Raw genomic sequence first — 55,941 nt, forward strand, 5'->3', positions numbered from 1 at the left:
GCTATGGAGGCGATGGAGCGGACACGCGTACAGCGGAAGTTCGAGTCGGATGCAAATGTTGGTCTTAATGTCTCTACCTGGATTTTATTTTGAGCGGTCGCGCGAACTCTTCTTCCCTGTCTCGTTCACCGTTTGCTCAAACTTCATACTCCGAGCACAAACGAAGACTACCGGCGGCGGGCGGGAAGTCACCGCGCTGGCCGGTGAGGTGCTGCATGTGGTGATTGGTGCCGATCTGGGCCAGCCCTACTTCGGGGCATCGCCCCTGCGACGTGCCAGTCTGACCGCTGACATGCTGGTTGCCTTGGAAACCGCTCTAACCGAAGCTTATGACAGTATGCCGCTTGGGTCTCAGATTGTGCCATTTCCAGAGGCGGCAGATACCGACATGGATGCTCTGGCGCGTGGGTTCCGTGGTAAGCGTGGCCGGGTTCTATTGCGCGAAAGCGTGGCGATCACGGCGGCAGGTGGACCAGCACCGGCGCAGGATTGGAAGGCGTCGGACGTGACCCCGGATATGCAGAAGAGCATGTCACTGGAAACACTCGAAAGCGCTCGGCAATCTATCAGCAACGCTTATGGGGTTCTGCCCGCCCTTGCCAATGCCAGCACTACCGGTCCGATGGTGAGGGAAGCACAACGTCACCTAACGCAATGGACCTAGCAGCCGATCTGCACCTTGCTGGCAGAGGAAGCCCAAAACAAGCTGGGCAACCCCGTGACCATTGACGTTATGCGCCCCCTGCAAGCCTTTGACGCTGGCGGACGTGCGCGCGCTGCGGCTGGCATTATTCAAGCGCTGGCAATGGCGAAAGAAGCGGGCGTAGACCCGTCGCAAGCATTGGCGCTGGTTGATTGGGATGGGTGAAGTTTAAAGTTGTCCCTAGCCGAACAAGCCCTTTTTCTTGGTTTCGGGGGTGTGGGGCGTTAGGGCCATCGCACCTCTTTCGTCCTGACCATTGTTCTTCAATATGCTGAAGTTTGTCAGGCTGTTACCTTTGCGAAGCAAGATGTTGAAGTGTTGTGCACCCATTGCGAGCATGTTGACCGTGTAGCCCGTTATTTCCCAGCCATCGGCCAACATGTCGCCCAATTCGTCTTTAGGTTCTTCTGTCATGAACATTCTACTTTCGGGTGGTTTGCATGGCCATTACCAAGGCTCGCAGCCGCTGAAGAAATCTTGCTTTATGAAGGTTCCATTTTCCATGACGCCCCCGAAGAACTGATAGCCAACGTATCCGCCCATCCGGTTTTTGCCGTTTACTTCCCCGCATACGCGGCGTTCGCGCGCGCCATTTTCCAGCTTTACGTCAGCCGCACGAACATTGCGAAACCGTGCGCCTTCCGGGTCAAAAAAGTCTCTTACTACGGTTTGTTTGATCTGGGCTACTTGTCGGCTAGAGAGGGGCACAGGCTTGCTTTCCGTGATGGGGGTCAGCTGCATACATGCCGACAGGATCGCGCCGCATACAATAAGTGCACCTGCCTGAATGATCTTCATGAAATGGCTCCAAGTAAACTTTGTATCTGATGGGACCATGCCTCCTAGATACGCTGTTCGCAAGGTCCAGTTGTTTAATTTGGATGCAACTGTACCTAAGGCTTGTTCCCCTTGCGTTCCCCTAAAGAAAAAGGGCCTAGAGGATCAAACCTCTAAGCCCTTGAAATCTATGGCTCCGGCGGTAGGGATCGAACCTACGACAAATTGATTAACAGTCAACTGCTCTACCGCTGAGCTACGCCGGAATGTGAGGCGTCGTATAAGATTATCAGCTTTTCTCGTCCAGAGGAAAAACGCTCCCGACGCAAAAAATTTTGCAATGTCAGCAGGACAGGCCAAGCCCCATGTGGTTGGCTAGTCAAAGGCGTTGCATTTCGACCGTCCGGTCAATTGTTTCGCACGCGAAACATTTGATCAATTGGTCAAATTTCCAAGGTGTTGGAAACGCGAAGTCTCGCCAAATTCTGCTGATTTTGGGAAATGGCTCCGGCGGTAGGGATCGAACCTACGACAAATTGATTAACAGTCAACTGCTCTACCGCTGAGCTACGCCGGAACGGTCTGTGCGATATAGCGCTGCCGTTTGCGGAGGTCTAGAGGGTTCGTGAGAAAAAATTCGAAAATTTTAGCGAGCCAGACGGAAAATCTCGGAAATTCCCAAGGGACCTGCGCAGGAGACTTTGTTTTTCTGATGTAAATCAACGAGGTGGGCAAACACGTTACGCTCTGCTGCGGCCAACAGGGCAGGGGGCGTCTCCACATAGATTGCGCGCGCAAGCTGCGCTGCCGATGCGCCGCTGTGGGTCAGTTGTTCGAGGATCGATGCCTCCCGTGCGCGGCGATGTGACACCAGCCATTCCAGCCGTTCTTGCGGCGCCCACACGGGTTCCCCATGCCCCGGAAGGAACACATCCCACGTGCGGCTTTGTAGCCGGGTACAGGACGCCATGAAATCCGTGAGATCCCCATCCGGCGGAGAGACCAGCGAACTGGACCAGCCCATCACGTGATCGCCGGTAAAACAACACCCACCCAACGCCAGGCTGATGTGGTTGCCCAGATGACCAGGGGTGTGGATCACCTCAAGCTGCCAATCAGAGCCGGTCAGGATCTCACCATCGGCAAGGGTGTGGTCGAGCGTGAAGTCACGATCAATCCCTTCTCCGCCGCCTGCCAGCCCCATCGCTGCGATCTGCGCCATGATTGCACTGCGTCCTACGGTGGAGGTCCCGTGGGCATACACCGGCGCGTCTGTGTGCTGGCTGAGGTCTGCCGCAAGCGGGCTGTGGTCCAGATGGCTGTGGGTGACGATGATATGAGAGATATGCTGATCTGGTCCAACACAGGCCAACAACGCGCGCAGATGGTTTGCGTTTTTGGGTCCGGGGTCGATAACGGCCAGATCGGTGTGGCCCACGATATAGGTATTGGTCCCGTGGTATGTCATGGGCGATGGGTTGGGGCACAGCAGGCGGCGGATATTTTTACCAACCTCAACCGGGGTGCCATAGATCGGGGAGACCTCAGTTTCCGCTTTCATGCTGTCTTTGCTCCTAAATCCCATTATGATTGCCCTGATCAAATCAAAAAAACACAGAGCAGTTACGAATAGGGTTACCTGATGGCACGCAACCGGCTCAAGTCATATGTCCCGCGCAGCCTGTATGGACGGGCTGCGCTGATCCTGTTGTTGCCTGTGGTGGTGCTGCAGCTGGTGGTTTCGGTCTCCTTTGTTGAGCGGGATCTGAAGGACGTAACAGGGCAGATGACAGACACGATCATGCGCGAAATCGCCTTGTTGGAGCAGGTGATCGCGGATGCCGATACGCCGGACGAGGCGATCCAAGACTTGGCTCCCTATTTGCGCCCGCTTCAGGTCGAGGCCACATTCCTGCCGTTGGATGCCCCGGCTGAGCGGGATATTCTGGATTGGACCGAATTTTCAGGCCGGGTGGTCCGTGACACCCTGCGCAGCAACCTGTCCCATGTGATCGCGGTACAGATGCCCGACAGCAAAACCGCCAAGATCGTCATTGGCACCCACCTGGGTCCATTGCGGTTGGTGTTCGATCAGCGGCGCCTGACGGCTGCAGCACCGCATCAGCTGATCCTGACTTTGGTGGCCTTTAGTTTGCTGATGACGGTGATTTCCTTAGTTTACATGCGCAATCAATTGCGCCCGATCAAGAAACTGGCCGAGGCCGCGCAGGCGTTTGGTCGTGGACGTAGTGTGCCCTATAACCCCCGTGGCGCATCCGAGGTGAAAGCCGCCGGCACCGCCTTTATGGATATGCGCGCGCGGATTGAGCGCCAGATCGAGCAGCGGACCTTGATGCTCTCGGGGGTCAGTCATGACCTGCGCACGCCGTTGACTCGTCTGCGACTGGGGCTGGCGATGATAGATGAAGAAGACGCGGAACCAATGTTGCGGGATGTCGACGAAATGCAGACATTGCTGGATGCGTTTCTGGATTTCTCACGCGGGGCTGCCGAAGCGGCCCCAGAAGAGGTCGATGCCCATGCGTTGGCCGAAACCATCGTTGGCGATTGGCAGCGGCAGGGCAAGGATGTGATGCTGGGAGATATGGTGGGAACGGGCAAGGTCTTGCTGAAGTCCGGTGGTATGCGGCGGGCGATCGAAAACCTGATCTCAAACGCAGTGCGTTATGGCACGCGGGCGCGGGTCTCGGTTGCGGTGACGGAAAATGCGCTGCGGGTCCGGGTCGAAGATGATGGCCCTGGTATTCCCGAAGAGATGTGGAACGAGGCCGTGCGCCCCTTTACCCGGTTGGATCCGTCACGCAACCAAAACAAGGGCAGCGGAGTCGGTCTGGGTCTGGCCATCGTGGCAGATGTCGCGCGCGCCCATGGTGGTGTGCTGCGCCTGGGTGCCAGTGAGACGTTGGGCGGGTTGCAGGCGGATCTGGTGATCGGGCGTTAAAGCCTATCGCAGGCTGCCATCCCTTTCCGAGGTGCAGTCGGACACCCAGCTTTCGATGTGCAACCGCGCAGCCCCGATGCTGTTGAACCATCCCGAAGGCGCAGGCAGGCTCAACAGCCAAAGCCGGGCGGTGTCTTCGCGCAATGGAGACGGCGCCGCGATATAGCGGTCAAGGCGCAACACAAGATCGGTTTCGCAATCCTCATGCAAGACAGCGGGAATGTTGGTTTTGGGACACATTACAATGGCTACAGGCATGATCGTGCCCCCTCAAGGCGTCTGTCATAAAGATAGGCGCCGATTGAGTGGCGAGGGCGTAGAATAAGGGAGACGGATTAAAAACAACCTTACGATGCGCGTGCAATCATCACTTCCATCAATGGGATGGGCAGGCAAGCGCTGTCGCTTAAACGCCCCCTGCTGTGCGCTTAACCGAACAGAAAATCATCCACGCCAAGGTCGAAGATACCGTTCACCAAGGCGGATCCAGTCTCCCAAGACACACGCTGACCGTTTGTTAGAGTGGCGATGTTCAGATCTGCGAAATCAACGCCCGTGATTCTGATAATATCAAGACCCTGTTGGAAGTCGGTGATCGTGTCATCACCCATCGCCAGATTGGCATTGAAGGCAAAGACATCTGCTTGCGCCCCCCCGGTGAGCAGGTCGTTCCCGAGACCGCCGAACAATGTGTCCGAGCCAGAGCCCCCAACCAGCGTGTCATTGCCTTGTTCCCCAAACAGGATGTCGTTGTGCAGACCGCCGTTCAGGAAATCTCTGCCGCTACCGCCCTCCAGGCGGTCACGGCCAAAGAAGCCAATTAACCGATCATCACCAAAACCGCCATCCAGCGTATCGCGCCCATAACCGCCTTTCAATGTGTCAAAACCACCGTTTCCATTTAGAACGTCGTGACCGTTGCCACCCCGTAAACTGTCGCCTGCTGCTCCTCCAAACAGGAAATCGTTGCCGCTGCCGCCAGTCAGCGTGTCTTGGTTTTGCATGCCCCGAAGACTGTCGTTGCCCGCACCGCCGAGCAATCTATCGTTGCCTTGATGCCCCACTAGGCGATCATCACCCAGCCCGCCATTCAGTGTGTCAGATCCATGTCCGCCGAACAGCGTATCCTCGCCTTCGTTGCCAAAGACCCGGTCGTTGCCGTTGCCGCCGCGCACTGCGTCGTCGCCGCGTTCTCCCCAAAGGCCGTCATTGCCGTTGTTTCCCGACAAGAAATCGTTCCCATCGCCGCCATAGGCGGAATCACTGCCGTTGCCGCCACGGACGTGGTCATTGTGTTGGCCACCAGACAGCGTGTCACTGCCTTCTTGTCCCAACAGCGTGTCAGCTCCGCTACCGCCTAGCACTGCATCGTGCCCGCCTTCTCCCATCAGCTGATCGTTACCCTGGTCGCCTATAATACTGTCATGGCCAAACCCGCCTGAGATGCGGTTATCCAGTTCATTGCCCATCACGGTATCGTCACCCGAGCCAAGGATGGCGTTTTCAATCATCGTGTCACGCGCGATGCCGACGTTTCCGAACAGGCCATCCACGTCTGAAAAACTCTGATCGTTGAGATCTAGCCGATTGTTCCGGAACAAAGTGTTCAGATTAATCGTATCGATGCCTCCGGCATCATAAATGGTAAAGGCGACAGCACCGTTTGATCCGTTCTCAAGCAGATTGCCGAGGTAGCCGTCCAGATTGGTGCCGTCTCCCCAGATGGTATCGCCGCCGGTGGCGCTGCCTAGATCTGCAGCACCATAAAGATTCTGGATCGCCACGATATCGGCCATCATCGCAGAGACAACGGCAGCCTCGCTGGCGCTTGTCCGTGGGTTTTCGGATTGTGAAAGATAGGACATGACAGAGAGCTGCCAACTGTCGTTGGCAAAGTTCGCATCTGCATAGGATGCGTTTCCGTTGTAATTGCCCTGGTGTCCCAGGCCCAATGCGTGGCCGATCTCGTGGATATAGGTCGCAAAGGAGTAGCTGGAGATGTCAGTGCCGTAAAAGGACAGCCATTCCGTGCTGACATTCACAGACGAAGACGTGAGGCGGCTTCCGAATGTGTCAGAGAAGGAATAAGCGCCACTTTCGGTGTCGGTAAAGTTGATGTCAGCGCCAAGGCCCACCTCGACAAACTCAATATCCGCCACCAGCTCCCAGGCCTCAAATGCCCAACGTGCCAATTGCTGCCCGTCTGCGTTCAGATCGGTGATGTCGACCGTGATCTGATTGTTAAATGAGGTGTCAAAACTGCGCCGACCGCGGAACGAGTCGTTCCAATATCCATCGGTCAGGTAGTCGGCCAAATCATCCAAAGTCCCCTCTGGCGTTGGCTCGGTCGTGCTGTAATCAACTTCTACCGTATAAGTTCCCGAATAGACGTCCCTATATGAGCCGACGCTGATGTAATAGGTGCTGCTGGAGGTCGCGAAAAAAGTTGCCTCGGAGTCAAATACAGAGCCGCCATCGTCATCAAATGTCACAAGCGTACCATTGGCATCGTAGATACGAAGGTAACTGTCGCGTAACGTGCCGCCACCGCTGTAAAACGCATCGATTGAGATGTCGTAGATGTTGCCTGCTTCCAGTGTCACCGCGACCCAGTCACGATCCCCGATATGGGCAAGAGACCCACTAAATGTATCGCCCACCTGCATGGCGTAAGCCGTGAGACGATTTGCGGTCGCATCAAGGGTCTCACTAATGCGCATCGCCTCAGTCAGCGACGTCGATGAGCTATGACGGGAAGGATCGAAAGTGCACGTCAGCGCGCAAAGCTCACACATCTATTTATGCTCTTAGAAAAGGAATGAAAGACAAAAGTAGTCATCACGGAGGTGTGCCGAATTTGTTATATTTGTTCATATATGTAAAAATTTTGCGCAGATCAAGACTGATAAACAACCTTGGGGAGTGTCTTGTGCGCGCACTTCGCGGTGCAGACCTAGCATGAAATTCATGGCTGTAGTTACGGCCCTTGGGGCCTCTGGGCAGCACGGATTTCAAAGTGCTGGAAAGTGGTAGGCCCGGCAGGATTCGAACCTGCAACCAAAGCGTTATGAGCGCTCTGCTCTAACCGTTGAGCTACAGGCCCACCTTGATGTTTGGCTACGCCCTGTTGTGGGCAAGGTCAAGGGGCCGTGTGGTGTCAACCAGCTCTTGCGCGCGCGGTGTTGCGTGGACCGAGCTTTAGGCCGCAAATGGTGGGATGCCTAATTGGGCCAACAGGAGCGCGCCGCCGCAGAGGCTGGCCAAGAACACACCACCAGCAGCAATATACACAGGGTGGTGATGGCGCGGGTTTTGCTGAAGGCTGCGCGACGACGAGATCGGCCAAAAGCTCCAACGCAATGCGTGCCCAAGTGGGGTCATGATGCAGAATGCGGCGGGCAAAATGCCGGGTGGCGGCAAGCAACAAAAGATCCATCACCGCATTCATGACGAGAAGGGCAAAAAAAGAAACAGAAAAGCAATGCCGCGTCGATGTCACCGGCAACTCAAACAATCACGTCCACTGACCAACGGGCTGCCTTCGCCAGAAGGCCACGCCGTTCGTCAAGCTTAATATGCAATTGCGATAATCTAGAGTGGACGATGTCCACAAAAGTATCGGCATTTTTTAAGGTCCAGCCCGCCCAAGGATACCTGGCCGCTGATCACCCAGGTCAGAAGCGCGGCGAAGACTGGATAGATGAAGGCAATGACCAGGCAGCGTTCAAACGCCAGGAAAGAAAAAAAGGCGGTCGCCCCAAAAGCCGTCCGCCGCGCGGCGCAGCGTTGTCAGGCCAATTTGATAGGATCTGGTGCGTTCAAAAGGTAAGCTAGGGTTTTGATCCGCGCCGATCTGCCGTTGGATCTGTCGTTGGATCTGCTTGTTGATATCGCGCTAGTTTTCGGGTTTGCGCAGCCCTTTGCACCATTTTTACCCTGTTGTAGCCCCGCAATGTCAAAGGTCTGACGGTAAAGCCACCGCTGAACCCGGAATGCAGTGATTAGAATGGCACAAATTACCCCTAAAGCGATGAGCGTATTGTCAAGGAAGGCAAATTCTTGACCAAAAGAGCGAACGCATTTGATCACGTCCGCAGTAGGTGCACAGCCCATCAGTTGCCAAAATAAATCCACGCCGCATCAATGCATTTGTTCTAAATGACGATAGTTTTGCGCAAAAGGGGGGGGGGCTGCAAGGCAGGGATGCGTTTTGCATGTGGCTGCGCCCTATGGGGGTGTTTACAGGGCCGTGTGTTTTTTTGGCATGGGGCCGGGCGGTCAGGGCCGGCCCCAAGGGATCAAGCGGTGATGAGTTCGAGCCGTTTTGCCGGGGCGTGGGCGTTGCCGCTGCGTTCTGCGACCAGTTCAAGGAAGCCGTCGATGATGGCGTGTTGGCATTTGTCCAGCCCGTTGCGGGAGGGGTAGACGGCGTAGACGTCTTTTTGCTCCAGCTCGACCTCGGGCAAGATCAGTTCAAGCGAGCCATCGGCCAGTTTGTCTTCCACCAGGAAGCGCACGATCTTGGCAAAGCCGACGCCGCTGTCCAGCGCTTGGGCCACCACTTGGGGATCGCTGGCGGTGAAGCCGACATTCACCGGCGTGTCCGTCCACAGGCCGTTTTGACCGGTGCGGATTGCGGCGCTGGTGTTTTCCATATTGTAGCGGATGAATTTCAACCGTTTCAGATCCGCAAGGCTTTGCGGGCGGCCGTGTTTGTCCAGATAGTCCGGGGTGGCGACCAGAACAGTGTCGAGCTGGGCGATCTTGCGCCCGTAACCTTCGCTGTCGCCCATCTTGCCCGCGCGGATCGCCAGATCATAGCCTTCGCGCACCACGTCCACATAGCGGTCATCGGCGCCCATCGCGATATCGAGGTCGGGGAACTTCTGGCTCAGCTGCAGCAGCAAAGGCCCAAAGACGGTACGCCCCAGAACGGTGCCCACGCTGATGCGGTAGGAGCCAGACAGGTGATCGGACTGGGCGTCCAGATCGTTTTCCAGCGCCTCATAGGCCAACAAAAGCTGACGGGCATGCTGCGCTGTTGTCGCACCTGCACGTGTGGCATGGACACCGGAGGCAGTTCTGAGCAACAATTGGTGACCCAATGTGGTCTCCAACTGACGAATCTGCTGGCTGACAGCGGATTGCGATACGCCAATACGTTGGGCGGCCCGGCTGAGGCTGCCTTCATCCAGGGCGGTAATCAGTGTTTTTAGCAGTCCAAGTCGGTCCATGTGCGCTACCTATAAGCATCTCTAATAGGGGGTCATCAGCGATATGGGGCTAGTTAAAAAAAATACAAACCCCTAATTTGCAATTGCAGCGGAAAAAACCACCGCAAAGCTTATTTTGGAGACATATCATGGCGATCAATCGCAGACAGATTCTGGGCGCAACTCTCGCGGCACCCGTTGTAGTAACCGGCGGTCTGACCCAGGTTGCACATGCTCAAGCGGCTCCGGCCAAAACCGGCACCATCAACACATTCACCGTAGGCGACGCAAAAGTCACCGCGCTGCTGGACGGTCACATTGCGATTGCTTCGCAAATCATTTCCCCGTTCGACCAAGCAAAAGCTGATGAAGCCCTGGCAGACTCTCTGTTTGGTTTCGGCGAGCAAGGCATGCCAATCCCAGTGAGCGGCTACCTGATCGAAAAAGCCGGCAAATACACTCTGCTGGATGCGGGCGCAGCTGGCCTGTTTGGCCCCACCTTGGGTAACCTGGCCGCATCGCTGGCAGCCACCGGTGTCAAGCCTGAGCAGATCTCGACCATCCTGCTGACACACATGCACCCCGACCACACTGGCGGTCTGGTTGATGGTGACGGCAACGCGGTATTCCCGAACGCTGAGCTGGTTGTTTCCGCAACCGAGCACGGTTTCTGGTACGACGACGCGATCATGGCGTCTGTTCCTGAAGGCAACCGTCCGTTCTTTGAAATGGCGCGCAACACCACCGCTCCTTATGCGGACCGCCTGAAAAAGTTCGACGGCGAAGTCGAAGTTGCAGCTGGCTTCACCTCGCTGCCGCTGCCAGGTCACACACCTGGTCACACCGGCTACATGCTGGACGGTGGCACCGAATCCCTGCTGCTGTGGGGCGACGTTATTCACCTGACCGGTCTGCAGTTCGCTCTGCCTGAGTGGACCATCGCGTTCGACACCGATCCTGCGCTGACCGTTGAAACCCGCAAAAAGATGCTGGACCGCGCGGCATCCGACAAAATGCTGGTCACCGGTGCACACATCGAATTCCCAGGTCTGGGTAAAGTCTACCGCAAAGGCGAGGCCTATGGCTTTGCTGCGGCACCTTGGCAGTTCGCTGTCTAATAAAAACGACACACATGCATAAAACTTGCCCTGTCCGCATCTGCGGGCAGGGCTTTTTGCATATGGGGGCACTGGCTTGGCTTTGAGGGGGTCATTTCGGCGACATTCGCGTGTTCCCTTTGGCTGCGGCTTGCGGTAAAGGCAGCGCATCCATTGCAAAGGAGCCAAAGATGACCACTGGCAAAAACGGTCTGACATACGCAGACGCAGGTGTAGATATTGATGCGGGCAACGATCTGGTTGATCGGATCAAGCCGGCTGCGAAACGCACCAATCGCTCTGGCGTGATGAGCGGGCTTGGCGGCTTTGGCGCTTTGTTTGATCTAAAGGACGCAGGCTATAGCGATCCGGTTCTGGTTGCCGCCACCGATGGCGTGGGGACCAAGCTGCGGATTGCCATTGATACCGGTGTTGTGGACGGCGTGGGCATCGATCTGGTTGCCATGTGTGTCAACGATCTGGTCTGCCAAGGCGCAGAGCCGCTGTTCTTCCTGGACTATTTTGCAACCGGCAAGCTGGAAATGGAGACCGCCGCGCGGATCATCGAAGGCATTGCCGAGGGCTGCGTACGTTCCAACTGTGCGCTGATCGGTGGCGAAACCGCCGAGATGCCGGGCATGTACCCCGAAGGTGATTTTGATCTGGCCGGGTTCTCGGTTGGCGCAATGGAACGCGGTACGGCACTGCCTGCGGGCGTCGAAGCCGGGGACGTTCTGCTGGGTCTGGCGTCCGATGGGGTGCATTCCAACGGCTATTCGCTGGTGCGCAAGCTGGTGGATGTTGCGGGTCTGACCTGGGGCGAGGATTGCCCCTTTGGTGAGGGCACCGTGGGTGAGGTTCTGCTGACGCCCACACGTCTGTATGTCAAACAATGTCTGGCAGCGGTGCGCGCAGGTGGCGTTCACGCGCTGGCGCATATCACCGGCGGTGGTCTGACCGAAAACCTGCCACGTGTTTTGCCCGAGGATCTGGGTGCAGATATCGATCTGAATAGCTGGGAGCTGCCTGCTGTGTTCAAATGGATGGCGCAGACCGGTGGTATTGCCGAATCTGAAATGCTGAAAACCTTCAACTGTGGTCAGGGCATGATCCTGTCCGTGGCCGCCGATCGCGTCGACGCAATTGTCGAGATCCTCGAAGGCGAAGGCGAGACCGTGACCCGCATCGGCACCGTGACCGAGGGGGCAGGCATCCGTTACACAGGCGCTCTGCTGTGACCCCACATAAGAAGGTCGCTATTCTGATTTCGGGCGGCGGCTCCAATATGGTGTCGCTGGCCAAAAGCATGGTCGGCGACCATCCGGCGCGCCCCTGTCTGGTCCTGGCCAACAGCGTCGATGCCGGTGGGCTGGTCAAAGCCGCCGATATGGGGATTGAGACCGCTTACGTGGATCACCGCCCCTTCAAAGGTGACCGCGCGGCGTTTGAGGCGGAGCTGGTCAAACCGATCCTCGCCTCTGGTGCGGACATCGTCTGTCTGGCCGGGTTCATGCGGGTTTTAACGGCTGATTTTGTCGGTCAGTTCAAAGGGCGGATGCTGAACATCCACCCTTCGCTTTTGCCGAAATACACCGGGCTGCACACTCATGCGCGCGCGCTGGACGCGGGCGACCACGAACATGGCTGCACCGTGCATGAGGTGACGCCGGTTCTGGACGATGGCCCCTTGTTGGGGCAGGCGCGGGTGCCGGTTGAGCCGGGCGACACCGCCGACGATCTGGCCGCGCGGGTGCTGGTGCAAGAGCATAAGCTTTACCCAGCCGTGCTGCGCCGCTTTGCGGCCGGAGACAAGACACCGGTGCTGCTGCCCTCCTAAGGCTGGGTGCTGGTTGAGGCCACGTTTCCGTGCCAATCCAGTTCGCCTTGTGTGGGCGTCGGCGCATCCAGCGCTGGCAGTCCAAGGGCGGCCAATAGCACGATGGCTGCTAAAAACGGTGCGAGATTTGGCAGACGCAGGTGCACCAATGGTGCGGTTGGGATGTGTTCTGTAATGGACATGAGATCATCTCCTGTATCGGGTACAGGTTGAACTTAGGGATGATCTGGGCATTCTCAAAATTAATGTTTGATTGCACATCCATCACGTTTGGTGATTGATTGCGGTTGGCCCGGTTGGGATTGACCTGATTGCGATTGACCTGAGGCAGCCCGCTTGCGCAGGTCTGCCTCAGGTCCGCAGGGGCGCTGTGTTATTCCGCGTGGGCCGAGGCGCGCATGCGGGCCAGGTGGTCGTCCCAGCCTTTGTCCAGCGCCAGGGTCAGGCCAAATGCGGGCACGCCCTGGGGCAGATCCTCATGAACCAGGGACAGATTGGTGCCGCCAGCCACTTCGGTCAGGGTCCAGCGTACGGTGCTGGTCGCATCCCCCATCGGTTTGATCGTAAAGGTATATTCCAACTGGGTGAACGGTTTGGCGACCAGAACCTCACCCCACATCAGACGATCACCGCTCTCGGTGCCAAACATCTCATATCCGCCTTCAACCAGCGGTGTTTTTGGTTTGTGAAACCAGATCGCGAGCTTGTCCGGGTCGGTCAGATAGGCCCAGACTTGGGCTGGCGTCGCTTTGAGGTAGATGGATTTCCGGATGACGGTGTCGGTCATTGCATGTCCTTTTCGATTGCGGATTTCAGCGTGTTGAGGCGCGTGTCCCAGAAGGCGTCGAAGAAATCGAACCAGCTGAGGAGCTGTTGCAGTCCGTCCGGGTTCAAGGCGTTCAGGCGCGTGCGCCCTTCCACCTGGACCGAGATCAGATTGCCGTCTTGCAAAACGGTGAGGTGCTTTTTCACCGCCGCGCGGGTCATGTCGAAATTGTCGGCCACCTCGGCAATGGTCAGGCTTTGATGGGCGAGCAATTGCAGGATGTTGCGCCGGGTCGGGTCGGCGAGCGCGCGAAACCCCATTTGTTCGGATGTGGTCATGGGCGCACCCGCAGAACGCTGATGGCGCGCCTTGTTGTACGGGGCTGGGTCACCTGTGTCTCCTTGTGATACCGTTTGGTATTATTTATATATGAAACCGAACGGTATCATGTCAAGGGTGATTTCATCGACTGCATCGGGCAGACCCCGCGCCGGACGTCTATATTTTGAGAGTTTCGCAACTGGCAACGCTTTGTTTCCGGGCGTAAAGGTCCCGCAAATCGTGCCTGTGGAAGTCACCTGTTTGCATTGCGTGAGACAAGCGCGTATCACGGGCAGATACATTCAAAGAGTAACAAGAAAAGCCGCGATTTATGAAAACTCTCTGCACCACCGAAGAATTGGAACAATTCTGCAAAGAGGCTGCCAGCCATTCCTATGTGACCGTGGATACAGAGTTTTTGCGCGAGCGTACCTATTACTCGAAACTCTGCCTGATCCAACTGGCCTTTGATGGCGACGGGGAGAACGACGCGGTTCTTGTGGACCCGTTGGTCGAGGGGCTGTCACTAGAGCCGCTCTATGATTTGTTCCGCGATGAAACGGTGGTCAAGGTCTTCCATGCGGCGCGGCAGGATCTTGAGATTTTCTGGGTGGATGCCAAGGTCTTTCCCAAACCGCTGTTTGACACCCAGGTGGCGGCGATGGTCTGCGGCTTTGGCGAGCAGGTCGGATATGAGACGCTGGTGCGCAAGATCGCCAAGGAAAACCTCGACAAAAGTTCGCGCTTTACCGATTGGGCGCGCCGTCCGCTGAGCGACGCACAAAAGACCTATGCGATTGGCGACGTGACCCATCTGCGGGTGATCTATGAATTCCTGAGCACCGAGTTGGAGAAAAACGGCCGAGCGCATTGGCTGGAAGAAGAGCTGCGGGTGCTGACCAATTCGCAGACCTATGACATCCGCCCGCAAGACGCCTGGAAACGGGTGAAAACCCGCACCAATTCCGCGCGCTTCCTGGCGGTGGTGCGCGAGCTGGCAGCGTTTCGCGAAGACTACGCCCAGACCAACAATGTGCCGCGCAACCGGGTCTTTAAGGACGACGTGATGGTGGAACTGGCGTCGACCAAGCCGAAGAACAACGGTGATCTAAGCAATTCGCGCCTGCTGCTGCGCGAAGCGCGCAAAGGCGCGATTGCCGAAGGGATCCTGGCAGCTGTGCAACGCGGGGTGAACTGCCCGGCGGATCAGATGCCAAAACCCGATCGCAGCAAGGACAAGATGCAGGTAAACCCTGCGTTGGCTGATCTGCTGCGGGTGCTGTTGAAGGCCAAGACGGAAAACGCCGGTGTTGCCGCAAAACTGATCGCGCCTAGTGCGGATCTGGATGCGATTGCCGCCGGCCTTCGCGATGTGCCGGCCCTGAGCGGTTGGCGCAACGAGGTCTTTGGCCTGGACGCGTTGCGCCTTTGTGCCGGGGAAATCGCGCTGGTGGCCCGTGGTCAAAACGTGGATGTGGTCGAGCTGTAAGCCCGACTGCGCGGGGGTTTTTAAGCCTATAAAGACTGATCAGGAGGTGCGGTAAAACTTGCGTCGGGCTTCCTGTTCGATGTTCAGACGCAGTTCGAGATCGGCGAGCCTGCCCATCTCTGCTTTGCGCTGATCAGGGTCGGTTGTACCCGCCGAAACTTGGCGCTGCGCCGCGACCGCCTTTTTCAACTCAATCTCGCGCGGCAGCACTCCGGCCTGCGCCATGATGCCCATGCCAGCGCTGACAATATCGTCGCAGCCCTGCATCGCAAGCGGTTTGCCCTGTCCCGACAGATCGTCCAATTGGCCGTCGGCCTTGGCTTTCTGGATCTGATGTTCTGCAAGATCGCGCCATCTCATGGGCGAGCCTCCCCTGTGTTGCGGGACGATGTCACGCTACAGATCTGAACCGCACAAAGTCAATTGCGCGGGGTCAGCGTCAGACGGTGTCACATGGGCGGTGGCGTTCAGCGGCGGCGGGTTTCGCGGGCGTTTTCCGTAGCCAGAACCCGGATCAAACGTACGTCGCGCAGATCGCCATTGGACAGGCTGTGGGCGGCGCGTACGGTGCGGCTGAACTCACTGCCGCGTTGGGTTGCGAATTCCGGATAGTTCACCACGAATTCCAGTTCCAGCACCCCGTCTTCGGCTTCTTCATTGGGGCGCAGAGCCACGTCAAAAGCACCCTGACGCGATGGCAGGCCAGTGGCATAGATGATGGCCCCGGTTGAGGTGCGCTCCACCCGCAGCTCGGTCACGGTGTCCAGCAGAACGCGGGTTTCCTCGGCCTCGGCCTTGCGGACCAGATCCACCTTCTCGTCGATTGGGATCAGCGGGTTGACGGTCTCGGCCTCGACCTCGAGGCGGACCTCGTCAGAGCGGCCAAACCAGTTGCGCGGATTGACCTTGCTGTCGCGGATCGCGCCACAACTGGAAAGGAGCATTGCTCCGGTCAAAAGAACTGCGATGGATTTCTGCATGACGCCCGCCCGTTTAAGTGCCTCGGCAATTGGTTACCCGATTGAAGCGCGGTTGAAAAGCGGTTGAAAACAGCGGGCAGGCCGCTTAGGTCCTGATCTGGCCCGGATGCACCACACCTACGCATCACTTTGACCCAGACGAGGAAGCCCCCATGGCAAGCGCCGCCTTTGAAGAGATCGTGGAAGATTTTGAATTCCTGGACGACTGGGAGGACCGCTATCGCCATGTGATCGATCTGGGCAAGGCGATGGAGCCGCTGGATGACGCGTTGAAAGTGCCCGCCACCAAGGTCGACGGCTGCGCGAGCCAGGTTTGGCTGCATGCCACGATCGAAGGTGGCGTGTTGCAGTTTGACGGGGAAAGCGATGCGATGATCGTGCGCGGCCTGATTGCCGTTCTGCGCAAGCTCTATAACGGTCTGCCGCTGGCGGATGTTCTGGCCGTGGATGCGCGCGCGGAACTGGGCCGCCTTGGGCTGAACGATCACCTGTCGGCGCAACGCTCCAACGGGTTGCGGGCGATGATCGAACGCGTGCGCGAGATTGCTGCGGCCAACGCCTAAGCATGCGGGCTTGGCGATCTGCATATGGCACGTGTTGCGCAGGATCGGCCGGGCATATTGCCCTGTGATCGGCGGCTGGCTAGGGTTAGCAGAGATGCAACCCTGTGAGCCCTGATGCAACACCCCAAGCCGCCATTTTCCGGAGCCTGCCTGTGTGGTGCGGCCCAGGTTCGCGTAACGGCCGAGCCCTTGTTGACCCTGGCCTGTCACTGTCGCGATTGTCAAAAGCTCAGCGCCAGTGCCTTTTCGCTGACAGTGATGGTCCCGCAGGACAGTTTTACCTGCAGCGGTGATTTGATTGTGGGAGGACGCAAGTCAGACGGGCGGGTGCATTACTTCTGTGCGTCGTGCTTGAACTTTGTCTATTCGCAGATCGGCACTGGCAGCGGGCGGATCAACCTGCGCAGCTCCGTGTTGAAGGAGGCGGCTCTTTTTGCGCCCTTTGTCGAATTGATGACCGAGGAAAAGCAGCCCTGGGTCAGCCTGCCGGTGCAGCATAGTTTTGCCCGCTATCCCGAAAGCGCCGCGCAAGTGCAGGATCTGTTAGAGGCCTATCGCGACCGGTGATGTGTGCGATGGGGTAGGGTGGTCAGCCTTGCGGCGCGGACCATGCGCGCATCTGGGTTTCCAGATCGCCATATCCGGTATGGCGGTGCTCAAAGGTCAGCCCCATCCGCGTGGCGCAGTCTTTGGCCTTGGTCACCAGCGCCGGGTCATCGATCTGGGACTGGTAGATCAGCGTGGCGTAATTGCCAAAAATCATCTCACGCAGTTCGGGGTTTTTATCGAGCCCCATGGGACGCCAGATAAAGGCATCAAACTGTTTGACCAGAAAATCCGTCAGATAAAAGGCGGTGATTTCGCCTGCGTCGCTATGTTTGGCAAAGGTCTCATTGCCCTCAAAAAATGAATAGCAATGCGGGCCTTGCACCATCTCGACGCCAAGCTCGGCGCATTTGGCCGCCAGCTGCCCGCCGGTGCCACAATCGGCATAGCCGATGAAGATCTGGTCATAGGTGGCGCGGTGTTTCAGCACCGCCGCTTCAACCGCGTCGGTGATCTGATCCGGGTAGAGATGCAGTTTTGCGGGCAGGCAGGTGAGATCCAGATGATCCATGCCGTTGGCCTGTTTGATTGCCAAAATTTCGCGGGCCAAGGCCCCGCAGGCAATCAGAAGAACACGCCCCTCTTTGCGGTCCGGTGCGGCAAGCCCGTGTTCCGCGAGGGAGCGTTCTTCGAGTGTGCGCCCGGTGGGAGGGCGCCAAGCGGCCCGCTCTGTCAAGCGGACGGCTCTGCCTTTTCGCGCCAAATCAGGCGCTCATCTGATTGTGCTTGCGCGCGACGTATTCCTTGGCGGTTTCCACCGCAACGGCCGCGTCACGGCAATAGGCGTCGGCGCCGATGGCTTTGCCGAACTCTTCGTTCAGCGGCGCACCACCGACCAGCACGATGTAGTCATCACGCTTGCCTTGTTCGACCAGCGTGTCGATCACCACCTTCATATAAGGCATGGTGGTTGTGAGCAGCGCGGACATGCCAAGGATGTCTGCTTTGTGCTCTTCCAGGGCGTCGATGTAGTTTTCAACCGGGTTGTTGATGCCAAGGTCCACCACCTCAAAACCGGCACCCTCCATCATCATGCCAACCAGGTTTTTGCCAATGTCGTGGATGTCACCTTTGACGGTGCCGATCACCATCGACCCCATGCGTGGTGCACCGGTTTCGGCCAGAAGCGGTTTCAGGATGCCCATGCCGCCCTTCATGGCGCCAGCCGCCAGCAGAACTTCGGGTACAAAGAGGATACCGTCGCGGAAGTCAGCGCCCACGATGGTCATACCGCCCACCAGCGCTTCGGTCAGGATCTTGTAAGGGGCCCAGCCGCGTTCCAGCAGGATATTGACGCTTTCTTCGATCTCTTCCTTGAGACCGTCGTACAGGTCGTCAAACATTTGTTGGACCAGTTCCTCGTCATCCAGTTCCGAGAGGATGATGTCGTCTTCTTCTTCCGACATAGGCGTCTTCCTTGCTGGGCGGGAGATTCCCGCGATGGCATGTCTTTGATCCCGTTTTCGTCAAATTGCCGCAGTTCGACTGTCTAAATTACGACGCTGCCGTGATCCGAACCGACCTATACGTGGAAATCCAAGAAATAGAAAATGAGAAATCTGCATGGAAATCTTCAACATTTCGGGTTTGTTCTTTATTTGTTCTCACGGGTGTGGCAAGTTCGAAGGATGGACAGCGAACGCATATTACATGAACACCAGCACCGCGGTCGCGCCGCACTGAGCAATGCGCCGGGGCGGTTTGATCTGGATCGTGCGGCGGTGGATGACGGATGGGCAACGGAGCCGCGCGCCGACACGGTTGAGACGCAGGTGCGCCAGGAAACCGTGCGCACGGCGATCACCTATAACAAGTCGCCGGACCTGCCGTTTGACCGGTCGCTGAATCCCTATCGGGGCTGTGAACATGGCTGCATCTATTGTTTTGCCCGTCCTAGCCATGCCTATCTGGGCTATTCGCCGGGGCTGGATTTTGAGACCCGGCTGATTGCGCGCCCCAATGCGGCTGAGGTGCTGCGGATGGAGCTGGGAAAAGCGCGCTATAAAGTGGCGACATTGGCGATGGGGACCAATACGGATCCCTATCAGCCTTGCGAGACGGACTGGCAGATCACCCGCAAATGCCTGGAAGTGCTGCGCGACTTTAACCATCCAATCGCCATTGTCACCAAAGGGGCGTTGATCGAACGGGATTTGGATATCCTGGCGCCGATGGCCGAACAAGGGCTGGTACGGGTGGGGATTTCGCTGACCACGCTGGATCCCGATCTGGCGCGGCGGATGGAGCCGCGGGTGCCCACGCCTGCGCGGCGTCTGGCGACGATCAAACGGCTCAGCGATGCGGGGGTGCCGGTGCGAGTGATGGCCTCGCCCCTGGTGCCGGGTCTGTCAGATCATGAGGTTGAGGCGCTGTTGGCAGCGGGGCAGGCGGCGGGTGCGGACGCGGCCAGTTGGATCATGTTGCGTTTGCCGCGCGAAGTCTCGCCCCTGTGGCAACAATGGCTGGCAACGCATTACCCCGACCGCGCCGCCAAGGTGATGGCCCGCCTGCGGGAAATGCACGGAGGTCGTGATTATGATCCACGCTGGGGGCATCGGATGCGCGGGGAGGGGCATTACGCCGAGATGATGGCGATGCGGTTCAAAACAGCCTGCAAACGGTTGGGACTGGTCGAAAAAACCACGCCCCTGCGTCGCGATCTGTTCGCGCGTCCCCCGCAGGCTGGGGATCAGTTGGCGTTGTTTTGAGGGTGTCAAACGAGGACCAATGCCAGGGTCCTGGACCTCAAGCGGGGGCAATCGGCGCTGGTAAAACGTCTGGGTGGCACTGGGGCTGAACCACATAGGAGGCGGTAAATCTCGCCGACATGGTCTTTTGTCTTGTCTATTATTCGGCATCCCTTAAAGCGTCCCGTAGAGCACCCGCATATTAAGCACTGCGATTCTCAGGTGGTCTGTCTTCATATTCAGTTTGGACAAACGTCATGAATGGCATTTTTTCCCTCGGCTGGGAGGAATGGGTCTCTTTCCCAGATCTCGGCCTGGACGCGATCAAGGCAAAGGTTGATACCGGTGCAAAAACATCGTCGTTGCATGCTGCAGTAATCGAACCTTTTGGTTCGGTCGAAAAACCGATGGTGCGGTTCTTGATCCAGCCAGATCCGGATCGGCTTGACCTGGAAATTACCTGTGTTGCACCGATTGTTGACCGGCGCAGTGTAACCAGTTCCAACGGCGAAACCGAGTTGCGCTATGTGATCGAGACTAGCATCAAGATCGCAGACCGGAACTGGCCGGTTGAGGTCACGCTGACCAATCGGGAGAATATGGCCTATCGGATGCTGCTGGGGCGTACGGCGATTACTGACGAAATGGTCGTTGATCCCAACAGCTCCTTTTGTCAGCCGAAACTGTCGTTTGATCTGTATGGGGAGCGCCTGGTTGCGGAGCCGGTTCAGCGCCCGTTGCGGATTGCCCTGTTGACGCGTGAACCCAATAACTATTCCAGCAAGCGGATCGTCGAAGCGGCACGGGCAAGGGGGCACCATATACAGGCAATTGATACAACCCGTTGTTATCTAAAGATGGGCGGTTTGGCTCCAGAGGTTCATTACGACGGATCTCCGCTGCCGCATTTTGATGTTGTCATCCCGCGGATCGGCGCGTCTACAACCGCCTATGGCATGGCCGTTTTGCGTCAGTTCGCCAGCACAGGAGCGTATTGCGTAAATTCCGCTGAGGCGATCGGCGCGTCCCGCGACAAACTGCTGGCGCACCAAATGATGGCGGCGGCGAAAATCGGAACTCCGGTGACCGCCTTTGCGCATTCTCCTAAGGATACCAAACAGCTTGTCGAATTGGTGGGAGGTGCGCCTGCGGTTGTAAAGTTGTTGTCGTCAACCCAAGGGCGCGGTGTTGTCCTGGCCGAAACCAAAAAAGCTGCAGAGAGCCTTGTCGATGCGTTCAGAGGGTTGGATGCCAACTTCTTGATCCAAGAATTTGTATCTGAGGCGGCAGGAGCTGATATTCGGTGCCTTGTGGTTGGCAATAAAGTTGTTGGCGCGATCAAACGGCAGGCCGCTGACGGTGAGTTCCGCTCCAATTTACACCGTGGGGGCAGCGCGCGCCGCGTTCGGATCTCAAAAGAGGTGCGGGAGGTTGCCAAACGTGCAACACGCGTGCTTGGGCTTTCGGTGGCTGGTGTCGATATCTTGGAAAGCAAATCCGGGCCTCAAGTGCTTGAAGTGAATTCCTCCCCGGGTTTTGAAGGCATCGAGAGAGCAACTCAAAAAGACATCGCTGGGGTGTTGATCGAGTTCATCGAAACAAAGGTCCGCCCCCTTGCGAAGAAGCGATAACGCTGCATAGGAGGGGTGAAAACCACTTTGGAGCGCGGGCACGTACTAACTCTGTAAACACAAACTGACGCTGCAGAAGAAAAGGGCCCATCGGGGCCATTCTTGCAATGCTTATTTGTGTTTTGATGCGTTTAGGCGCGGCGGCGGCTGCCGCGGCGTGAGCGGCGTTCGCTGGCGGTGCTGGCGCCCTCTTCGGTGCCATCATTGGCAGACGAGAACGGACCGAGGACTTCGACGATCTGTTCCAACGTTGGGCGATCTCCGCGTGGTCGGGTGTCGAGCGCTTCGCGCATCTTTTCCAGGTGCGCAGGCATGGTGCCACAGCAACCACCGATGATTTTGGCACCTGAATTGCGCGCGAGGACGGCATATTCAGCCATCAATTCGGGCGTGCCATCATAGTGGATATGGCCGTCGACATATTTTGGAATGCCTGCGTTGCCTTTGGAGATAATGGGGCGTTCGCTGCCCTGTGCGCCAAAGCCGAGAACAGTGCGCAGAATATCCGACGCGCCGGTGCCGCAGTTGGCGCCATAAGCGAGGGGCGGGGTGTCAAACTCTTCCACCAGTTTTGCCATGTCAGCGGAAGTCACGCCCATCATGGTGCGCCCGGCGGTGTCAAAGCTCATGGTGCCACACCAGGGCATGTCGACCAGAGCAAAGGCTTCGGCGGCAGCGCGGAATTCTTCGGGGGCAGAGATCGTCTCAACCCAAAGAACATCTGCACCGCCTTCTTTGAGCGCATCCGCCTGTTCGTGGAACATCTCAACCGCTAGGGCGTGGCTCAGCTCGCCGACGGGTTCCATGATTTCGCCAGTTGGTCCAACAGAGCCCGCGACCAGGATCTCACGCTCAGAACTGTCGGCAATGTCGCGACCCAATTCGGCACCAACACGGTTCAACTCGCGGACGCGATTTTGCGCATCATGCAGTTTCAAACGGGACGCGGTGCCGCCGAATGTATTGGTCAAAAACAAATCGCTGCCCGCGTCTACCGAGCCCTTGTACAGGGCTTTGATTTTGGCTGGTTCATCCGTGTTCCACAATTCTGGCGCATCGCCGGATTGGAGACCCATGTTGAACAGGTTGGTCCCGGTGGCGCCATCGGCCAGCAGAACGTCCTTGGATTGCAGGGCTTTTGCGAATGTGTCGCTCATTTAACTCGTTCCCATCAGCGCGTTGTGAAAGCGGGTCCTGTTTCTGGACCGCAGGGCGTTGCACCCTGTCTCATGCACGTCGCACAAAAACAAATGCATTTTGCTCATCTTCATTATGAATGCCCGTTTCCCAGTTACCTTGCGGTGTCTTACGCAGGTCGGATGGAGCCCAGGGCAGGGCGGGGTGTACCGGTAGCGGGCGGTGTACCAGCCGGACCAGTTCAGCCAGGCAAAGGGTGAGCTGTCCCCAGTTCGGCGCGGCGATATATTGGGCCTGCCATGTCGGGTCAAAACAGGCTTTGAACCGGCGCAAACCGCGCTCCACCCGATCGGCAAAGCGATGATCGGGCGCTGCGGCGAGGGACAGGCAGGGCACGTTTTCCTCGGCAGCGGCAGCAATGGCGGCGCGCACCAGCGCATGGCCGGTACCATCCGGTGCATCCGGACCCATGCGGATCAGATCAAGGCACCATTCTTTTTCGGCAACGTGAAAGGTGGCAAAGCCGATAATGGTGCTGTTCTGCCAGGCGAGGAAGACCTGTTGCCCCTCCACATAGCCGGGCTCAAAACGGCCCATCGTGGTGCCATGGGCGACGCCGTGCGCTTCGTGCCAGATCCGGTCGACACGGGCCAACTGCGTCATCGGCAGCGCGTTGGCGGCGTCACGGACTTCGATACCGGATTTCTCCGCATTGCGCAGTTTGCGCCGCAGTTGCCGTTTGGAAGAACCGCTTTCGGTGAACGTCATCGGATTGACCAGCGCATCCTGGGCGATCCGCAATGTACGCCAACCTGCCTTGCGCGCGGAGACCGCCACACGGGGCGAGCATTTGTAAAAACAGACCAAAGCGTTGCGCGACCGGGCGTATTGCTGCAGCGGGGCAAACGTCTCATGCGCGTGGCCGATCACCGGGTCAAAAAACGCGATCGAGGTCTGCGGCGTGTCGAGCATGGCAAGCTGATTGAAGCCAAAGCTGCGCAGATGACCGCCGTTTTGGCGGATCACGGCGGTCTCCGACCGGGGGCGGGCATAGGCGATGGTATGGGGGCTGTCCTTGCGGGAACCGATCACGTCCAGCGGTTGGTATTGGCGTGTCTTGGGTCCCAGAAGGGTGGGCCAGAACAGCACCACGGCCGACACAACAGCGGGTGCAAGGTAGTAGACCAGACGGAAGGCAAACAGACCTGCCAGAATGGAAGTGGAGTCAAAGCTCGCCAGAAGTGAGACCATGGCCAGTTCCAGCGGACCAGTGCCGCCGGGCGATGAAGAGATAATCGCAAGCCCCAACGCTAGAAAATAGGCGGGCAGCAATGTGGTCAATGTGATGCCGCTGTCGGGCGGCAGCAGGAGCCACAGCGCGGTGCCGGCGGCCGTTACATCGACAATGGCCCAAAGGCCAAGCGCGGCCATTGCCGTCAGGGAGGGCCAGCGAAACTTGTGCTTGCCGAGCTTCAGCGTGGGAAAGAAAAACGTCGCCCCGCAGGCCAGGGCGCAGCCCGCCAACAGAGCCAGACCGGCGGGGATGGCATAGGGAAACGGCGACCAGGCGACCAGCGCCAGACCACAGATCGCGGCCAAGGCCCCCATGAACGTCAGCCCGGTCACTGCCGTCATCTGCGCGGCGTGCATGGGTGACAGGCCTGGAAGCAGGCGCCAGCGGGCAAAGGTGCCGGTGAAAATGCCAAAACCGGCGGTCTGGGAAAAGGCGATGGAGAACATGCCGGCCAGCCGTGCACGCGTTCCATCCAGGCCCGTGTGCAGGTGGCGATGGGCGACGCCGTCATAACGTCCCAGCGACCAGAAACTAACCAGTGTTGCAAGGCCTGCGCCGACCCAATTGATTGTGGGGATTTGCGACATCTGTGACGTCAGCTCCCCCATGCTGGGTAGGCGCACGCTGTTGGACAGCAGCCATAAACAGAGAAAGGCAGATGCCACGGGTAACAATAGCCGCATCGCCCGCGACGCTAAATTTTGCGTCACCGTCTTTGAACTGGACATATTGACCCCTCATCGCCCACAAACTCCGCCTATAAATTAGCGGGCTTACGATTGCGGATCCGTTAACCCGGCTGTGCTATTCGGACCAAGAAAGACTCAAATAATACACAAATCCCGCCACCGGATTGGGATGACGGGATTTGGTGTTTTGTCGCTTGAAAGCTGGCTGAGCAGAGCGGACTGGCTTTAGGCTGACTGGATCTGTTGGCGCGCGACTGCGGTAAATTCGCTGAGCTTGGCTTCGATCACGTCGGCGCTGGCCTTGCCGTTCAGATCTGCGGTTGCCTTGGCAACGATGCAGTGCACATCGCGGGGCAAGACGCCGGCGATGGCGTAGGATGCGATCAGCTCATCGCTTGTGTCGCCGTCCAAAGTGAGCTGGTCAGCAACCCAATTGCCCAACATCTTGTTGCGGCGGGCTTCGGTTTTGAAATCCAAATTTGCGTCATGCACGAATTTGGCCTCAAAGGCTTTCTTGCGGTCTACGAATAATGTCATTTGGTCACCTATGATTTATCCCATTGGCGACAATCGGGGCGATCCCTGCGGTCATGTGATGCTTGGACTTTGTCACAATGCATCACGCCAGGGTCGGACTTCTGTCAGATCAACCGAATGTCTACGAAGATTAATAGAACAGGAAGATTGATGAAGACATTGGCGTTGGAAATTGGGGTTAACGCGCGGTTTACAAATTAGGGAGAGTTGCGCGGTTACGCCGGATTGAAATCAGGATCCGCTAAAATTTCCTCCATCGCGGTGTGTACTTCCTCGGTCATTTTTCGTTGTAATTCGGCGTCCGGAATGCGGCCGCGCAAATCTTGTCGGAGGCGACTTAAGAAGTCCGCGTGACCGGGTTCTTGCAAGTCGGCGAGTGCGACATTTTTCGCATATTTTTCAGCGTCTTCTCGACCCATGCCAAGGCTGCGCGCCACCCAAAGCGCCACCCGTCTGCAGGCCCGTGCGGTGGCGGCAAACTTCAGGTTTTCGTCATGTGTGAACTTGTTTTCAAAGGCGGCTTCGCGTTCGTCAAACGTGGTCATTCAGCTCCTCCCAAAGGGTAAAATACATCTGAAAACTGAGGGGTTTTTCGCTGCTCGCAAATGCAGCGCGGCCCTCAAAAAGCGGGGCGAGGCTCTTTATGAACCGCCCCATTCTGGTAATGTATTTTAAAATTTGCGGGTTTCTAGGGGCTTGGACGCGCAGTAAGAGGCCGCAGAGCCCACTGAACGACGCAGATTGGCCTGCAAATCTTGCGATAGGCGGGGGCTTGCACTATGAGGGCCACACACCGGGAGGAGATTCCCGTAGTTTAACCTCCGAAAGGCTGTCCATGGCGCGTCGCAAGAAAATCTATGAAGGTAAAGCAAAGACTTTGTACGAAGGCCCCGAGCCGGGTACGATCGTCCAGTACTTCAAGGATGATGCCACAGCCTTTAATGCCGAAAAGCATGACATTATCGAAGGCAAAGGTGTTCTGAACAACATCCTGAGCGAATTCTTCATGCTGGGCCTTGGCCAGATCGGCGTGCCGACCCATTTCCTGAAGCGTTTGAACATGCGTGAGCAGCTGGTGCGCAGCTGTGAGATTGTTCCGCTGGAAATCATCGTGCGCAATTATGCGGCCGGTACGCTTTCCAAACGTCTGGGCATCGACGAGGGCACGCAACTGCCGCGCCCGATTGTGGAATATTGCTACAAAGACGACGCTTTGGGCGATCCGCTGGTCAGCGAAGAGCATATAGCAGCCTTTGGCTGGGCCAGCCAACAGGACATGGACGATATCCTGAGCCTGGCGTTGCGGGTAAATGATTTCTTGTCGGGTGTCTTCCTGGCCGTGGGCATTCGTCTGGTGGATTTCAAAATCGAGATTGGCCGCGTCTACGAAGGGGATTTCCAGCGACTGGTTGTTGCTGATGAAATCAGCCCGGACAGCTGCCGCCTGTGGGACATCAAGACCGGTGAGAAGCTGGACAAAGACGTGTTCCGTCGCGACCTGGGCAGCCTGACAGATGCCTACAGTGAAGTGGCGCGCCGTCTGGGTGTAATGCCCAACAATCCGCCCACTCCCGGCAAGCCGACGCTGGTGAACTAATACCCAAGACCCTGCCGCCCGGATGAGGCGGCGGGTTCTTACATTTTTCGAATGAGACCAATCGCCGGATCGACAGCTGATCGGGCGCGCTGAGAAGCCAAAGGAAAACGCGATGAAAGCACGTGTGCATGTGATGCTGAAAAACGGGGTTCTGGATCCGCAGGGCGAGGCAGTTCGTCACGCGCTGGGGGCTATGGGTTTTGACAAGGTTGAAGGTGTGCGTCAGGGCAAGGTGATTGACCTGGATCTGGCCGAGGGCGCAACCGAGGCAGATGTGACCGAGATGTGCGAAAAGCTGCTCGCCAATACCGTGATTGAATCTTACAGCATCGAGACGCTGTGATGAAGGCGGCGGTTCTCGTATTCCCCGGCTCCAACTGTGACCGTGATCTGGCGGTGGCGTTTGAACAGGCCGGTTTTGACGTGTCCATGGTGTGGCACAAGGACAGCGTGCTGCCCGAAGGTGTTGATATCGTTGGTGTTCCTGGCGGGTTCTCATATGGGGACTACCTGCGCTGCGGCGCGATTGCTGCGCAGTCGCCGATCTGCCAGGCGCTGGCGGAACACACCAATCGCGGTGGCTATGCGCTGGGGGTCTGCAATGGCTTTCAGGTTCTGGCCGAGACCGGCATCCTGCCCGGCGCGCTGCTGCGCAATGCGGGTCTGAAGTATATCTGCAAAACCGTGGATCTGAAGGTTGCGACCTCGGACAGTGTCTTTACCCAAGGGTATAACGCAGGCGATGTGATCGGCATTCCGATTGCGCACCACGATGGCAATTACTTTGCCGATGACGCAACCATTGCGGCGCTGCATGATCAGGACCGTGTTGCCTTTACCTATGGTGACAACCCAAACGGGTCGCGTGATGACATTGCGGGCATTCTGTCGGACAACCGTCGCGTGCTGGGCATGATGCCACACCCGGAACGGGCTGCGGACGAAGGCCACGGTGGCACCGATGGCACGGCGATGTTCCGCGCACTTGCGGGAATGTTGGCTGAGGCCTGACTTGTGCTGAGACGGCGGCGGATCTAGAATCCGAATATGTCTGTCACGTCCAAAAGCACAGCGCCCAAGCGCGCCAGCCCAAAGCGGTCGCGCGCACGGATGCGTACCATCTCTTGGCGCGTGCGCCTTGTGCTGTTCCTGTTTGTTTTGGCCGGGGCAGCAACCATCTGGCAGACCAACCGCAGTCTAACCAACCGGTTCACGGAAACCACCCGCAACCGGGCCGAGCTGCGGCTTGCGCTTTACTCCGGTAACCTGGTCAGCGAATTGCGCCGTCACGCGATTGTGCCACAGCTATTGGCGCGCGATCAGCTGCTGATTTCGGCGCTGCAATCCAGCGATTTCTCTTTGTCGACCCAGCGTTTGATCTCCTTTGTTGAGGAAATCGGCGCGGCTTCCATTTTTATGCTGGCCAAGGACGGGCGCACGGTGGCGGCGACCGATCGCAACCGGCTGGGTGAGCTTCATCGCAACGCGCCCTACTTCATCGACGCGGTGCGCTCCAACGCCACCGTGTTTTCGGTGATCCCCCGCGAAGTGGCCGGATACCGCTTTACCTATTCGCGCCGGATCGTGGACGCCTCGGGCGTATTGGGCGCAATTGTGGTTGAGGTTGATCTGCAAAAGTTCGAACGCGCCTGGGCGGGTATTTCGGATGCGGTGATGGTCAGCGACAGCACCGGCACCATTGTGCTGGCCACGGAATCGCGCTGGCGGGGCCTGTCCGAGACGGATGCGCTGCAACAACAGACCCCGGAAGGCGCCATCCAGCGCGCGATCCGCGCGACCACGGATTGGACGGCGCTGCCCCCCGATGCCTATTTGCAAGGTGAGGCGGTGATGCGTCTGGAAAGCCGGATCCCGTTTCGCGGCTGGCGGATGACCAGTTTCACCACCTATGCCTCCATTCGGGAGAAGGTGAATGCGGTTCTGGCGCTTGAAATCATGGGATTCGCGCTACTTTTGGCATTGGCGTTCTATGCGCTTAGCCGCAAGACCGCGTTGCGGATGGCCCTGTTCCAGCGGGAGTCGGCAGAGCTTCGCGTATTGAACAGCCGTCTACAGCGGGAAATTGCCGAGCGTGAACGCATGCAACAAAGCCTTGAAGTTGCCGAGCAAAGCCTTGCGCAAAGCTCAAAACTGGCCGCATTGGGGGAGATGTCGGCGGCTGTCAGCCATGAGTTGAACCAGCCTTTGGCGGCGATGAAAACCTATCTGGCGGGCGCGCGTTTGCTGCTGAATAGAAACCGCCCCGACGAGGCGCTGGCGTCGTTTGGGCGGATCGATGATCTGATCGAACGGATGGGTGCGATTACCCGTCAGCTAAAATCCTACGCGCGCAAGGGCGGGGATACGTTTAGCCCTGTAAACTTGGGGGATGCGCTGGCTTCCTCCCTGTCGATGATGGAGCCGCAACTGCGCGAGAGGCATGTGAAAATCGGCCGGATCCTGCCCGAAGACGCGGTGTTTGTGATGGGGGATCAGATGCGCATCGAACAGGTGATGGTGAACTTGTTGCGCAATGCCATTGATGCCACCAAATCGGTTGAAGACCCGGAGGTGGAAATCATCCTGGCCGCTGGTGAAACCGCAACCCTGTCGGTGCGCGACAATGGCACCGGGATCACCGACTACGACAACCTGTTTGAACCCTTCTACACCACCAAACAGGCGGGTGAGGGCGTTGGACTGGGGCTTGCTATCTCTTCCGGGATCGTCAACGACCTTGGGGGTAGGCTTACGGCGCGCAATGGGGAAAACGGCGGCGCCGTGTTCGAGATGCAATTGCCGATCCTGCTCGACGGGATTGAGGCCGCGGAATAGCGGCACAGAAAAAGGAAAGGGCGCGTTATGGCACAGGCCATGAAAATAGCGATCGTCGATGATGAAAAGGACATGCGCCAGTCGATCAGCCAATGGCTGGCTTTGTCGGGCTATGACACCGAGACCTTTGCCAGCGCCGAAGACGCGCTCAAGGAGCTGGGGCCGGATTATCCGGGCATTGTGATTTCCGACATCAAAATGCCGGGCATGGATGGGATGCAATTCCTGAAAAAGCTGATGGGCAATGACAGCGCGCTGCCGGTTATCATGATCACTGGCCATGGCGATGTGCCGATGGCGGTAGAAGCCATGCGGGTCGGGGCGTTTGATTTCCTGGAAAAGCCCTTCAATCCGGATCGGATGTCGGAGCTGGCGAAAAAGGCCAGCAATGCGCGGCGTCTGACGCTCGATAACCGCGTCCTGCGTCGTGAGCTGTCCGATGGTGGGCAGATCATGAAGAAACTGATCGGCTCTAGCCCGGTGATGGATCGTCTGCGCGAAGACATCCTGGATCTGGGTCAGGCCGATGGTCACGTCCTGATCGACGGCGAGACGGGTACCGGCAAAACCCTGGTGGCCCACGCGCTGCATGCGGTGGGCAGTCGGGCCGGTAAGAAATTTGTGCTGATCTCCTGCGCTGCGTTTGAAGAAGACGCGCTGGCGAAACGCTTGTTTGGCCCGATGTTGCCCGAAGACAGTATGTTGCCCGCGATCGAAGAGGCACGTGGCGGCACCTTGGTGTTGGAAGACATCGACGCGCTGAGCGAGGCATTGCAGGCCAAACTGCTCAACGTAATCAACGAACAGGGCATCCCCGGCGAGACGCGGATTGTCGGGATCTCAAACCTGCAAGAAGCGGGCAAGACTTGCGAAGATATTCTGCGCCCTGATCTGTTCTACCGTCTGGCCGCGCTGCGCATCACCGTGCCGCCGCTGCGTCAACGGGGTGAGGATATTCTGACGCTGTTCACCCGGCTCAGCGAACAGTTCGCCGAGGAATACGGCTGTGAGACACCGCAGGTCACCGCCCAGGAAGCGGCGCAGCTGCTGCAGGCCCCGTGGCCCGGTAATGTGCGTCAGCTGATCAATATCGCCGAACGCGCTGTCCTGCAGGCGCGGCGGGGATCAGGCACCATCGCGTCCTTGTTGATGTCGGACCACGAAGAGATGCAGCCGGTGATGACCACCGAAGGCAAACCGCTGAAAGAATATGTGGAAGCCTTTGAGCGGATGTTGATCGACAACACCATGCGCCGCCACAAGGGCTCGATCGCCAGTGTGATGGAAGAGCTGCGCCTGCCGCGCCGGACCCTGAATGAGAAGATGGCGAAATACGGTCTGCAACGGTCCGACTATCTGGGTTGATTTTTGGGCAAACGACGCCCGCGCGACATCCTCATGCCTGTGGGGGTGTCGTCTTTTTTTGGTGAAAATGACGTAAAATGCCAAGGAATCTGCGCCTTTAGGCAAATTTGATTAGCGAATTCTTTAAAGTTTCGTGCAAATCGTGGGTTTCACTGAGACCTGTGAAGAATGCCCATTGTCATTACCTATCCACAGGTCGTATGTTGGTAAAACGAGGATGAGCCTCACTTGGGCTCCCTCAGAGATGAAATTCGCTGCTTCGGGCTTTTGTCCGGCCACAGCCGAGAAAGACCAAGCAGAGTGATAAGCTTCGCGGTTGCGAAGCGATTTAGCAACCTGATCCAGCGACGTTGGTACAGGCAATTAATGGCAGGGCCACATGTTGTGCACCTGTCGGAGAAGAAACGCGATGACGCGCGCGCGAGCGAAGAGCATAGAGGCAGAGACGCTGGGGACCGAAACGGCCCAGACTGCGCTCTATTCTGCGCCGCAGATTATCGCCCAGACCAGACGCCCCCCCAGACATTTGCACCCCATTGATGATACACGTGATCATATACGGGGCCGCGTTGCGCGCGGGCGGCGCATCAAGGAAACATGGCAAAGAAGATGCTTATCGATGCCACCCACGCGGAAGAAACCCGCGTCGTGGTGGTCGACGGAAACAAGGTTGAGGAATTCGACTTTGAATCTGAAAACAAACGCCAGCTCGCTGGCAATATTTATCTGGCAAAAGTAACACGGGTTGAACCGTCGCTTCAGGCGGCCTTTGTTGATTATGGCGGAAACCGTCACGGCTTCCTGGCGTTCTCGGAAATCCACCCGGATTATTACCAGATCCCGGTTGCTGACCGCGAAGCGCTCATGGAAGAAGAGCGCGCCTATGCTGAAGCGCAGCGTCAAAAGGACGAGGAAGAGGACAATAAACCCTCTAAGTCGCGCCGCAAACGCAGCAGCAAATCCAAGGCCCAGAAAACCACCTCTGCTGATGTGGTCGAAACCAAAGACGTCACCGAGGAGCTGAAAGAGACAGCGCCCGCGACGGCCGAGATTTCGGGTATGGAGACCATTGATCTGACGGATGAGGTGGAAACCTCGGACGACCAGGTCGCGGATCTGCCAGAGAATGACACAGAAGCAGACGCAGTTGCGGATGCACCGGTTGAAGAGGCAAGCGAGGCTGTAGACGCCGCACCTGCGGTTGAGGCTGATGCCCCAGCGGACGATGTAACTGCTGAGACTCCTGTTGAGGCTGAAGCGGTCTCTTCTGAAGACGCAGACAGCACATCGGATGCGCCAGCAGCCGACAGCGAAGCACCCGTTGCTGAAGACGCAGCCGCTGAAACACCTGCAGACGCGCCAGAAGCGGCCGCGACTGAAGGTGAAGACGCAACTGTAGCCTCTGACGAGGTTGAAACGCAGGCGGAAACCGCAAAAAGCGACGAGCCTGACGACGTAGAGACCACAAAAGACGATGCCGCGTCCAAGGATGACAGTATTGAATCCGTGGCCGATGAAGACGACAGCGAAGACATTCGCCCGGCGCGCAAACCGCGTCCGCGTCGTTACAAGATCCAGGAAGTGATCAAGGTCCGTCAGGTTCTGCTGGTCCAAGTTGTTAAAGAAGAGCGCGGCAACAAGGGTGCCGCTCTGACCACATATCTGTCGCTGGCCGGTCGTTATTGCGTTCTGATGCCAAACACTGCGCGTGGTGGTGGTATCTCACGCAAGATCACCAATGCCGTCGACCGCAAGAAGCTGAAAGAAATCGCCACCGAAATGGACGTGCCATCCGGCGCGGGTCTGATCATTCGCACGGCTGGTGCCAAACGCACCAAGGCCGAGGTGAAGCGCGATTACGAATATCTGCAACGCCTGTGGGAACAGATCCGCGAGCTGACGCTGAAATCAATTGCTCCCGCGAAGATCTATGAAGAAGGCGATCTGATCAAACGCTCGATCCGCGACCTTTATAATCGTGAGATCGACGAGGTTCTGGTTGAAGGCGAACGCGGCTACCGCATTGCCAAGGACTTCATGAAAATGATCATGCCGTCCCACGCCAAAAACGTGCAGAACTACCAGGAAACCCTGCCGTTGTTCGCGCGCTTCCAGGTAGAGAGCTACCTGGGCGGCATGTTCAATCCGACCGTGCAGTTGAAATCCGGCGGCTATATCGTGATCGGCGTGACCGAAGCGCTGGTGGCGATTGACGTGAACTCGGGCCGTGCGACCAAGGAATCCTCGATCGAGGAAACCGCGCTCAAGACTAACCTGGAGGCCGCCGAAGAGGTGGCGCGCCAGCTGCGTCTGCGTGACTTGGCCGGTCTGATCGTCATCGATTTCATCGACATGGACGAGCGCAAGAACAACACTGCCGTTGAAAAGCGGATGAAAGACAAACTGAAGACCGATCGCGCCCGTATTCAGGTCGGTCGGATCTCTGGCTTTGGTCTGATGGAAATGTCCCGTCAGCGTCTGCGCCCCGGCATGATCGAGGCAACGACGCAGCCTTGTACGCATTGTCATGGCACCGGCCTGATCCGCTCGGACGACAGCTTGTCCCTGTCGATCCTGCGCCAGATCGAGGAAGAAGGCACCCGTGGGCGCTCCCGCGAGGTTCTGGTGAAATGTCCGGTGGATGTTGCCAACTTCCTGATGAACAACAAACGCGAGCATATCGCCCAGATCGAAGCGCGCTATGGCCTGTCCGTGCGCATCGAAGGGGACCCGCATCTGGTCAGCCCGGATTTCTCGATCGAGAAGTTCAAGACGGCGACGCGGTTCGTGCCGCCGGTGGAAGCGCCTGTCGTTTCGGTCGATACCAAGATCATGGAAGAAGTGGACGCTGATGACGAAGAAGACGTCGTCGAAGCTGAAGCTGAAGCTGAAGCTGAAGCTGAAACGGTAAGTTCTGAGACGTCGGAAGATGGCGAAGAGACAAAGCCCAAGCGTCGCCGCCGTCGTCGTCGTCGTCGGAAATCCTCCAGCTCTGAACAGGGCGAGGGCGAGGCAAACGGTGCGGACGATCAGAACGGCGAAAGCCAGGATGACAGCGCGTCTGAGGGCGAAGAAACCTCTGAGGGCGAGGCATCCGAGGATGCGCCGAAGGAAGAGAAGAAGTCCCGCAGCCGCAGTCGCAGCCGGTCCCGTCGTCGCAAGAAGGACACCACCACGGCCGAGGCCGCTGAGGGTGAAACCGGCGACAGCGCGGCATCTGAAGGCGAGACGGCAGAGGATGCTGGCGAGGCCCAGGTAGAGACGGACAGCCAAGACGCTTCTGGTGCATCCGAAACCGTCCCAGTTGAAACACCTGCTGATGCGGAAGCCGTAGACGCGCCCGTTGCTGAGGTTGAAACACCTGCTGAGGTCGAGGCGGTACAAGACGCGCCGACTGAAGAGACGCTGGCCGAAGAGGTCGCGGTTGCTGATGACGCGGACGAGGCTGTCGCTGAAACGGTCGAAGCCGAAGCAGAGCCTGAGCCCTCAGAGGCGGAGCCAGTTGCAGAAGCCGAGCCTGTTGAAGCAGTGGCGGAGGTTGCTCCGGCTGAGGTTGAAGAAGCACCCGTGTTAGAGGCTGTCGGCGAACCGGCCAAGCCAGATGGCCCCCCCAAGCCCAAGCGGCGTGGATGGTGGTCCAACTAATAAGAGAAAGGCGAGCCAGCGTGGCTCGCCTTTTTTCGTTTTAGAGACCAGAATTTAGCTGGATTTGCGCAGGCGATAGACCTGATGATCCGCGCCCTCATCGACACCAAGGAATTCGTGTCCGGCCTCGGCGCAGAAATGGGGCACATCGACAATGGCCGCCGGATCATCCGCCAGCAGTGTCAGAACCGTGCCGGGTGCCAGTGATTTCAGCCGTTTGCGCGCCTTGAGCACGGGCAGGGGGCACAACAGCCCGATGGCGTCCAAAATGTTGTTTTCATCCGTCATAACCTGCAGTTAATCACGATGTTTCAGCCTGTCCACAAGGATGTGACGTCCTGTGCAGGTGACCTTTTGAAATTCGGTGGTTAAGTGTAGCGCATGTTTGGAATTGATATCATCGATGCGGGTCTCTTGCCCGCCATGCTGGTGGCGCTGTTTGGCGGCCTTATCAGCTTCTTGTCGCCCTGTGTGCTGCCGATTGTGCCGCCTTATCTGGCCTATATGAGCGGCGTGTCTATCAACGAGATGCAAGGCACCACCGCCGCGCGGCGCAAGGCAATTATTGCCGCGCTGTTCTTTGTGCTTGGCCTGTCGACGGTGTTCATTCTGCTGGGCTTTACCGCATCTGCCTTTGGTGCGTTTGTGTTGCAGAACCAACAGCTGTTTGCGCAGGTTTCGGGCGTGATCGTGATCGTCTTTGGTCTGCACTTCCTGTCGATCTTCCGCATTCCGCTGTTGGATCGTGAAGCGCGGATGGATGCGGGGCAATCCGGGGGCTCGGCGCTTGGCGCTTATGTGTTGGGGCTGGCCTTTGCCTTTGGCTGGACGCCTTGCATCGGCCCGCAATTGGGCGCAATCCTGTCACTTGCCGCGTCAGAAGGGTCTGTGTCGCGCGGCACGGTCTTGCTGGGTGTTTATGCAATGGGCCTTGGCGTGCCGTTCCTGTTGGCAGCGATTTTCCTCACCAAATCTATGGTGTTGATGAACAAGCTGAAACGCCACATGGGCATGATCGAAAAGGTGATGGGCGGCTTGCTGCTGTTTGTCGGTTTCATGCTGGTCACTGGCCTGTTTGCAACCTTCAGCTGGTGGCTGTTGGAGACCTTCCCGGCGCTCGCCGTTCTGGGCTGATCCGCAAGACACCGTAAAACCAATGGAGGCCCCCGCGTGGGGCCTTACTCTTGCCAGATTGGCGCATTATGATCGCTGGGATTGATCAATTTACCAGTGGGCAGAGCGTGACCGGACAGGCAACTGCGGATCCTTCCAGTAAAATCGTGCGCAGACGGCGGGTGTTTTACATCCCCGGCTATGACCCGATTCATCCCCGCCGCTATCGGGAGCTCTACCGCAAGGAAGGCAGCGCCCAGGCCGAGATTTCGGGCTACACCCTGTCGCTAAAGCCCGGCACGACCGAGGGCGCGTTTGGCTGGCATGTCTCCTCGCAGATTGCGGATGATCGGGTTGAGACCGACATGGAGGTCATGGTCTGGTCCGACATTGTGCGCGACAGTATGGATGCCAGTATCGTGGGCACCTATCTGCAGCTGATCCGCACGGCGTGGATCTACATTACCTCTGGTGCGCTCAGCCGGTTGATGTTGCTGCGCAAAGGGCCGGTGATTGCAGCGCTTTATCCGGTGTTGATGCTGCTCGTGCAGGCCGTTCTAGCGCTGGGACTGGCGGTCTTGGTGCATGAAGCGATTGGTGCGCTGTGGGCGCAGGTTGCACCAGTGGGGCTGCTTGCCAATGTTCTGGGCTGGTGTGCGGGTGGATTTGTTGGCGCGCGGCTGCTGCATTGGTTCAAGAGGCTGGATAACAAATTCTTTGCCTATTACTTGATGCATGACTACGCCTATTCCGCCGCCTCCCAAGGCGAGAACCCGCCCGAGTTGGAGGCGCGGATGGCGGAGTTCAAAACCCGCATTCGATTGGCGCTGGAGAATCCCGAGTTGGATGAGGTTCTGGTGGTTGGTCATTCCTCCGGCGCGCATGTGGGCGTGAGCGTTCTCGCCGATCTGTTGCGCCAAGGGGTGCCCGATGATGCGCCGGTTCTGTCTTTCCTGAGCCTGGGGCAGGTGGTGCCGATGGTGTCTTTCCTGCCGCGTGCCGCACGGTTGCGTCGGGATTTGCAATATCTGTCGCTCCAGGAACAGGTGGCCTGGGTGGATGTCACTGCTCCCGGCGATGGCTGCGCCTTTGCCTTGTGTGATCCGGTTGCGGTGAGTGGGGTTGCCACCGGGCAGAAACGCTGGCCGCTGGTCATTTCGGCGGCCTTTACCCAAACGCTGAGCCCGGCGCGTTGGTCCGAGCTGCGCTGGCGGTTTTTCCGGCTGCATTTTCAATATCTTTGTGCCTTTGACCGGCCGGGCGATTATGATTACTTCCAGATCACCGCAGGCCCCCAGACGTTGGGCGCACGCTACAAAGATCGCAAGGCCTCTCCTGCGCGGATTGATGTGGAGGTGTCAAAATACACCTCAATGGCGTTGGAATGACGGCTGACTTACCCCTGCCGCCGAAACCTCCAGCACGGCCAAAACGGGTGTCGCTGTGGCGCTATGCCAAACTCTTTCGCCAGGACATCCTGTCGGCGCAGCCCGCACGGCTGTATCGGGCATGGATGGCTGAGTTTCGCACGCCGTTCTTCCGCTCCTATCTGATGAACCAGCCTGATCTGGTGGACACGGTGCTGCGCCAACGGCCCGATGACTTCCCCAAATCCGACCGCATTGCCGAAGGTCTGCGTCCGCTGTTGGGGCAGTCGGTTTTTGTCACCAATGGGGATCTGTGGAAACGGCAACGGCGCATCATTGATCCGGCCTTTGAGGGCGGGCGTCTGCGCGAGACATTTGCGGCGATGTTTGCCGCCGGTGAAGCAGGCCTTGCGCGTCTGAAACACCAAGGCGACTTGGTTGAGATCGAGGAGGTCACGTCGCATCTGGCGGCGGACGTGATCTTTCGCACCCTGTTTTCGATCCCGATCGAGCATGAGACGGCATCAGCCGTGTTCCACCGGTTTCGCGACTATCAACGCAGCCAGCCGATTATGAATGTGGCGGCCTTTGTGCCGATGCCGCGCTGGATGCCACGGTTCTTTCGCCGGGGCACCCGCGCCAATGCGGCTGAGATCCGGCGGCTGATCGCCTCACTCACCCATAAGCGACAGGATGAGATTGCCGTAGGCACCGCGCCCGATGATCTGGCGACCAAGATCATGACCACCCGCGATCCCGAAACCGGCGATCTGTTTGATGCGGATGAGATGGTGGATCAGGTGGCGATCTTTTTCCTGGCGGGGCATGAAACCAGCGCCTCGGCCTTGGCGTGGGCGCTGTATCTGATGGCGCTTTATCCGCAGTGGCAGGAAAAGGTCGCGACAGAGGCGCAGGCCATCACGGGGCCGGATTTTTCTGTGATCTCCAAACTGCGCCTGTCGCGCGATGTCTTCCGCGAGACGCTGCGGCTTTATCCGCCGGTGCCGATGATGGTGCGCGAGACGGCCTGCCCAGAGCAGTTCCGCGACCGGGATGTGGCCAAGGGATCGCAAGTTGTCCTCAGCCCCTGGCATCTGCATCGCCATGAACGGTTGTGGGACAATCCGGACGGGTTTGATCCAACCCGCTGGCAGAGCGAGAATGGGAAGACCTGCCAGCGCGAGGCTTATATTCCCTTCTCTGCCGGATCGCGGGTCTGTACGGGGGCCGGGTTTGCCATGGTCGAAGGAGTGTTGCTGTTGTCGATGATCCTGCGCGATTTCCGGGTGGAATATGCAGACGACACACCGCCGGTACCGGTGGCGCATCTGACGGTGCGGTCAAAGGATGGGATCAAACTGCGGCTGTTTCCACGCGCGCCTGCAGACGGCGCAACACATACAGACGAATAGCCGAGGCCAGCCCGCAATCTGTGCCACGGGTTTCATCGATCTCTGCGGCCAGCTCGTTTATCGGTCGGCCTTCTTGTGCAGCGATTTGGCGAAAGGCCGTCCAGAACTCATCCTCAAGCGAGACCGAGGTGCGGTGGCCGCGCAGGGTAAGAGAGTGTTTTTTGGGGCGCAGGCTCATGTGTCGTCGGTTTTGTGATTGTCCAGATCGCGGCGCAGTTTCTCGATCTTGGCCGTTTCCAAAGATTTCTCGGATTTGGTGCGGCCAAATTTAGCGGCATTTGCATTGGCCTGCGTCTTTTTGTCGGCGCGGGCACGGGTTTTGCGGAAGCGGTTCAGGTTCACGATCTCAGCCATATCCGCAGCATAGCCGGCAGACGTTTGCAAAATCCAGCACTTAGGCGGTAAAGAATAAGCTTCGTAACAAGCCCGGAAGTAAGCGACGCCCCTGCTGTGTCAAAGAATACGCTACCATTATGGATTTCAGTGGTTCTTGAACTTGGTCGTCACGAGTTCTCATGAAGCCGACATTGGATAGATGCGCCCAGAACCAGTCATTTGCGGACCCTTTGGGTGTCATGGCGGCTACGTCTTCATTTCCCGTACTCTGCAACATTGCAACAAGAGCGGATTTATCACCGTTAGATAAGTTGTCAGCCAACTCTTTTAAGCGTCCCCCCCATCCCTTGTCCTGTCGCGCGGCCTCGATGAGGCCGCGCTTTGGTTCATTTGCAGTGGTCATCAGGCTTTAGGGCCGATCATTTGTTCGGGGCGGACCACAGCGTCAAAGGTCTCGTCATCGACAAAGCCAAGCGCGATGGCTTCTTCTTTGAGGGTGGTGCCGTTCTTATGCGCGGTCTTGGCAACTTTGGTCGCGTTGTCGTAGCCGATGGTTGGCGCCAATGCGGTGACCAGCATCAGCGATTCTTTCATCAGCTTGTCGATGCGCGGCTCGTTCGCCTGGATGCCGTTGAGCATACGGGTCGTAAAGCTGTCCGCCACATCCCCCAACAGCTGCATGGATTGCAGCAGGTTGTAGGACATCATCGGGTTGTAGACGTTCAGCTCGAAATGGCCCTGGCTGCCCGCAAATGTCATCGCGGCGTTGTTGCCCATGACGTGTGCGGCAACTTGGGTCATGGCTTCGGCTTGGGTCGGGTTGACCTTGCCCGGCATGATGGATGAACCAGGCTCGTTCTCGGGCAGGATCAGCTCACCCAGACCGGAGCGTGGACCGGAGCCCAGGAAGCGGATGTCGTTGGCGATTTTATACATCGAACCCGCAACAGTCGCCAATGCGCCGGACATGAAGACCATCGCGTCATGCGCTGCCAGTGCTTCGAATTTATTCGGCGCGGTGACAAAAGGCAGGCCGGTGATTTCGGCCATATTGGCGGCAACGGTTTCGCTCCAACCGGGGGCGGTGTTCAGACCGGTGCCAACGGCGGTGCCGCCTTGGGCCAGTTCGTAAATGCCGGGCAGGGCTGCGTTGATACGCGCGATGCCCTGGCGGATCTGGTGGGCGTAGCCGCCAAATTCCTGACCCAATGTCAGAGGGGTCGCATCCTGAGTGTGGGTGCGGCCGATCTTGATGATGTCTTTGAATTCTTCCGACTTTGCTTCCAGACCTTCGGCCAGTTTGGTCAGGCCGGGCAGCAGGACGTCGCGCACGGTCATGGCCGCCGCGATATGCATCGCGGTTGGGAATGTGTCGTTAGAGGACTGACCCATGTTGCAGTGGTCGTTCGGGTGAACCGGGTCTTTGGAGCCGATCACGCCGCCGAGGATTTCAATCGCACGGTTGGCGATAACCTCGTTTGAGTTCATGTTGGACTGGGTGCCGGACCCGGTCTGCCAGACAACCAGCGGGAAGTTGTCGTCGAATTTGCCCTCAAAGACTTCGCCAGCAGCCTGGATCACAGCATCGGCGATCTTGGCGTCCATCTTGCCGTTGGCTTTGTTGGCCATGGCGCAGCCTTTTTTGATCACACCCAGCGCGCGCACGATGGCGACGGGCTGTTTTTCCCAGCCAATGGGGAAGTTCATGATCGAGCGCTGTGTCTGTGCGCCCCAATATTTGTCTGAAGGAACTTCAAGCGGACCAAAGCTGTCTGTTTCGGTGCGGGTTTCGGACATGGTCTCTCTCTCCGTCTGGTAAACCGTCCCAGAGGCTTTAGCGCAGGGGGCGGCACTGTTCAATTGGCTAGCGATGAATTGACGAGGCGCTAGCGCTCACAATGACACGGAAACCTTTTCAAAACGGGTTCTGAGACATACATACCCTATGTAAGCATCGCAAATTTCTTGCGATCTGCGCAAAATGGGCACATCTGATGGAACCGAACGTTCAAGTAGCTGCAATCGATGATGCGTCGTTGACCAGAAGACGGATGGTTCTGGCAGGGCTCGTGGCGATGTGTGTGGCCTGTCTGTTGTTGCTGGCCCCTGGTCAGGCGCTGGCGCAGAAATATGGTGCCAAGGCCGCGCCAGAGCTTGTGCGGTTCTTTGGGACCTATACCGGCTCGGCGCAGGTCACCCGCGCGAATGGTGAGGTTGAAGACCGCGATATGCAGGTTGAGATCCGCGAAGCCGGTGAGGGGTTCTGGGTCAAATGGACCACCAAGCGGATGAAGGCGGACGGACAGGTCTCTGCCAAAAGCTATGACATCTTTTTTGAACCCGGCGGGCGCGGTGATCTGTATTCAGCCGCGATGCGTCAGAACGTGTTTGGCCATGCGGTGCCGCTGGATCCGTTAAAAGGCGAACCCTATGTCTGGGCGCGTCTAGACAAGGACACGCTGACGGTGTTTTCGCTGTTTATCGATGCCAATGGTGACTACGAGATGCAGCAATATGACCGCACATTGGTTGAGGGCGGGATTGATCTGCATTTCTCCTCCCATCGCAACGGATTTCCCCGGCTTGAGGCACGCAGCTTTTTGGCGCGGGATTGATCGCCAAGCCCTGTCCAAGGCATGAATTGTTCCAGACATGAAAAAGGGGCGCGCAACGCACACCCCTTTGATAGCTTAGCTTTGATCGCGATTACTTGCGGAAACTGTCGAGCGAGACCACATCTGCATCCTTGGCAGGGGCGTCTGCTTCAGGCTCTTCGCTGACTTCAACCTCGTCCTCTTCGGTGACCTCGTAAAGGGCTGGCCCGTCTTCTTCGTCGTCCTCAGCGCTTTCAAAACGCAGGCCAAATTCGACAGACGGATCCACAAAGGTGCGCATCGCATCAAATGGAATATACAGCGGTTCCGGATTGTCGCCAAAGTTCAGCGTGATCGAGAAGCCCGCATCATCCACCACCAGATTTTCGAACCAATGTTGCACAACAATGGTCATCTCACCGGGATAGCGGTCCGAGAGCCACTGTGCGATTTGAACATCGGGTTGGTTGGTATCAAACGTTATGAAAAAGTGATGGTTGCCCGGCAGACCATTTTCGCCCACGTCTTCGAGGACGGTTTTGATCAGGCTGCGCATGGCGGCATGCATCAGATTTCCATAATCGATTTCGCCGGTCATAGAGTGTTCCCTTGCTCTTTTTCACAAGCATAGCCGAAATTTGTGGAAACTAAAGAGATTGCGCAGCGATGCAGCATTTTTTTCCACAGGGCATTTTATGTAAAGAGTGGAAGCCTTTGCAGCACAATCGCCAGCCCCGCCATGAGGGGGAGGAGCAGAAACAGATTGCCGCGCAGCAGCTTGTGAAACAGGGGCGCCAGCAGAACCAGAACCAATGACAAGAGGTTCATGCTGGCCCATTCGGGCAGGCTGAACTGCAACAGGCCGCGTTCCATTCGGATGACGATGTCAAACAGGATGGAAATGGCAAACCACAGCGACAGGTTGAGAATGACGCCCACCACCGTGGCTGTGATCGCCTTGAGCGCTGCATTGAGACGCGGAATGGAGGTCAGCCGTTCCACAAAAGGCGCGGCGGCAAAGATCCACAGAAAACACGGCACAAAGGTTGCCCAAAGTGCGGTGATCCCGGCGGCAATGGCCAGGGAGGCTCCGCCGATTTGCGCGCCGGTCAACATGGCTACAAACTGCGTGACCAGGATCAGCGGACCGGGTGTGGTCTCCGCCAGTCCCAGCGCATCCACCATCTGCCCCGAGGAGATCCAGCCGTGATCTTGGACCACGGTTTGGGTCATATAGGACAAAACCGCATAAGCGCCGCCAAAGGTCACAACCGCCAATTTGGCAAAGAACCAGCCGATCGTGGCCAGAACAGGTGCGCCCCAGATGGACAGGGCCACCAGTGGCACCAACCACAGCGCGGCCCAAAGCCCGGTTTGCGTCATATGTTGCGCTAATGAGGTTGTGGCGGGCGCAGGGGCGGGCGGCGTGGCGGTTTGTCCATTGATGGCAAACCACGCCGGAAAGGCCGCGCCGACAACCGCGCTGGCCGCAATGACAGCCGGAAACGGCAGATCAAGGAAGAACAACGCAACAAAGCCAAACAGCGAAAACACCCCATCCAAGGGGCGATGCAGCGCCTTTTGGCTCAACTTCCACAGCGCCTTGAACACGATGGTGATCACGGCCGCCTTAATGCCAACAAACCCTGCGCTCACAAGGGGTTGGTTGCCAAAGGTCACGTAAAGCCACAAGAGCGCAGCAATCACAAAAGCGCCCGGTACAACAAAAAGCGCACCGGCCAGCAACCCACCAAGGGTGCCGCGCAGTCGCCACCCGGTATAGGTCGCCAGCTGCATGGCTTCGGGCCCCGGCAGCAGCATGCAAAAGCTGAGACCGCGCAGGAACTGCTCTTCCTTTAGCCAGGGGCGTTTTTCCACCAGCTCTTGATGCATCAATGCGATCTGCGCGGCAGGGCCGCCAAACGACAACAGGCCGATCCGGCCAAAGACCCGGAACAACTCCGAAAAATGAGGGGACATGTTGAACTCCAGTCCTTAGCCGCGTGTCGTGGGCCAGTCATGGCCTTCATCAAACCCATCCCGCGCCCAACGATAAAGCGCGTCATACATCTCAAACCCGGCCAGCATTTGCTGCTGGTCGTCCTTGAACCGTCGCGACAGGCCAACGGACAAGGCCAAAAGCCCGGCCGCCTGTGGGGCAAGATCATGGCGGTTGGTGTCTGCCGCGCGCACGATCTGTGCCAAACGATCCATCGCATGGGTGGTCAGGCCAAATTCGCCGACCATTGTGTCAAACGTGCAAAACTCACCGCGGTGGCTCCAAAAAACATCCTCAACATCAAAAGGCGTGGCCGAAAACCGGTCTGCAACAGTCTTGACCTCGGATGGGGACACAAAGAGGAAGCGCGCCTGCGGATCCACAAAACGGCGGATCAGCCAGGGGCAGGCGATGCGGTCGATCTTGGGACGATGACGGGTGACCCAGACTGTGGCGCCGTCTTGTTTGGGCGGAATGGCTGCCAAGGGCACACGCGGCGCACCATCGGTCGCGGCCCAGCCCAGGTTGCCGCCTTGTAAGTATTCGGCCGCAACACCTTCACTGGCGAGCCACGCGGCGACGCCCTGGCTCAGCTTTTTGCCCTTTTGGCAGACAATAACGGCAGGCCGTCCGAACAGGAGGGTGATCAGGCCCTGCATATCCGTGTGTACGTGTGGCAGTGCGCCGGGGATAAGAAAGGGGTCTTCGGCGACGTCTTCGGGCAGGGTGACATCCACAATCACCGGACACTCAGGCGTGCCGATCAGTCGCATCAATTGCTTTGGGGTCATTTCATTTGGCGCAGGCATGCTACATCCTCTGATATCTTTGGGTTTCAGCGGATGCGACTTTGGCTGGCGCCTCACGGGGCGATCGCACAGGCCCCATGAGACAGACAATTTGCAATTGTCTCGGTAATGTCAAGTGGTGTGGTGTCAGGTTGTCTCAGCCAAAAAGCGTTCGCCAGAGAAGAGAAGTTCGTGTGATTGTTCAGGCAATTGCTGCATTTGCTCGAACAGGTTCAAGTAATTGACCGTGTCGTAGCATTCGACAATTTTGTCTTCCTCAAAGCACACACAGGCAACTGACCGATGAAATTGATGGGAAAGCCACCAACCGCAGCGGTCGCGGTGCATCGATACAGCATTTGAACCCATTTGCCCGTTTCCGTCACGACCAGGGGTTCAATCCGCATGTTCTTCATGATCGCCGCAATAACGGGGACAAATTCGCGGAAATCATCCGGGCCAAGCGACGTGTCCTGTAGCACACCGTCGACCTTGAAATCGCTGGCAAAATAGGTGTCGATTGCAACCAAATCATGTTCGACCCAAATTGCGTTTGTGCTGTCAATCAGCAGCTGTGCCTGGCGTGAATGAGCCTGGATGCTTGGAGCGGTCGACATTCAAAATGGTCCTTCGCTTCAATCTGTGCAGGTGTTTACCATCATAGACAACACTATGTGATTAACTGTAACAAGTTTCAATCACACACGAAAAAAATGTATCCTGCCAACGCTTTAGGAAAAGCGGATGCGCAAAAAGTGACCTTAGAAATCAGCGTGTTTGGAACGGAAAAAGTAAGTGCAGGTTTCTGTTGCCAGGTACCTGCGAACCCCGCCTTACGCGGCTAGGCGCAAGGGCTTAATTTCGGTTTTCCGAACTGCTTACGCAGCCAGGGCTACCGGAGCACGATTGTCATTTGCAATTGTACAAGTTTCGCCGATAACGGTGGCAGACAGCCGAAACAAAGCTAACCCCTTTAGACGTCCGTCGATCCTATTTCGACCCCATGATCCCCAAATGAAGGATGTTTGGTGGAGTCGCCGGGTACCGCCCCCGGGTCCGATCCGTTTATTACGAGCGCGTTTATGTTCATAGTTCCCGAAGGAACATTGCGAATATACGCCCGACGGGGCCGAAGTTAAAGGGGCAAAATACTGAAAACAGTATGCTCTTTGGTATCTTGCAGGTCGGGTTTTGCAAAAATCCCAAAGTATAGCCGCAAATCTCTTGCGATAGGCGCGACTTTGCGGAAGCTTTGAGCCAACACGCAGCAGGAGCTTTTGGATATGGTCGAACTTGACGCAGCTTTTGTCAGATCGCAGTTTCCCGCCTTTGATGAACCAAGCCTCGCAGGGCAGGCGTTCTTTGAAAATGCCGGGGGATCATACACATGCGCTCCGGTGATCACGCGGCTTTCGCGGTTTTATCATGCGCGCAAGGTGCAGCCCTTTGGACCCTATGAAACCTCACGGCTTGCCGGAGAAGAGATGGATGAGGCGCGCCGCCGTCTGGCCGCGTGGATGGGGGTGCAATCGGATGAGGTGAGCTTTGGCCCATCCACCACCCAGAACACCTATGTGCTGGCGCAGGCGTTTCGTCGGTTCATGCAGCCCGGCAATGCGATCATTGTCACGGATCAGGATCATGAGGCCAACAGCGGGCCCTGGCGTCGGCTGGCTGATGAGGGGTTTGAAATCCGCGAATGGAAGATGAACCCGGAGACAGGCGCGTTGGAGCTGGACCAATTGGAAGAGCTGCTAGATGAAAACGTCCGGCTGGTGTGTTTTCCCCATTGTTCCAATGTCGTGGGGCAGATCAACCCGGTCTCTGACATCACTGCGATTGCCCATGCGGCCGGGGCGTTTGTCTGTGTGGACGGGGTTTCCTATGCGCCCCATGGCCTGCCCAATGTCGAAGAACTGGGGCCGGATATCTATCTGTTCTCGGCCTATAAAACCTATGGCCCACATCAGGGTATTATGGTCATACGGCGGGGGCTGGCGGATTTGCTACCCAATCAGGGGCATGATTTTAATGCAGATGTGCGCTACAAACGGTTCACACCGGCAGGGCCAGATCATGCGCAGGTGGCGGCCTGTGCGGGTATGATTGACTATTTTGAAGCGCTCGCTGCCCATCACGGTGCCGCAGATCTGCCAACCCAGACGCAGGCCGCGCGGGTGCATGATTTGATGCGCGGCCATGAGATTGCACTGATGAAACCACTTTTGTCTTTCTTGAAGGACAAGAACCACATTCATCTGCTGGGGCCCGATCAGCCGGATCAGCGTGCACCAACCCTGGCATTGGCGCTAGAGACCAACCCGGCTGAGGCTGCCATGGCGCTGGGACAACGCAGGATTATGGCCGGGGCTGGGGATTTCTACGCGGTGCGGGCTTTAAATGCGCAAGGCATTGATCCAACACGGGGTGTTCTGCGTATAAGCTTTGTTCATTACACGTCCCCGGCTGAGATTGATCAACTTCTCAACGCGTTGGAGGATGTCTTGTAGATAAAGAAGGGCCAGGGATTGAAGACGAAACCCATTGTCATTTGGTGGATAAGGCGCGATTTGCGGCTTGCCGACAATCCGGTGCTTGATGCGATTGCGGCCCAAGGGGGGGCGGTTGTTCCCGTCTACATCAGTGATCCCATCGACGCGGCCCTTGGCGCGGCCCCTCAGTTTCGGTTGGGCCTGGGTCTTGCGCATCTTCAGAACTCTCTGGCGGCACGCAGTTTGCGGCTGATTGTCCGGCGCGGGGCCGCGCTACAGGTCTTGCGTGATGTTGTGCAAGACTGCGGTGCCTCGGCGGTCTATTGGTCGCGTCTTTATGATCCACAAGCCATTGCGCGCGACATTGAGATTAAGACTTCTCTAAAAAACCAAGGGGTTGAGGCGCGTTCCTTTGGTGGGCGATTGCTGTTTGAACCCTGGAGTGTTGAGAAAAAGACTGGCGGGTTCTTTCAGGTCTACACCCCGTTCTGGCGCGCGGTCGCAACGCGCCCCGTCTCTCCACCAACGCGAGAGCCTGCGCGTCTGCAGGGACCACAGACTTGGCCCACAAGCGATACGGTTGAGAGTTTGGGATACGCCAAACGCATGCAACGGGCCGCGGGTGTCGTGGCGGCCCAATGTCGGGTTGGTGAGCAGGCCGCGTTTGCGCGCGCAGAAGAATTTGTTCACAATGACTTACCCCATTATGCTGAGCTGCGGGATGTGCCGTCGTCGGATGTGACCTCGGGCCTGTCAGAGAACCTTGCCTGGGGGGAGATTGCTCCGCGCCAGATCTGGGCGGCATGCGACGCGGCGGCACCAAACACTGCCGTAGAAAAGTTCCGCAAGGAATTGGTCTGGCGGGAATTTTCCTACCACCTGATGTATCACACGCCGCATATTCTGGATCGCAATTGGCGCAGCGGCTGGGAGGGGTTTGCCTGGAGCGAAACCCAAACCGAGGCGCTCAGCGCGTGGCAACAGGGGCGCACCGGGATTGATCTGATCGATGCGGGTATGCGCGAGCTGTATGTGACCGGAAAAATGCACAATCGGGTGCGGATGGTTGCCGCAAGTTTTCTGTGCAAGCACCTGATGGTGCACTGGAAAATGGGGATGCAGTGGTTTCAGGATTGTCTGGTCGACTGGGACCCAGCGGCCAATGCGATGGGCTGGCAATGGGTTGCGGGCTGCGGCCCGGATGCCGCGCCGTTTTTCCGCATCTTCAATCCCGACGGGCAGCGGCAGAAATTTGACCCCGACGGTGCCTATTGTCGCAAATGGATCGCCGAGGGGCAGCGCGACCCACCTGACACTGCGCGGGCGTTTTTTGCGGCCTGTCCCAAAAGCTGGACCATAACCGCCGAGACCCCTCGACCACCCCCGATTGTGGAATTGGCAAAGGGGCGCGCACGGGCGCTTGCCGCCTATGAGACGTTACGGAAAACCGGCTAGGACACAGCGATGACAGAGAATTCTTGTCATGAAACTGTTTCTTTTCTAGCCTGATTATTAACAACCACTTGCGACGGGGAAGCGAATGATATTCACGACCACCGATGGCCAAAAGAACCTGCCGCGTTATTTTTCGCAGATCTTTCAGGCGCTCTGCCAGATGGATGCAGGGCAGTTGGACATCTATTTACCGGACGGGCGGGTGTTTCGCGCCAAGGGCCGCAACCCCGGTCCGGCTGCGGATTTGCATATCCACAATCTCGACAGTTTTGCACGGCTGATCCGCGAAGGGGACCTTGGGTTTTCCGACGCCTATCTTGAGGGATGGTGGAGCACCAGCGATCTTCAGGCCTTTATGGATCTGGTACATATGGGCGCCGATACCGTCTATGATGGTTTTCCGGGGCAAGCGCTGGCGCGGGCCTATGAACGGTTTCGGTTCTGGCTGCATCGCAACCATCGCACACAGGCGCGCAAGAATATCTCCTACCATTATGACCTGGGCAATGACTTCTACAGCCTGTGGTTGGATGAGACGATGACCTATTCCAGTGCGAAATTTGACACTGGACAAGAGAGCCTGGAGCGGGCGCAGACCGCCAAATACGCATCGATGGTGGATCAGATGGGGGTGAAGCCTGGCGATCACGTGCTGGAGATCGGCTGTGGTTGGGGCGGCTTTGCCGAATATGCCGCCAAGGAACGCGGGCTTCGGGTGACTGGGCTGACGATCAGTGAAGAACAGTTGAAATTTGCCCGCAACCGGATTGAACAGGCTGGGCTGGTCGATCAAGTCGATTTGCGGATGCAGGATTATCGAGACTGTGAGGGACGTTTCGATGGCATCGCCTCTATCGAGATGTTCGAGGCGGTGGGGCAAAAATACTGGCCTGCCTATTTCGACACGATCCGGGACCGGTTGAAACCAGACGGGCGGGCCACCTTGCAGATCATCACTGTCGCTGACCGCCGGTGGGAGATCTATCAGCGCGGTATTGATTTCATCCAGAAACATATCTTTCCCGGTGGCATGTTGCCCAGCCCGGGTGTGTTGCGCCAACAGGTCGAAGGCGCGGGTTTGAATGTGGTGCAGTCGATTGAATTTGGCCCGAGCTACGATCAAACCCTGCGGCGCTGGCACAATACATTTAACGATCGCTGGGATCAGATCCAGTCACTGGGTTTTGATGACCGGTTCCGCAAGATGTGGAATTTCTACCTGACCTCTTGTGCGGCGGCGTTTAAAACAGGTACCTGTGATGTCACGCAAATCACCATCGCCCACCGCACGTAGGACTGACTGAATGCCCACATCCGCTCGATTAGCCGCTGCGCTGTTCCTGTCAGTTCTTGCCTTTGGCGTGTCGATCCAGGTTATGCCTCTGTTTCCGGAAGGTATGGATTTCGGCTATTTCGTGCATTTCAACGTTATGTTGGGTTCGCTGGTTGGCTGGGTCTATATGGGCAGCCGCGTCGGGCGGGGATTTGTGTCGTCGATAAATAATGGCTTAACGGGCATGGGTCTGCTGGTTATTGCGGCATTGTTGGCCCAGGGTGCCTGGGAAATGTTCCGTTTGGCTAATCGTTTACGCTATGACGGGCCTTTTGAAGCCTTGAGCGCAATATTCACGATTGCTTTGGACTATTTCTTTGTTATCGCAGTGCCACATGTCTGGGCGACCTTGATCATCGGCGGCTGTTTGGTTGGGATGATCACAGAGCGCGCTTGGAGACGCTGGCACTAACTCTGAGATAGAGGCCCGGATTAAGTGATCGATTTGTTTTTCTACGGCACGTTGCGATACCTGCCGGTTCTTGAGTGCGTATTGGGACGCGCGACTTCGCAGTTGAATACAACTGTTGCTTATCTTGATGATCACGAGGTGCGTGATGTGGCGGGGCATCATTTCCCGACCATTTGTCATGCGCCGAGCGCCCGTACCGAAGGGTTGCTGGTGCGCGATTTGGATGCGGATGATCTGGAATCCCTGGCCCATTACGAGGCGGGGTTCTCCTGCGATATCGATGCTTGTCAGGTGACCACGGCGGATGGGACTTTGTGTGAAGCGCAGATCTTTTCCCCCGAGTCGGACGCCTGGGCGACTGGGGATGTTTGGGACTTTGAGAAGTGGCAGGAAGCCTGGGGGGCGTTGAGCCTGCGCTCGACCCAGGAAGTCATGGCCTGGAAAGGGCGGCGCACGCCTCAACAGATGGCGGCAAGTCTCCATTCGATCCGCAATCGCGCATCGGCCTGGGTGGCGCTGCAACAGGAAGAGGAACACCCCGATCATCCGCTGGACCGTGATGTCGTGGTGCATGCCCACAAGCGGGAATACATCAACTACTTTGCAATGGATGAAATGGACCTGCAGTATCGCCGGTTTGATGGCACCATGAGCGAAGTGATCAACCGCGGCTCCTTTTTGGTAGGGCGCGCGGCGGCCGTGTTGCCGTATGATCCCTGGCGCGATGAGGTCTTGTTGATCCAGCAGTTTCGCGCGTCGATCTTTATTGCCGGGGACAAGCAGCCCTGGCTGTGGGAGGCGGTTGCAGGCGTGATTGATCCTGGCGAATCTCCTGAAAACGCCGCAATGCGCGAGGCCGAAGAAGAGGCCGGTATCGACATCAAACAGCTGGAACCGGTCGCACGCACGTTTCCGTCCTCTGGATCCATGGGCGAGGTTGTGCACCATTTCGTCGGAGTTGGCAGCTTTGAACAGGTGACATCAGGCGGAGGATTGGCCTCGGAAGGGGAAGATATCCGCCACCGTGTTCTGAGTTTTGACAGCTTCATGGAAGGAATTGACGCAGGCAAATACCGTGACGGGCCTTTGGTGACCTGCGCGCTGTGGTTGTCGCGCCACCGGGAGCGCCTGCGTGGCATGGTAAAATGACCCTTTGCATTGGGGTTCGCGCCTTGTGAACCCCGGATCGCTTCGCTACATCATTGGGGGAATGATCGAAAGGGATACCATGCGCATTGCACGCGACTTGGCCGATGCCATTGGCCACACACCGTTAATCCGTTTGAACCGCGTCAGTGATGAGACCGGCTGTGAGATCCTGGGCAAGGCGGAGTTCATGAACCCCGGCCAATCCGTCAAGGACCGCGCCGCCTTGTTCATTATCAAAGATGCAATCGCGCGCGGTGAGTTGAAGTCGGGCGGCACCATTGTCGAAGGCACGGCTGGTAACACCGGTATTGGCCTGGCGCTTGTGGGCGCATCGATGGGGTTCAAGACCGTTATCGTTATCCCCGAGACCCAGTCGCAAGAGAAAAAAGACATGTTGCGTCTGGCCGGTGCCCAGTTGGTTCAGGTGCCTGCAGCGCCCTATAAGAACCCCAACAATTATGTCCGCTATTCGCAGCGTCTGGCCGAACAGCTGGCCAAGACGGAACCCAATGGCGCGATCTGGGCCAACCAGTTTGATAATGTGGCCAACCGCCAGGCCCATGTGGAAACCACTGCGCCCGAAATCTGGGAACAGACCGGTGGCAAGGTGGATGGCTTCACCTGTGCTGTTGGTTCGGGCGGGACATTGGCTGGTATTGCCGATGTACTACAGCCCAAAGGGGTCAAGATCGCCCTGGCAGATCCGCTGGGTGCGGCGCTTTATTCCTTCTACACCACGGGTGAGCTGGCTTCAGAAGGTTCCTCCATCACCGAAGGCATCGGGCAGGGGCGGATCACCAAGAACCTCGAAGGGTTCACGCCTGATTTCTCCTACCAGATTCCAGACAGCGAAGCGCTGCCTTATGTGTTTGATCTGCTGCACGACGAAGGTCTGGTGTTGGGCGGGTCGTCCGGCATCAATATCGCCGGCGCCGTGCGCATGGCCAAGGACATGGGCCCCGGCCACACCATCGTGACGGTTCTGTGTGACTATGGCACGCGGTATCAGTCGAAACTGTTCAACCCTGACTTCCTGCGCGAAAAAGGGCTGCCGGTGCCGGATTGGATGACCCACGCACCCGCCTCCATTCCTGGTGTGTTCGAAGACGTATGAGCGTTGGATTGACCCAGATGTTGAATTTTTTCCTGAGGCTGGTCGTTTTGATCAGCCTCTGTGTTTCTGTACAGACGCAAATGGCATCGGCGCAGGCAAGCGACGCCGCCAAAGAATATTATCAGTCCTGGCTGAGCACCGCTGACCGCGCCGAAGAGGTGATTGACGCAAACCGCGCCTCAACCGCGTCTTTGGAAGAGCTGCGTCAGGATCTGGTCAGCTACCGCGACACGTTTCGCGACGAACAGTCCCAAAATGGTGAGCGGATCACAACCCTGCAGGCGCAGTTGGATGCGTTGGGCGCGGCTCCGGGCGAAGGCGAGGATGAGCCCGAAGATCTGGCAAAACTGCGCGCCCGTCTCAGCGAACAGCTGTTGGAGTTGCGGGTGCCGCGGATCGTGTCCGACGAAGCCTTTCGCCGCGCCGACGGTTTGATTGGTGAGATCGACAATATCATCCGCGAGCGGCGCACAACGGTGCTGCTGGAACGCGGTGCGACGCCGTTGAACCCGGACAATTGGTCCGAAGCTCTGCGCAGCTTGTCCTCTGCCAGCACGGCCATGTGGAATGAAACGGTCAGCCAGGTCAGCCACCAGACCACCATCAGTCAGATCAAACGCAATTGGCCAAGCCTTGCGCTGTTGGTGGGGATTGGCGGGTTGTTGCTGTTGCGCGGCCGGGCGATTTCGCGAAGAACCGCCGCATACCTGCGCAAACGCGATCTGCAAAGCAGCGCGATTTGGGAATTCGGCGTCTCACTGTTGCAGGTGGCTTTGCCGTATTTTGGCGTGGTGCTGATTGTGACCGCCATCCGAACGGCGGACCTGCTTGGGGTGCGCGGACATCTGTTGCTCAACAATGTGGCCGGATGGGCGCTGATCCTGCTGGCCTTTCATTGGTTGGGTGGGCGTCTGTTTATTCGCCGCGCCGAAAACCCGCTGTTGCCGGTGGATCCCAAAAACGCATTGGCCACATGGTTGGTGATAGATCTTTTGGCGGTCATTCTGGTGGCCAAAGACGTGCTGAGCACTCTGGAAGATTTCATCTTCTTTACCGAAGGCGCGCTGGCCGTGGCCCGCTTCCCGTTGATCCTGGCGGCGGCCCTGTTGTTGTTGCGCCTGCACCGGATCGGCAAACAACAACGCGCCGATGCCGAAGGGGAAGACAGCGACGATGGCGCCTTGGCTGTTGGAGTAAACGGTATCATCCACACCGTGCGCCGGATTGCCTATCTGCTGGGGTTCATCTCGCCGATTTTGGCGGCGGTGGGCTATATCAATGCGGCCGAAGCGCTGATTTACCCGTCGATCCTGACCCTGGCTCTCATTGCGACCCTGCTGGTGCTGCAACGCTTCCTGGTGGATGTTTACGGCTACCTCAGCAAGACCGCGCGGGAAGAGGCGGCGGACAGTCTGGTCGCCGTCTTGCTGGGCTTTGTGCTTACCCTCATCAGCGCGCCGTTCTTTGCCCTGATCTGGGGCGTGCGCCAGGCGGATCTGTTTGAGCTGTTGAACAAGATGCGCAACGGGTTTCAGGTCGGGGACGTGTCGATCTCGCCCACGGCGTTCCTCAGCTTTGCGGTGATCTTTGCCATGGGCTATATGGTGACCCGCATTGTCCAAAGCAGCCTGCGGACATCCCTGTTGCCAAAAACCAAACTGGACCCCGGCGGGCAGAACGCCATTGTCTCGGGCACCGGTTATGTGGGGATTTTTCTGGCCGCGATCATCGCGATCTCTGCCGCGGGCCTTGATCTGTCATCGCTCGCCATTGTTGCGGGGGCTTTGTCGGTTGGGATTGGTTTTGGTCTGCAGACCATCGTGTCCAATTTTGTCTCGGGCATCATCTTGCTGATTGAACGCCCGGTCTCCAAAGGGGACTGGATCGAAGTGGGCGGTATGATGGGTTATGTGCGCGACATCTCGGTCCGCTCCACCCGGATCGAGACGTTTGACCGGACGGATGTGATTGTGCCGAACTCGGATCTGATCACCGGAACCGTCACCAACTTTACCCGTGGCAATACGGTCGGCCGGGTGATCGTGTCGGTTGGTGTGGCCTATGGCACCGACCCGCGCAAGGTTGAGGCGATCTTGTCTGAGATTGCAAACGCCCACCCCATGGTCCTGGCCAAGCCCGCCCCAAGCGTGGTGTTCCAGGGCTTTGGTGCCGACAGTCTGGATTTCGAAATCCGCGCGATCCTGCGGGACGTGAACTGGAAGCTGGGTGTGAAATCCGACATGAACTACGCCATCGAAGAACGCTTCCGCGCCGAAGGGATCGAAATCCCATTTGCCCAACGCGACCTGTGGATCCGCAATCCAGAGGCGCTGCGTGGGGATCCGGATCCGGACGCGCAGACATAAAATTCCAACCAAATGAGGGCCCGATGCAGATGTGTCGGGCCGTTTCTATATCCTTGGTTCAGACCTCAAAAAAAACAGTCACATTTCGGCGAAAAAATCCTGTTTTGGCTCTTGCAATCCCTTCTGTAATCAAAGATATATCCGCCTCACGGAGAGGTGGCCGAGTGGTCGAAGGCGCACGCCTGGAAAGTGTGTAGGCGGGAGACCGTCTCCAGGGTTCGAATCCCTGTCTCTCCGCCACTTACGAACAAAAGTGGGAACTGTGGAAGCGATTGCTTCGCCGCTCACTATGGCTCGCTCTAATTGTGACCAGCGACCCAGTATCGTAATTTGATCAACATCTACTTTGATCTCGTCAATGATCGCCCGAAGGAATCCCCGCTTTCCTGCTATTGATGGCTGCGCAAGGGCCTCTTGGATCCCGGAAACAAGCGCTGAGACCTTTTGGTGGCTGACGCGAGCTTCAGGTGCGAGTTCAGCGGCAACCTGATCCCGTTCCTTTTGGGCGCGCAGGTGATGCTCCTTCGCTGACAGGAATCTTTGCTTGAAGTCTTCTTCGGCAAGGTCAACCAGCCCATGCCGGATCATGTCATATAAGGCGTCGAGGCTCTTCTTGGCCGCTTGTACTTCGGCGTCACGAGTTGCCAGCCGCTCCACTTGATCCCCTTCGGCTTTCTCTTGGCGTGTGCGCAATGGGTCGAGAAGTGCGTTCGCCTTCTCGGAGGTAAGCAGATCTGCTCGAACATGCTGAAGAACCAGCTCGTCAAGTGCGCCCATGGGTACACGGTGACCTTGGCAACCTGACTTACCCGTACGCATATGATTGGAACAGGAGTAGTAGCGATAGCGACCACCCTTTCCTGTTTGCGTGGTCATCCCATTGCCGCAATGCGGACACGTAACGAGACCCGTTAGTAGGACATCGCCGGTCACGACTCTCGGTGGGGTCTTCTTCGGGTTCCTGGCATCAAGGAAATCGCGCAACTGCAGGAATTCATCTTCGGAAACGATGGCCGGCACTCGGAGCGGGATTTCCACACCTCCATTTTCTCCGCTGCGGAACGTAAACTCGCCAGTATATGTCAGATCGGTAAGGTGGCGATGAACACCGCTCACGCCCCATTTATTGCCTCTTCTCGTGCGATACCCTCTCTCATTGAGCCAGCATGCGATTGCCTTGATGCCCATGGGGCCGGAAGACCCGTCACCCTTGAGAGCAAGATCGAACATGCGACGCACCACGCTTGCATCGCGTTCATCAAGCACCAAACCTTTTTTCC

General features: G+C 57.6%; 56 protein-coding genes, 4 tRNA genes, 1 other RNA gene and 1 pseudogene (1 of these 62 only partly in view). 31 read left to right on the forward strand and 31 right to left on the reverse strand.

The window, feature by feature from the left end:
• The first annotated feature begins 67 nt into the window (after positions 1-67).
• Positions 68-664: a phage portal protein gene (locus KMP13_RS11830; protein WP_215266069.1), complete on the forward strand. Its 597-nt coding sequence runs from the start codon at positions 68-70 to the stop codon at positions 662-664.
• Between the two features lie 54 nt (positions 665-718).
• The gene (locus tag KMP13_RS11835; protein WP_215266070.1) at positions 719-868 is read left to right on the forward strand and encodes a hypothetical protein; all 150 of its coding nucleotides are present in this window, start codon (positions 719-721) and stop codon (positions 866-868) included.
• 15 nt (positions 869-883) lie between these two features.
• Here the strand turns inward: KMP13_RS11835 and KMP13_RS11840 are convergent, their stop codons facing one another.
• The 5 genes from KMP13_RS11840 to KMP13_RS11860 form a co-directional block, all read right to left on the reverse strand.
• Positions 884-1,117 carry a hypothetical protein gene (locus tag KMP13_RS11840; RefSeq protein ID WP_215266071.1) on the reverse strand — a complete coding sequence of 78 codons (234 nt, stop codon included), beginning with the start codon at positions 1,115-1,117 and terminating at the stop codon, positions 884-886.
• A 33-nt stretch (positions 1,118-1,150) separates the two neighbouring features.
• Positions 1,151-1,501 carry a hypothetical protein gene (locus tag KMP13_RS11845; protein ID WP_215266072.1) on the reverse strand — a complete coding sequence of 117 codons (351 nt, stop codon included), beginning with the start codon at positions 1,499-1,501 and terminating at the stop codon, positions 1,151-1,153.
• A 170-nt stretch (positions 1,502-1,671) separates the two neighbouring features.
• Positions 1,672-1,746: transfer RNA gene (locus tag KMP13_RS11850), tRNA-Asn, on the reverse strand.
• 236 nt (positions 1,747-1,982) lie between these two features.
• Positions 1,983-2,057: transfer RNA gene (locus KMP13_RS11855), tRNA-Asn, on the reverse strand.
• A 69-nt stretch (positions 2,058-2,126) separates the two neighbouring features.
• Positions 2,127-3,041, reverse strand: a complete 915-nt coding sequence (locus KMP13_RS11860; RefSeq protein WP_215266073.1) for an MBL fold metallo-hydrolase — start codon at positions 3,039-3,041, stop codon at positions 2,127-2,129.
• Positions 3,042-3,122: 81 nt separating this feature from the next.
• On the opposite strand from KMP13_RS11860, the gene KMP13_RS11865 reads away from it, so the two are divergent.
• Positions 3,123-4,442 (forward strand): ATP-binding protein, encoded by a 1,320-nt coding sequence (locus KMP13_RS11865; protein WP_215266074.1) that lies wholly within the window; start codon positions 3,123-3,125, stop codon positions 4,440-4,442.
• A 3-nt stretch (positions 4,443-4,445) separates the two neighbouring features.
• On the opposite strand, the gene KMP13_RS11870 is transcribed toward KMP13_RS11865, so the two are convergent.
• From KMP13_RS11870 to KMP13_RS11880, 3 genes are all read right to left on the reverse strand, one after another.
• The gene (locus KMP13_RS11870) at positions 4,446-4,700 is read right to left on the reverse strand and encodes a hypothetical protein (RefSeq protein WP_215266075.1); all 255 of its coding nucleotides are present in this window, start codon (positions 4,698-4,700) and stop codon (positions 4,446-4,448) included.
• A 170-nt stretch (positions 4,701-4,870) separates the two neighbouring features.
• Entirely contained in the window at positions 4,871-7,162 is a 2,292-nt protein-coding gene (locus tag KMP13_RS11875; protein WP_215266076.1) for a M10 family metallopeptidase, read from the reverse strand.
• Between the two features lie 307 nt (positions 7,163-7,469).
• Positions 7,470-7,545 (reverse strand) — tRNA-Ile (locus KMP13_RS11880).
• 276 nt (positions 7,546-7,821) lie between these two features.
• On the opposite strand from KMP13_RS11880, the gene KMP13_RS11885 reads away from it, so the two are divergent.
• Positions 7,822-8,016, forward strand: a complete 195-nt coding sequence (locus tag KMP13_RS11885; protein ID WP_215266077.1) for a hypothetical protein — start codon at positions 7,822-7,824, stop codon at positions 8,014-8,016.
• Between the two features lie 29 nt (positions 8,017-8,045).
• Entirely contained in the window at positions 8,046-8,276 is a 231-nt protein-coding gene (locus KMP13_RS11890; RefSeq protein WP_215266078.1) for a hypothetical protein, read from the forward strand.
• 464 nt (positions 8,277-8,740) lie between these two features.
• Here the strand turns inward: KMP13_RS11890 and KMP13_RS11895 are convergent, their stop codons facing one another.
• The gene (locus KMP13_RS11895; RefSeq protein ID WP_215266079.1) at positions 8,741-9,676 is read right to left on the reverse strand and encodes a LysR family transcriptional regulator; all 936 of its coding nucleotides are present in this window, start codon (positions 9,674-9,676) and stop codon (positions 8,741-8,743) included.
• A 128-nt stretch (positions 9,677-9,804) separates the two neighbouring features.
• On the opposite strand from KMP13_RS11895, the gene KMP13_RS11900 reads away from it, so the two are divergent.
• The 3 genes from KMP13_RS11900 (at position 9,805) to purN (ending at position 12,589) form a co-directional block, all read left to right on the forward strand.
• Complete coding sequence (locus KMP13_RS11900) at positions 9,805-10,773, forward strand: MBL fold metallo-hydrolase (protein WP_215266080.1); 969 nt, start codon at positions 9,805-9,807, stop codon at positions 10,771-10,773.
• Between the two features lie 170 nt (positions 10,774-10,943).
• Positions 10,944-11,990 (forward strand): phosphoribosylformylglycinamidine cyclo-ligase, encoded by a 1,047-nt coding sequence (purM, locus tag KMP13_RS11905; protein ID WP_215266081.1) that lies wholly within the window; start codon positions 10,944-10,946, stop codon positions 11,988-11,990.
• Positions 11,987-12,589, forward strand: coding sequence for a phosphoribosylglycinamide formyltransferase (gene purN / locus KMP13_RS11910; RefSeq protein WP_215266082.1), 603 nt, complete (start codon positions 11,987-11,989; stop codon positions 12,587-12,589). The genes purM and purN overlap by 4 nt, the downstream gene beginning before the upstream one ends.
• On the opposite strand, the gene KMP13_RS11915 is transcribed toward purN, so the two are convergent.
• From KMP13_RS11915 to KMP13_RS11925, 3 genes are all read right to left on the reverse strand, one after another.
• A complete protein-coding gene (locus tag KMP13_RS11915) occupies positions 12,586-12,771 on the reverse strand; it encodes a hypothetical protein (RefSeq protein WP_215266083.1) in 186 nt (61 codons plus the stop codon). The two genes, purN and KMP13_RS11915, sit on opposite strands and share 4 nt — an antisense overlap.
• A gap of 191 nt (positions 12,772-12,962) precedes the next feature.
• A complete protein-coding gene (locus tag KMP13_RS11920) occupies positions 12,963-13,376 on the reverse strand; it encodes an SRPBCC family protein (RefSeq protein ID WP_215266084.1) in 414 nt (137 codons plus the stop codon).
• Complete coding sequence (locus KMP13_RS11925; RefSeq protein ID WP_215266085.1) at positions 13,373-13,693, reverse strand: ArsR/SmtB family transcription factor; 321 nt, start codon at positions 13,691-13,693, stop codon at positions 13,373-13,375. Before KMP13_RS11925 ends, KMP13_RS11920 begins: the two co-directional genes overlap by 4 nt.
• A gap of 314 nt (positions 13,694-14,007) precedes the next feature.
• On the opposite strand from KMP13_RS11925, the gene rnd reads away from it, so the two are divergent.
• Positions 14,008-15,165 carry a ribonuclease D gene (gene rnd / locus KMP13_RS11930; protein WP_215266086.1) on the forward strand — a complete coding sequence of 386 codons (1,158 nt, stop codon included), beginning with the start codon at positions 14,008-14,010 and terminating at the stop codon, positions 15,163-15,165.
• A gap of 39 nt (positions 15,166-15,204) precedes the next feature.
• Here the strand turns inward: rnd and KMP13_RS11935 are convergent, their stop codons facing one another.
• Both KMP13_RS11935 and KMP13_RS11940 read right to left on the reverse strand, forming a co-directional pair.
• Positions 15,205-15,525, reverse strand: coding sequence for a DnaJ family domain-containing protein (locus KMP13_RS11935; RefSeq protein ID WP_215266087.1), 321 nt, complete (start codon positions 15,523-15,525; stop codon positions 15,205-15,207).
• A gap of 107 nt (positions 15,526-15,632) precedes the next feature.
• Positions 15,633-16,145, reverse strand: coding sequence for a hypothetical protein (locus KMP13_RS11940; RefSeq protein WP_215266088.1), 513 nt, complete (start codon positions 16,143-16,145; stop codon positions 15,633-15,635).
• Positions 16,146-16,297: 152 nt separating this feature from the next.
• Here KMP13_RS11940 and KMP13_RS11945 point away from each other — a divergent pair, with 152 nt between their 5' ends.
• A complete protein-coding gene (locus KMP13_RS11945) occupies positions 16,298-16,708 on the forward strand; it encodes a SufE family protein (protein ID WP_215266089.1) in 411 nt (136 codons plus the stop codon).
• Positions 16,709-16,822: 114 nt separating this feature from the next.
• Positions 16,823-17,275: a GFA family protein gene (locus tag KMP13_RS11950; protein ID WP_215266090.1), complete on the forward strand. Its 453-nt coding sequence runs from the start codon at positions 16,823-16,825 to the stop codon at positions 17,273-17,275.
• Between the two features lie 22 nt (positions 17,276-17,297).
• On the opposite strand, the gene KMP13_RS11955 is transcribed toward KMP13_RS11950, so the two are convergent.
• On the reverse strand, positions 17,298-18,017 hold the full coding sequence (locus KMP13_RS11955; RefSeq protein ID WP_215266091.1) for a DUF1638 domain-containing protein: 720 nt from the start codon (positions 18,015-18,017) through the stop codon (positions 17,298-17,300).
• Between the two features lies 1 nt (position 18,018).
• Positions 18,019-18,720, reverse strand: coding sequence for a corrinoid protein (locus KMP13_RS11960; RefSeq protein WP_215266092.1), 702 nt, complete (start codon positions 18,718-18,720; stop codon positions 18,019-18,021).
• A 222-nt stretch (positions 18,721-18,942) separates the two neighbouring features.
• On the opposite strand from KMP13_RS11960, the gene KMP13_RS11965 reads away from it, so the two are divergent.
• Both KMP13_RS11965 and rimK read left to right on the forward strand, forming a co-directional pair.
• Positions 18,943-20,022: a PA0069 family radical SAM protein gene (locus tag KMP13_RS11965; RefSeq protein ID WP_251363821.1), complete on the forward strand. Its 1,080-nt coding sequence runs from the start codon at positions 18,943-18,945 to the stop codon at positions 20,020-20,022.
• 236 nt (positions 20,023-20,258) lie between these two features.
• Positions 20,259-21,632 (forward strand): 30S ribosomal protein S6--L-glutamate ligase, encoded by a 1,374-nt coding sequence (gene rimK / locus KMP13_RS11970; RefSeq protein ID WP_215266094.1) that lies wholly within the window; start codon positions 20,259-20,261, stop codon positions 21,630-21,632.
• A gap of 131 nt (positions 21,633-21,763) precedes the next feature.
• Here rimK and bmt read toward each other — a convergent pair whose 3' ends face one another.
• From bmt to KMP13_RS11990, 4 genes are all read right to left on the reverse strand, one after another.
• Positions 21,764-22,789, reverse strand: coding sequence for a betaine--homocysteine S-methyltransferase (bmt, locus tag KMP13_RS11975; protein WP_215266095.1), 1,026 nt, complete (start codon positions 22,787-22,789; stop codon positions 21,764-21,766).
• Positions 22,790-22,859: 70 nt separating this feature from the next.
• Entirely contained in the window at positions 22,860-24,650 is a 1,791-nt protein-coding gene (locus tag KMP13_RS11980; protein WP_251363822.1) for a phosphatidylglycerol lysyltransferase domain-containing protein, read from the reverse strand.
• A 327-nt stretch (positions 24,651-24,977) separates the two neighbouring features.
• Positions 24,978-25,289 carry a DUF1476 domain-containing protein gene (locus KMP13_RS11985; RefSeq protein ID WP_215266097.1) on the reverse strand — a complete coding sequence of 104 codons (312 nt, stop codon included), beginning with the start codon at positions 25,287-25,289 and terminating at the stop codon, positions 24,978-24,980.
• A gap of 215 nt (positions 25,290-25,504) precedes the next feature.
• On the reverse strand, positions 25,505-25,834 hold the full coding sequence (locus KMP13_RS11990) for a DUF1476 domain-containing protein (protein ID WP_215266098.1): 330 nt from the start codon (positions 25,832-25,834) through the stop codon (positions 25,505-25,507).
• A 290-nt stretch (positions 25,835-26,124) separates the two neighbouring features.
• Here KMP13_RS11990 and purC point away from each other — a divergent pair, with 290 nt between their 5' ends.
• The 6 genes from purC (at position 26,125) to KMP13_RS12020 (ending at position 34,731) form a co-directional block, all read left to right on the forward strand.
• Entirely contained in the window at positions 26,125-26,886 is a 762-nt protein-coding gene (purC, locus tag KMP13_RS11995) for a phosphoribosylaminoimidazolesuccinocarboxamide synthase (RefSeq protein WP_215266099.1), read from the forward strand.
• Between the two features lie 112 nt (positions 26,887-26,998).
• The gene (purS, locus tag KMP13_RS12000; RefSeq protein ID WP_215266100.1) at positions 26,999-27,229 is read left to right on the forward strand and encodes a phosphoribosylformylglycinamidine synthase subunit PurS; all 231 of its coding nucleotides are present in this window, start codon (positions 26,999-27,001) and stop codon (positions 27,227-27,229) included.
• On the forward strand, positions 27,229-27,897 hold the full coding sequence (gene purQ, locus KMP13_RS12005; protein WP_215266101.1) for a phosphoribosylformylglycinamidine synthase subunit PurQ: 669 nt from the start codon (positions 27,229-27,231) through the stop codon (positions 27,895-27,897). Before purS ends, purQ begins: the two co-directional genes overlap by 1 nt.
• Before the next feature lie 99 nt (positions 27,898-27,996).
• Positions 27,997-29,721, forward strand: a complete 1,725-nt coding sequence (locus KMP13_RS12010; protein ID WP_251363823.1) for a sensor histidine kinase — start codon at positions 27,997-27,999, stop codon at positions 29,719-29,721.
• A 27-nt stretch (positions 29,722-29,748) separates the two neighbouring features.
• On the forward strand, positions 29,749-31,086 hold the full coding sequence (locus tag KMP13_RS12015) for a sigma-54-dependent transcriptional regulator (protein ID WP_215266103.1): 1,338 nt from the start codon (positions 29,749-29,751) through the stop codon (positions 31,084-31,086).
• A 597-nt stretch (positions 31,087-31,683) separates the two neighbouring features.
• Positions 31,684-34,731: an Rne/Rng family ribonuclease gene (locus tag KMP13_RS12020; protein ID WP_215266104.1), complete on the forward strand. Its 3,048-nt coding sequence runs from the start codon at positions 31,684-31,686 to the stop codon at positions 34,729-34,731.
• 54 nt (positions 34,732-34,785) lie between these two features.
• On the opposite strand, the gene KMP13_RS12025 is transcribed toward KMP13_RS12020, so the two are convergent.
• A complete protein-coding gene (locus KMP13_RS12025; RefSeq protein WP_215266105.1) occupies positions 34,786-35,019 on the reverse strand; it encodes a sulfurtransferase TusA family protein in 234 nt (77 codons plus the stop codon).
• Between the two features lie 93 nt (positions 35,020-35,112).
• Between KMP13_RS12025 and KMP13_RS12030 the strand changes: the two genes are divergently transcribed.
• The 3 genes from KMP13_RS12030 to KMP13_RS12040 all read left to right on the forward strand — a co-directional run bounded on the left by KMP13_RS12030 (position 35,113) and on the right by KMP13_RS12040 (position 38,623).
• Positions 35,113-35,865, forward strand: coding sequence for a cytochrome c biogenesis CcdA family protein (locus tag KMP13_RS12030; RefSeq protein WP_215266106.1), 753 nt, complete (start codon positions 35,113-35,115; stop codon positions 35,863-35,865).
• A 146-nt stretch (positions 35,866-36,011) separates the two neighbouring features.
• Positions 36,012-37,232, forward strand: coding sequence for a hypothetical protein (locus tag KMP13_RS12035; protein ID WP_215266126.1), 1,221 nt, complete (start codon positions 36,012-36,014; stop codon positions 37,230-37,232).
• On the forward strand, positions 37,229-38,623 hold the full coding sequence (locus KMP13_RS12040) for a cytochrome P450 (protein WP_215266107.1): 1,395 nt from the start codon (positions 37,229-37,231) through the stop codon (positions 38,621-38,623). Before KMP13_RS12035 ends, KMP13_RS12040 begins: the two co-directional genes overlap by 4 nt.
• On the opposite strand, the gene KMP13_RS12045 is transcribed toward KMP13_RS12040, so the two are convergent.
• Genes KMP13_RS12045 through fumC form a run of 4 tightly spaced genes read right to left on the reverse strand, consistent with a single transcriptional unit; the run spans position 38,565 to position 40,756 of the window.
• Positions 38,565-38,801, reverse strand: coding sequence for a ribbon-helix-helix domain-containing protein (locus KMP13_RS12045; protein WP_215266108.1), 237 nt, complete (start codon positions 38,799-38,801; stop codon positions 38,565-38,567). The genes KMP13_RS12040 and KMP13_RS12045 overlap by 59 nt on opposite strands.
• Positions 38,798-39,007: a DUF4169 family protein gene (locus KMP13_RS12050; RefSeq protein ID WP_353055706.1), complete on the reverse strand. Its 210-nt coding sequence runs from the start codon at positions 39,005-39,007 to the stop codon at positions 38,798-38,800. Before KMP13_RS12050 ends, KMP13_RS12045 begins: the two co-directional genes overlap by 4 nt.
• Before the next feature lie 10 nt (positions 39,008-39,017).
• Positions 39,018-39,362 (reverse strand): hypothetical protein, encoded by a 345-nt coding sequence (locus KMP13_RS12055; protein ID WP_215266109.1) that lies wholly within the window; start codon positions 39,360-39,362, stop codon positions 39,018-39,020.
• Complete coding sequence (gene fumC / locus KMP13_RS12060) at positions 39,362-40,756, reverse strand: class II fumarate hydratase (protein ID WP_215266110.1); 1,395 nt, start codon at positions 40,754-40,756, stop codon at positions 39,362-39,364. The genes KMP13_RS12055 and fumC overlap by 1 nt, the downstream gene beginning before the upstream one ends.
• A 197-nt stretch (positions 40,757-40,953) precedes the next feature.
• Here fumC and KMP13_RS12065 point away from each other — a divergent pair, with 197 nt between their 5' ends.
• Positions 40,954-41,574: a hypothetical protein gene (locus KMP13_RS12065; protein WP_251363825.1), complete on the forward strand. Its 621-nt coding sequence runs from the start codon at positions 40,954-40,956 to the stop codon at positions 41,572-41,574.
• Between the two features lie 91 nt (positions 41,575-41,665).
• Here the strand turns inward: KMP13_RS12065 and KMP13_RS12070 are convergent, their stop codons facing one another.
• The 5 genes from KMP13_RS12070 to ssrA form a co-directional block, all read right to left on the reverse strand.
• A complete protein-coding gene (locus tag KMP13_RS12070) occupies positions 41,666-42,151 on the reverse strand; it encodes an SspB family protein (RefSeq protein WP_215266111.1) in 486 nt (161 codons plus the stop codon).
• 95 nt (positions 42,152-42,246) lie between these two features.
• Positions 42,247-43,533: a chromate efflux transporter gene (gene chrA / locus KMP13_RS12075; protein ID WP_215266112.1), complete on the reverse strand. Its 1,287-nt coding sequence runs from the start codon at positions 43,531-43,533 to the stop codon at positions 42,247-42,249.
• Between the two features lie 15 nt (positions 43,534-43,548).
• On the reverse strand, positions 43,549-44,361 hold the full coding sequence (locus KMP13_RS12080; RefSeq protein WP_215266113.1) for a chromate resistance protein ChrB domain-containing protein: 813 nt from the start codon (positions 44,359-44,361) through the stop codon (positions 43,549-43,551).
• A 212-nt stretch (positions 44,362-44,573) separates the two neighbouring features.
• Complete coding sequence (locus KMP13_RS12085; RefSeq protein ID WP_215266114.1) at positions 44,574-44,957, reverse strand: nuclear transport factor 2 family protein; 384 nt, start codon at positions 44,955-44,957, stop codon at positions 44,574-44,576.
• A 177-nt stretch (positions 44,958-45,134) separates the two neighbouring features.
• Positions 45,135-45,484, reverse strand: a transfer-messenger RNA (tmRNA) gene (ssrA, locus tag KMP13_RS12090).
• 139 nt (positions 45,485-45,623) lie between these two features.
• Between ssrA and KMP13_RS12095 the strand changes: the two genes are divergently transcribed.
• The 8 genes from KMP13_RS12095 to KMP13_RS12130 all read left to right on the forward strand — a co-directional run bounded on the left by KMP13_RS12095 (position 45,624) and on the right by KMP13_RS12130 (position 54,901).
• Positions 45,624-46,850 (forward strand): aminotransferase class V-fold PLP-dependent enzyme, encoded by a 1,227-nt coding sequence (locus KMP13_RS12095; RefSeq protein WP_215266115.1) that lies wholly within the window; start codon positions 45,624-45,626, stop codon positions 46,848-46,850.
• An 18-nt stretch (positions 46,851-46,868) separates the two neighbouring features.
• Positions 46,869-48,287, forward strand: coding sequence for a cryptochrome/photolyase family protein (locus tag KMP13_RS12100; RefSeq protein ID WP_215266116.1), 1,419 nt, complete (start codon positions 46,869-46,871; stop codon positions 48,285-48,287).
• An 85-nt stretch (positions 48,288-48,372) separates the two neighbouring features.
• Complete coding sequence (locus KMP13_RS12105; protein WP_215266117.1) at positions 48,373-49,581, forward strand: SAM-dependent methyltransferase; 1,209 nt, start codon at positions 48,373-48,375, stop codon at positions 49,579-49,581.
• Between the two features lie 10 nt (positions 49,582-49,591).
• A complete protein-coding gene (locus tag KMP13_RS12110) occupies positions 49,592-50,032 on the forward strand; it encodes a TrgA family protein (protein WP_215266118.1) in 441 nt (146 codons plus the stop codon).
• A 24-nt stretch (positions 50,033-50,056) separates the two neighbouring features.
• A complete protein-coding gene (locus tag KMP13_RS12115) occupies positions 50,057-51,181 on the forward strand; it encodes an NUDIX domain-containing protein (protein ID WP_215266119.1) in 1,125 nt (374 codons plus the stop codon).
• A gap of 79 nt (positions 51,182-51,260) precedes the next feature.
• Complete coding sequence (locus KMP13_RS12120) at positions 51,261-52,295, forward strand: cysteine synthase A (RefSeq protein WP_215266120.1); 1,035 nt, start codon at positions 51,261-51,263, stop codon at positions 52,293-52,295.
• Positions 52,296-52,312: 17 nt separating this feature from the next.
• Positions 52,313-54,661, forward strand: a complete 2,349-nt coding sequence (locus tag KMP13_RS12125) for a DUF3772 domain-containing protein (RefSeq protein WP_215266121.1) — start codon at positions 52,313-52,315, stop codon at positions 54,659-54,661.
• Positions 54,662-54,811: 150 nt separating this feature from the next.
• Positions 54,812-54,901: transfer RNA gene (locus KMP13_RS12130), tRNA-Ser, on the forward strand.
• 510 nt (positions 54,902-55,411) lie between these two features.
• On the opposite strand, the pseudogene KMP13_RS20930 reads toward KMP13_RS12130, so the two are convergent.
• Positions 55,412-55,941: pseudogene (locus tag KMP13_RS20930) on the reverse strand (recombinase family protein); its annotated part runs 544 nt beyond the window's last position; the annotation flags it as partial.

This window comes from Epibacterium ulvae (assembly GCF_018678075.1).
Taxonomy (GTDB): domain Bacteria; phylum Pseudomonadota; class Alphaproteobacteria; order Rhodobacterales; family Rhodobacteraceae; genus Epibacterium; species Epibacterium ulvae_A.

Coding starts and splice junctions, on each gene's coding strand:
- purC (WP_215266099.1), top strand. CDS start 26,125: ATGGCGCGTCGCAAGAAAATCTATGAAGGTAAAGCAAAGACTTTGTAC.
- KMP13_RS12055 (WP_215266109.1), bottom strand. CDS start 39,362: ATGACCACTGCAAATGAACCAAAGCGCGGCCTCATCGAGGCCGCGCGA.
- KMP13_RS12030 (WP_215266106.1), top strand. CDS start 35,113: ATGTTTGGAATTGATATCATCGATGCGGGTCTCTTGCCCGCCATGCTG.
- KMP13_RS12025 (WP_215266105.1), bottom strand. CDS start 35,019: ATGACGGATGAAAACAACATTTTGGACGCCATCGGGCTGTTGTGCCCC.
- KMP13_RS11840 (WP_215266071.1), bottom strand. CDS start 1,117: ATGACAGAAGAACCTAAAGACGAATTGGGCGACATGTTGGCCGATGGC.
- KMP13_RS11900 (WP_215266080.1), top strand. CDS start 9,805: ATGGCGATCAATCGCAGACAGATTCTGGGCGCAACTCTCGCGGCACCC.
- KMP13_RS11935 (WP_215266087.1), bottom strand. CDS start 15,525: ATGAGATGGCGCGATCTTGCAGAACATCAGATCCAGAAAGCCAAGGCC.
- KMP13_RS12110 (WP_215266118.1), top strand. CDS start 49,592: ATGCCCACATCCGCTCGATTAGCCGCTGCGCTGTTCCTGTCAGTTCTT.
- KMP13_RS11980 (WP_251363822.1), bottom strand. CDS start 24,650: ATGTCGCAAATCCCCACAATCAATTGGGTCGGCGCAGGCCTTGCAACA.
- KMP13_RS11895 (WP_215266079.1), bottom strand. CDS start 9,676: ATGGACCGACTTGGACTGCTAAAAACACTGATTACCGCCCTGGATGAA.
- KMP13_RS12125 (WP_215266121.1), top strand. CDS start 52,313: ATGTTGAATTTTTTCCTGAGGCTGGTCGTTTTGATCAGCCTCTGTGTT.
- KMP13_RS12085 (WP_215266114.1), bottom strand. CDS start 44,957: ATGTCGACCGCTCCAAGCATCCAGGCTCATTCACGCCAGGCACAGCTG.
- KMP13_RS12010 (WP_251363823.1), top strand. CDS start 27,997: ATGCGTACCATCTCTTGGCGCGTGCGCCTTGTGCTGTTCCTGTTTGTT.
- KMP13_RS12080 (WP_215266113.1), bottom strand. CDS start 44,361: ATGCCTGCGCCAAATGAAATGACCCCAAAGCAATTGATGCGACTGATC.
- KMP13_RS11845 (WP_215266072.1), bottom strand. CDS start 1,501: ATGAAGATCATTCAGGCAGGTGCACTTATTGTATGCGGCGCGATCCTG.
- purS (WP_215266100.1), top strand. CDS start 26,999: ATGAAAGCACGTGTGCATGTGATGCTGAAAAACGGGGTTCTGGATCCG.
- KMP13_RS12045 (WP_215266108.1), bottom strand. CDS start 38,801: ATGAGCCTGCGCCCCAAAAAACACTCTCTTACCCTGCGCGGCCACCGC.
- rnd (WP_215266086.1), top strand. CDS start 14,008: ATGAAAACTCTCTGCACCACCGAAGAATTGGAACAATTCTGCAAAGAG.
- purM (WP_215266081.1), top strand. CDS start 10,944: ATGACCACTGGCAAAAACGGTCTGACATACGCAGACGCAGGTGTAGAT.
- chrA (WP_215266112.1), bottom strand. CDS start 43,533: ATGTCCCCTCATTTTTCGGAGTTGTTCCGGGTCTTTGGCCGGATCGGC.
- KMP13_RS11985 (WP_215266097.1), bottom strand. CDS start 25,289: ATGACATTATTCGTAGACCGCAAGAAAGCCTTTGAGGCCAAATTCGTG.
- KMP13_RS11860 (WP_215266073.1), bottom strand. CDS start 3,041: ATGAAAGCGGAAACTGAGGTCTCCCCGATCTATGGCACCCCGGTTGAG.
- KMP13_RS12020 (WP_215266104.1), top strand. CDS start 31,684: ATGGCAAAGAAGATGCTTATCGATGCCACCCACGCGGAAGAAACCCGC.
- KMP13_RS12015 (WP_215266103.1), top strand. CDS start 29,749: ATGGCACAGGCCATGAAAATAGCGATCGTCGATGATGAAAAGGACATG.
- purQ (WP_215266101.1), top strand. CDS start 27,229: ATGAAGGCGGCGGTTCTCGTATTCCCCGGCTCCAACTGTGACCGTGAT.
- rimK (WP_215266094.1), top strand. CDS start 20,259: ATGAATGGCATTTTTTCCCTCGGCTGGGAGGAATGGGTCTCTTTCCCA.
- bmt (WP_215266095.1), bottom strand. CDS start 22,789: ATGAGCGACACATTCGCAAAAGCCCTGCAATCCAAGGACGTTCTGCTG.
- KMP13_RS11890 (WP_215266078.1), top strand. CDS start 8,046: ATGTCCACAAAAGTATCGGCATTTTTTAAGGTCCAGCCCGCCCAAGGA.
- KMP13_RS12105 (WP_215266117.1), top strand. CDS start 48,373: ATGATATTCACGACCACCGATGGCCAAAAGAACCTGCCGCGTTATTTT.
- KMP13_RS11960 (WP_215266092.1), bottom strand. CDS start 18,720: ATGTCGGAAGAAGAAGACGACATCATCCTCTCGGAACTGGATGACGAG.
- KMP13_RS12040 (WP_215266107.1), top strand. CDS start 37,229: ATGACGGCTGACTTACCCCTGCCGCCGAAACCTCCAGCACGGCCAAAA.
- KMP13_RS12095 (WP_215266115.1), top strand. CDS start 45,624: ATGGTCGAACTTGACGCAGCTTTTGTCAGATCGCAGTTTCCCGCCTTT.
- KMP13_RS12065 (WP_251363825.1), top strand. CDS start 40,954: ATGGAACCGAACGTTCAAGTAGCTGCAATCGATGATGCGTCGTTGACC.
- KMP13_RS11925 (WP_215266085.1), bottom strand. CDS start 13,693: ATGACCACATCCGAACAAATGGGGTTTCGCGCGCTCGCCGACCCGACC.
- KMP13_RS11990 (WP_215266098.1), bottom strand. CDS start 25,834: ATGACCACGTTTGACGAACGCGAAGCCGCCTTTGAAAACAAGTTCACA.
- KMP13_RS11885 (WP_215266077.1), top strand. CDS start 7,822: ATGATGCAGAATGCGGCGGGCAAAATGCCGGGTGGCGGCAAGCAACAA.
- KMP13_RS12120 (WP_215266120.1), top strand. CDS start 51,261: ATGCGCATTGCACGCGACTTGGCCGATGCCATTGGCCACACACCGTTA.
- KMP13_RS11830 (WP_215266069.1), top strand. CDS start 68: ATGTCTCTACCTGGATTTTATTTTGAGCGGTCGCGCGAACTCTTCTTC.
- KMP13_RS11915 (WP_215266083.1), bottom strand. CDS start 12,771: ATGTCCATTACAGAACACATCCCAACCGCACCATTGGTGCACCTGCGT.
- KMP13_RS11965 (WP_251363821.1), top strand. CDS start 18,943: ATGGACAGCGAACGCATATTACATGAACACCAGCACCGCGGTCGCGCC.
- KMP13_RS11875 (WP_215266076.1), bottom strand. CDS start 7,162: ATGCGCATTAGTGAGACCCTTGATGCGACCGCAAATCGTCTCACGGCT.
- KMP13_RS11945 (WP_215266089.1), top strand. CDS start 16,298: ATGGCAAGCGCCGCCTTTGAAGAGATCGTGGAAGATTTTGAATTCCTG.
- KMP13_RS11940 (WP_215266088.1), bottom strand. CDS start 16,145: ATGCAGAAATCCATCGCAGTTCTTTTGACCGGAGCAATGCTCCTTTCC.
- KMP13_RS12070 (WP_215266111.1), bottom strand. CDS start 42,151: ATGACCGGCGAAATCGATTATGGAAATCTGATGCATGCCGCCATGCGC.
- KMP13_RS11920 (WP_215266084.1), bottom strand. CDS start 13,376: ATGACCGACACCGTCATCCGGAAATCCATCTACCTCAAAGCGACGCCA.
- KMP13_RS11950 (WP_215266090.1), top strand. CDS start 16,823: ATGCAACACCCCAAGCCGCCATTTTCCGGAGCCTGCCTGTGTGGTGCG.
- KMP13_RS11865 (WP_215266074.1), top strand. CDS start 3,123: ATGGCACGCAACCGGCTCAAGTCATATGTCCCGCGCAGCCTGTATGGA.
- fumC (WP_215266110.1), bottom strand. CDS start 40,756: ATGTCCGAAACCCGCACCGAAACAGACAGCTTTGGTCCGCTTGAAGTT.
- KMP13_RS11870 (WP_215266075.1), bottom strand. CDS start 4,700: ATGCCTGTAGCCATTGTAATGTGTCCCAAAACCAACATTCCCGCTGTC.